This is a genomic window from Streptomyces sp. Qhu_M48, assembly GCF_051305195.1.
Classification (GTDB): domain Bacteria; phylum Actinomycetota; class Actinomycetes; order Streptomycetales; family Streptomycetaceae; genus Streptomyces.
This window is the reverse complement of record NZ_CP195432.1, coordinates 6,749,382-6,807,052: the sequence shown is the minus strand read 5'-3', so window position 1 is coordinate 6,807,052 and position 57,671 is coordinate 6,749,382. Positions and strand designations below refer to the sequence as shown.

Annotated in this window: 46 protein-coding genes, 1 tRNA gene and 1 pseudogene (2 of these 48 cut by a window edge); 38 read left to right on the top strand and 10 right to left on the bottom strand. The window is 71.7% G+C overall.

Annotation, left to right across the window (positions count from 1 at the left end; genetic code table 11):
• The 10 genes from ACRRSS_RS30395 to rfbH form a co-directional block, all read left to right on the top strand.
• Positions 1 to 614: the 3' portion of an SDR family oxidoreductase gene (locus ACRRSS_RS30395; RefSeq protein ID WP_435974244.1), read on the top strand. 217 nt of this gene lie to the left of the window's left edge; only the last 614 of its 831 coding nucleotides appear in the window; its start codon lies off the left edge, out of view; its stop codon occupies positions 612 to 614.
• Complete coding sequence (locus ACRRSS_RS30390; protein ID WP_435974243.1) at positions 611 to 1,435, top strand: SDR family oxidoreductase; 825 nt, start codon at positions 611 to 613, stop codon at positions 1,433 to 1,435. The genes ACRRSS_RS30395 and ACRRSS_RS30390 overlap by 4 nt, the downstream gene beginning before the upstream one ends.
• Positions 1,436 to 1,467: 32 nt before the next feature.
• A complete protein-coding gene (locus ACRRSS_RS30385; protein ID WP_435974242.1) occupies positions 1,468 to 1,953 on the top strand; it encodes a flavin reductase family protein in 486 nt (161 codons plus the stop codon).
• Positions 1,954 to 2,079: 126 nt separating this feature from the next.
• Positions 2,080 to 2,910: an NAD(P)H-binding protein gene (locus ACRRSS_RS30380; RefSeq protein WP_435974241.1), complete on the top strand. Its 831-nt coding sequence runs from the start codon at positions 2,080 to 2,082 to the stop codon at positions 2,908 to 2,910.
• Between the two features lie 153 nt (positions 2,911 to 3,063).
• Positions 3,064 to 4,584: an FAD-dependent monooxygenase gene (locus tag ACRRSS_RS30375; RefSeq protein ID WP_435974240.1), complete on the top strand. Its 1,521-nt coding sequence runs from the start codon at positions 3,064 to 3,066 to the stop codon at positions 4,582 to 4,584.
• 179 nt (positions 4,585 to 4,763) lie between these two features.
• The gene (locus ACRRSS_RS30370; protein ID WP_435974239.1) at positions 4,764 to 6,152 is read left to right on the top strand and encodes an FAD-binding oxidoreductase; all 1,389 of its coding nucleotides are present in this window, start codon (positions 4,764 to 4,766) and stop codon (positions 6,150 to 6,152) included.
• A gap of 144 nt (positions 6,153 to 6,296) precedes the next feature.
• Positions 6,297 to 7,463, top strand: a complete 1,167-nt coding sequence (locus tag ACRRSS_RS30365) for an acyltransferase family protein (protein ID WP_435974238.1) — start codon at positions 6,297 to 6,299, stop codon at positions 7,461 to 7,463.
• Complete coding sequence (rfbB, locus tag ACRRSS_RS30360; RefSeq protein ID WP_435974237.1) at positions 7,460 to 8,443, top strand: dTDP-glucose 4,6-dehydratase; 984 nt, start codon at positions 7,460 to 7,462, stop codon at positions 8,441 to 8,443. The genes ACRRSS_RS30365 and rfbB overlap by 4 nt, the downstream gene beginning before the upstream one ends.
• Complete coding sequence (locus ACRRSS_RS30355) at positions 8,433 to 9,500, top strand: NAD-dependent epimerase/dehydratase family protein (protein WP_435974236.1); 1,068 nt, start codon at positions 8,433 to 8,435, stop codon at positions 9,498 to 9,500. The genes rfbB and ACRRSS_RS30355 overlap by 11 nt, the downstream gene beginning before the upstream one ends.
• Positions 9,497 to 10,801, top strand: a complete 1,305-nt coding sequence (gene rfbH / locus ACRRSS_RS30350; protein WP_435974235.1) for a lipopolysaccharide biosynthesis protein RfbH — start codon at positions 9,497 to 9,499, stop codon at positions 10,799 to 10,801. Before ACRRSS_RS30355 ends, rfbH begins: the two co-directional genes overlap by 4 nt.
• Positions 10,802 to 10,876: 75 nt before the next feature.
• Here the strand turns inward: rfbH and ACRRSS_RS30345 are convergent.
• Positions 10,877 to 11,020: pseudogene (locus ACRRSS_RS30345) on the bottom strand (helix-turn-helix domain-containing protein); the annotation flags it as partial.
• A 2-nt stretch (positions 11,021 to 11,022) separates the two neighbouring features.
• The gene (locus tag ACRRSS_RS30340; RefSeq protein WP_435974234.1) at positions 11,023 to 11,199 is read right to left on the bottom strand and encodes a hypothetical protein; all 177 of its coding nucleotides are present in this window, start codon (positions 11,197 to 11,199) and stop codon (positions 11,023 to 11,025) included.
• A gap of 322 nt (positions 11,200 to 11,521) precedes the next feature.
• Here ACRRSS_RS30340 and ACRRSS_RS30335 point away from each other — a divergent pair, with 322 nt between their 5' ends.
• The 4 genes from ACRRSS_RS30335 (at position 11,522) to ACRRSS_RS30320 (ending at position 18,477) form a co-directional block, all read left to right on the top strand.
• Positions 11,522 to 14,170 (top strand): BTAD domain-containing putative transcriptional regulator, encoded by a 2,649-nt coding sequence (locus ACRRSS_RS30335; protein ID WP_435974233.1) that lies wholly within the window; start codon positions 11,522 to 11,524, stop codon positions 14,168 to 14,170.
• Positions 14,171 to 14,261: 91 nt separating this feature from the next.
• Complete coding sequence (locus ACRRSS_RS30330; RefSeq protein WP_435974232.1) at positions 14,262 to 15,017, top strand: DUF4232 domain-containing protein; 756 nt, start codon at positions 14,262 to 14,264, stop codon at positions 15,015 to 15,017.
• Positions 15,018 to 15,532: 515 nt separating this feature from the next.
• Positions 15,533 to 17,107 (top strand): S8 family peptidase, encoded by a 1,575-nt coding sequence (locus ACRRSS_RS30325; protein ID WP_435974231.1) that lies wholly within the window; start codon positions 15,533 to 15,535, stop codon positions 17,105 to 17,107.
• A 281-nt stretch (positions 17,108 to 17,388) separates the two neighbouring features.
• Positions 17,389 to 18,477, top strand: a complete 1,089-nt coding sequence (locus ACRRSS_RS30320) for a DUF4190 domain-containing protein (protein ID WP_435974230.1) — start codon at positions 17,389 to 17,391, stop codon at positions 18,475 to 18,477.
• Between the two features lie 193 nt (positions 18,478 to 18,670).
• On the opposite strand, the gene ACRRSS_RS30315 is transcribed toward ACRRSS_RS30320, so the two are convergent.
• Positions 18,671 to 20,002 carry a glycoside hydrolase family 18 protein gene (locus ACRRSS_RS30315; RefSeq protein ID WP_435974229.1) on the bottom strand — a complete coding sequence of 444 codons (1,332 nt, stop codon included), beginning with the start codon at positions 20,000 to 20,002 and terminating at the stop codon, positions 18,671 to 18,673.
• A gap of 237 nt (positions 20,003 to 20,239) precedes the next feature.
• Between ACRRSS_RS30315 and ACRRSS_RS30310 the strand changes: the two genes are divergently transcribed.
• The 6 genes from ACRRSS_RS30310 to ACRRSS_RS30285 all read left to right on the top strand — a co-directional run bounded on the left by ACRRSS_RS30310 (position 20,240) and on the right by ACRRSS_RS30285 (position 27,061).
• A complete protein-coding gene (locus ACRRSS_RS30310) occupies positions 20,240 to 20,992 on the top strand; it encodes a GntR family transcriptional regulator (protein ID WP_351899439.1) in 753 nt (250 codons plus the stop codon).
• A gap of 192 nt (positions 20,993 to 21,184) precedes the next feature.
• On the top strand, positions 21,185 to 22,954 hold the full coding sequence (locus ACRRSS_RS30305; RefSeq protein WP_435974228.1) for a purine-cytosine permease family protein: 1,770 nt from the start codon (positions 21,185 to 21,187) through the stop codon (positions 22,952 to 22,954).
• Between the two features lie 156 nt (positions 22,955 to 23,110).
• Positions 23,111 to 23,290 carry an SPOR domain-containing protein gene (locus tag ACRRSS_RS30300; RefSeq protein WP_435974227.1) on the top strand — a complete coding sequence of 60 codons (180 nt, stop codon included), beginning with the start codon at positions 23,111 to 23,113 and terminating at the stop codon, positions 23,288 to 23,290.
• A gap of 40 nt (positions 23,291 to 23,330) precedes the next feature.
• Complete coding sequence (locus ACRRSS_RS30295; protein WP_435974226.1) at positions 23,331 to 23,783, top strand: (deoxy)nucleoside triphosphate pyrophosphohydrolase; 453 nt, start codon at positions 23,331 to 23,333, stop codon at positions 23,781 to 23,783.
• A 143-nt stretch (positions 23,784 to 23,926) separates the two neighbouring features.
• Positions 23,927 to 24,349, top strand: a complete 423-nt coding sequence (locus ACRRSS_RS30290; protein WP_435974225.1) for an ATP-binding protein — start codon at positions 23,927 to 23,929, stop codon at positions 24,347 to 24,349.
• Positions 24,350 to 24,493: 144 nt separating this feature from the next.
• Positions 24,494 to 27,061 carry a SpoIIE family protein phosphatase gene (locus ACRRSS_RS30285; RefSeq protein WP_435974224.1) on the top strand — a complete coding sequence of 856 codons (2,568 nt, stop codon included), beginning with the start codon at positions 24,494 to 24,496 and terminating at the stop codon, positions 27,059 to 27,061.
• A 44-nt stretch (positions 27,062 to 27,105) separates the two neighbouring features.
• Here ACRRSS_RS30285 and ACRRSS_RS30280 read toward each other — a convergent pair whose 3' ends face one another.
• Together ACRRSS_RS30280 and ACRRSS_RS30275 are read right to left on the bottom strand one after the other, a co-directional pair.
• Positions 27,106 to 27,813, bottom strand: coding sequence for a PspA/IM30 family protein (locus tag ACRRSS_RS30280; RefSeq protein WP_435974223.1), 708 nt, complete (start codon positions 27,811 to 27,813; stop codon positions 27,106 to 27,108).
• 53 nt (positions 27,814 to 27,866) lie between these two features.
• Complete coding sequence (locus ACRRSS_RS30275) at positions 27,867 to 29,972, bottom strand: TPM domain-containing protein (protein WP_435974222.1); 2,106 nt, start codon at positions 29,970 to 29,972, stop codon at positions 27,867 to 27,869.
• A 401-nt stretch (positions 29,973 to 30,373) separates the two neighbouring features.
• Between ACRRSS_RS30275 and ACRRSS_RS30270 the strand changes: the two genes are divergently transcribed.
• The 13 genes from ACRRSS_RS30270 (at position 30,374) to ACRRSS_RS30210 (ending at position 48,735) form a co-directional block, all read left to right on the top strand.
• Positions 30,374 to 32,797, top strand: coding sequence for an ABC transporter family substrate-binding protein (locus ACRRSS_RS30270; protein ID WP_435974221.1), 2,424 nt, complete (start codon positions 30,374 to 30,376; stop codon positions 32,795 to 32,797).
• Positions 32,798 to 33,145: 348 nt separating this feature from the next.
• Positions 33,146 to 35,047, top strand: coding sequence for a translational GTPase TypA (typA, locus tag ACRRSS_RS30265; protein WP_435974220.1), 1,902 nt, complete (start codon positions 33,146 to 33,148; stop codon positions 35,045 to 35,047).
• A gap of 594 nt (positions 35,048 to 35,641) precedes the next feature.
• Positions 35,642 to 37,282 (top strand): peptide ABC transporter substrate-binding protein, encoded by a 1,641-nt coding sequence (locus ACRRSS_RS30260; protein ID WP_435974219.1) that lies wholly within the window; start codon positions 35,642 to 35,644, stop codon positions 37,280 to 37,282.
• 90 nt (positions 37,283 to 37,372) lie between these two features.
• Positions 37,373 to 38,299, top strand: a complete 927-nt coding sequence (locus ACRRSS_RS30255) for an ABC transporter permease (protein ID WP_351899413.1) — start codon at positions 37,373 to 37,375, stop codon at positions 38,297 to 38,299.
• Positions 38,292 to 39,242: an ABC transporter permease gene (locus tag ACRRSS_RS30250; protein ID WP_435974218.1), complete on the top strand. Its 951-nt coding sequence runs from the start codon at positions 38,292 to 38,294 to the stop codon at positions 39,240 to 39,242. Before ACRRSS_RS30255 ends, ACRRSS_RS30250 begins: the two co-directional genes overlap by 8 nt.
• A 17-nt stretch (positions 39,243 to 39,259) precedes the next feature.
• Complete coding sequence (locus tag ACRRSS_RS30245; protein ID WP_435974217.1) at positions 39,260 to 40,318, top strand: ABC transporter ATP-binding protein; 1,059 nt, start codon at positions 39,260 to 39,262, stop codon at positions 40,316 to 40,318.
• The gene (locus ACRRSS_RS30240; protein WP_435974216.1) at positions 40,311 to 41,399 is read left to right on the top strand and encodes an ABC transporter ATP-binding protein; all 1,089 of its coding nucleotides are present in this window, start codon (positions 40,311 to 40,313) and stop codon (positions 41,397 to 41,399) included. Before ACRRSS_RS30245 ends, ACRRSS_RS30240 begins: the two co-directional genes overlap by 8 nt.
• A 206-nt stretch (positions 41,400 to 41,605) precedes the next feature.
• Positions 41,606 to 43,234 (top strand): peptide ABC transporter substrate-binding protein, encoded by a 1,629-nt coding sequence (locus ACRRSS_RS30235; protein WP_435974215.1) that lies wholly within the window; start codon positions 41,606 to 41,608, stop codon positions 43,232 to 43,234.
• Between the two features lie 94 nt (positions 43,235 to 43,328).
• Positions 43,329 to 44,252, top strand: a complete 924-nt coding sequence (locus tag ACRRSS_RS30230; RefSeq protein WP_435974214.1) for an ABC transporter permease — start codon at positions 43,329 to 43,331, stop codon at positions 44,250 to 44,252.
• Positions 44,245 to 45,234 (top strand): ABC transporter permease, encoded by a 990-nt coding sequence (locus ACRRSS_RS30225; RefSeq protein ID WP_435974213.1) that lies wholly within the window; start codon positions 44,245 to 44,247, stop codon positions 45,232 to 45,234. Before ACRRSS_RS30230 ends, ACRRSS_RS30225 begins: the two co-directional genes overlap by 8 nt.
• Positions 45,235 to 45,240: 6 nt before the next feature.
• Complete coding sequence (locus ACRRSS_RS30220) at positions 45,241 to 46,224, top strand: ABC transporter ATP-binding protein (protein ID WP_435974212.1); 984 nt, start codon at positions 45,241 to 45,243, stop codon at positions 46,222 to 46,224.
• On the top strand, positions 46,217 to 47,305 hold the full coding sequence (locus ACRRSS_RS30215; RefSeq protein WP_435974211.1) for an ABC transporter ATP-binding protein: 1,089 nt from the start codon (positions 46,217 to 46,219) through the stop codon (positions 47,303 to 47,305). Before ACRRSS_RS30220 ends, ACRRSS_RS30215 begins: the two co-directional genes overlap by 8 nt.
• A gap of 494 nt (positions 47,306 to 47,799) precedes the next feature.
• Positions 47,800 to 48,735: a hypothetical protein gene (locus ACRRSS_RS30210; protein WP_435974210.1), complete on the top strand. Its 936-nt coding sequence runs from the start codon at positions 47,800 to 47,802 to the stop codon at positions 48,733 to 48,735.
• Position 48,736: 1 nt separating this feature from the next.
• On the opposite strand, the gene ACRRSS_RS30205 is transcribed toward ACRRSS_RS30210, so the two are convergent.
• Positions 48,737 to 50,902: a prolyl oligopeptidase family serine peptidase gene (locus tag ACRRSS_RS30205; protein ID WP_435974209.1), complete on the bottom strand. Its 2,166-nt coding sequence runs from the start codon at positions 50,900 to 50,902 to the stop codon at positions 48,737 to 48,739.
• 181 nt (positions 50,903 to 51,083) lie between these two features.
• Here ACRRSS_RS30205 and ACRRSS_RS30200 point away from each other — a divergent pair, with 181 nt between their 5' ends.
• The 4 genes from ACRRSS_RS30200 to ACRRSS_RS30185 all read left to right on the top strand — a co-directional run bounded on the left by ACRRSS_RS30200 (position 51,084) and on the right by ACRRSS_RS30185 (position 54,993).
• Positions 51,084 to 51,278 carry a hypothetical protein gene (locus ACRRSS_RS30200; protein ID WP_030207665.1) on the top strand — a complete coding sequence of 65 codons (195 nt, stop codon included), beginning with the start codon at positions 51,084 to 51,086 and terminating at the stop codon, positions 51,276 to 51,278.
• A 61-nt stretch (positions 51,279 to 51,339) separates the two neighbouring features.
• Entirely contained in the window at positions 51,340 to 52,230 is an 891-nt protein-coding gene (mshB, locus tag ACRRSS_RS30195; RefSeq protein WP_435974208.1) for an N-acetyl-1-D-myo-inositol-2-amino-2-deoxy-alpha-D-glucopyranoside deacetylase, read from the top strand.
• Positions 52,227 to 52,616 carry a DUF6113 family protein gene (locus tag ACRRSS_RS30190; protein WP_435974207.1) on the top strand — a complete coding sequence of 130 codons (390 nt, stop codon included), beginning with the start codon at positions 52,227 to 52,229 and terminating at the stop codon, positions 52,614 to 52,616. The genes mshB and ACRRSS_RS30190 overlap by 4 nt, the downstream gene beginning before the upstream one ends.
• A 175-nt stretch (positions 52,617 to 52,791) precedes the next feature.
• Positions 52,792 to 54,993 (top strand): hypothetical protein, encoded by a 2,202-nt coding sequence (locus ACRRSS_RS30185; protein WP_435974206.1) that lies wholly within the window; start codon positions 52,792 to 52,794, stop codon positions 54,991 to 54,993.
• Between the two features lie 67 nt (positions 54,994 to 55,060).
• Here ACRRSS_RS30185 and ACRRSS_RS30180 read toward each other — a convergent pair whose 3' ends face one another.
• Complete coding sequence (locus ACRRSS_RS30180) at positions 55,061 to 55,285, bottom strand: hypothetical protein (RefSeq protein ID WP_435974205.1); 225 nt, start codon at positions 55,283 to 55,285, stop codon at positions 55,061 to 55,063.
• A 26-nt stretch (positions 55,286 to 55,311) separates the two neighbouring features.
• A complete protein-coding gene (locus tag ACRRSS_RS30175) occupies positions 55,312 to 55,677 on the bottom strand; it encodes a DUF1304 domain-containing protein (protein WP_351899379.1) in 366 nt (121 codons plus the stop codon).
• Positions 55,678 to 55,825: 148 nt separating this feature from the next.
• Between ACRRSS_RS30175 and ACRRSS_RS30170 the strand changes: the two genes are divergently transcribed.
• Positions 55,826 to 55,900, top strand: a tRNA-Leu gene (locus tag ACRRSS_RS30170).
• 24 nt (positions 55,901 to 55,924) lie between these two features.
• Here the strand turns inward: ACRRSS_RS30170 and ACRRSS_RS30165 are convergent.
• Both ACRRSS_RS30165 and ACRRSS_RS30160 read right to left on the bottom strand, forming a co-directional pair.
• The gene (locus tag ACRRSS_RS30165; protein WP_435974204.1) at positions 55,925 to 56,812 is read right to left on the bottom strand and encodes a transglutaminase family protein; all 888 of its coding nucleotides are present in this window, start codon (positions 56,810 to 56,812) and stop codon (positions 55,925 to 55,927) included.
• Positions 56,797 to 57,671, bottom strand: partial view of a GNAT family N-acetyltransferase gene (locus tag ACRRSS_RS30160; RefSeq protein ID WP_435974203.1) — the 3' portion only. It continues 127 nt past the right edge of the window; 875 of the gene's 1,002 nt are visible here — the last part of the coding sequence; its start codon lies beyond the right edge, outside the window; the stop codon is at positions 56,797 to 56,799. Before ACRRSS_RS30160 ends, ACRRSS_RS30165 begins: the two co-directional genes overlap by 16 nt.

Sequence of the window (57,671 nt, the reverse complement as noted above, 5' to 3'; positions counted from 1 at the left end):
TCGCCCGGCTGAAGGAGGCGGGCGTCAGCCGTATCGTCGCCCTGTCGTCGTACTCGGTCCTCGACGACGACCCCAAGAACATGATCGCCGTGAAGCACCGGGAGCTGGAGCGCCAGATCCTGGAGACCGGCGCGGAGTGGACGTTCCTGCGCCCCGCCGGAGGGCTCGCGGCGACCGCCCTGGAGTGGGCCGGGACGATCCGTACCGACGGCGTCGCCCGGTTCCCCTTCGGGGACGCCCGGACCGCCCCGGTGCACGAGCGGGACATCGCCGCGGTGGCCGCGCGAGCCCTGCTGACCGACGAACTCGTCGGTCAGGCACCGCTGTTCAGCGGGCCCGAGTCGCTCAGCTACGCCGACCGCGCACGGATCATCGGCGAGGTGACGGGCGAGCCGGTCCGCTTCGCGGAGCTCGGCCACGACGAGGCCCGGCAGGAGTGGCTCGCGGCCGGCATTCCGCCGCACGCCGTGGAGGCGCGGCTGCGGATGTTCGCGACCATGGTCGGCCGTCCGCACGAGATCTCACCGGTCGACCCCTACCTGGGGAGGCCCGGGCTGAGCTTCGCCCAGTGGGTCGCCGACCACGCCGACACGTTCCGGAAGGGGACGAAATGATTCTGGTAGCCGGTGCCACGGGCAACGTGGGGGGCGAGCTGCTGCGGCAGCTGCGGGACGAGGAGGTCCCCGTCCGGGCGCTCAGCCGCGACCCGGGACGGGCCGCGCTCCCGGCCGGCGTGGAGGTGGTCGGCGGGGACTTCGCCTCACCGGAGTCGCTGGGCAAGGCCTTCTCCGGGGTGGACGCGCTCTTCCTCATGATGTCCGGGAACGAGGTCGCGGTCGTCGAGGAGGCGGTCCGCGCCGGGATACGGCGGATCGTGCTGCTCTCCAGCGTCGCCGTGGAGACCCGCCCGGACTCCCTGATCGGCAGGGTGCACCGGGACGCCGAGCGCGCCGTCGAGGCGTCGGGTCTGGAGTGGACGTTCCTGCGTCCGGGCCAGTTCGCCTCCAACACCCGGGCCTGGGCCTCCCAGATCGCCCAGGGCGACGTCGTCCGCACACCGTTCGCGCGGGTGGGCCTGCCCGCCGTCCACCCCGGTGACATCGCGGCGGTGGCCAGGACCGCGCTCACCCGGGACGGGCACGCCGGCGAGGTCTATCCGCTGAGCGGCCCCCGGCCGGTGACGCCGGTCGAGCAGGTGGCGGCGATCGGCGAGGCGATCGGACGGAGGCTGCGGCACGAGGAGATCACCGCGGAACGGGCCGGCGAGGAGATGGCCGCGTTCATGCCGGCCGAGATCGTGGCCGCGACCCTGGACTTCCTCGGCAACCCCACCGTGGCGGAGACCGAGGCCCTGCCCACGGTCGAGAAGGTGACGGGGCGGCCGGCGCGGACGTTCGCGCGGTGGGCGCGCGACAACGCCGACGGCTTCCGCTGAAGCCCCGGAGAGAGCAGGGGGCGCGAACAGTGTTGACCCAGCGCGGTTTCCGCGACGTCCTGGGGCGTTTCGGCACCGGAGTGGTGCTGGTGACGGCGGAGTCGGACGGCGGTCCGGTCGGCATGGCGGTGAACTCCTTCACCTCCGTGTCGCTGGAGCCGCCCCTGATCGCCTTCTGCGCCGCGCTGACCTCGACCACGTGGCCGACGGTCCGAGCCGCGGGCGGCTTCGCCGTCACGATCCTCAGCGACGCGCAGGAGGAGGTCTGCCGGACCTTCGCGACACGCGGCACGGACCGCTTCGGCGGCGGGGAGTGGGCCAGGACCGCCGCCGGGCACCCGGTGGCGGCGGGCGGACTCGGCTGGCTGGACTGCCGGATCAGGACGGTCCAGGTCGCGGGGGACCACGAACTGGTCGTCGCCGAAGCGGTGGACTGGTCCCTCGGGCCCGACGCACGGCCGTTGATCTTCCACTCCGGCCGCTTCGCCGGCCTGGCGGAGCGATCACGTGCGGAGTGACGCGGCCGGGCGCCACCGCGATGCCGCGGCCGGGCGCCATCGGAGCCACGCGGCCGGGCGCCACCCGAACAACGCGACTGAGAACCACCCGGAATTGCCCGAGCTGTGGAGGGGCCTGTGTTTTTGGTGACCGGAGCGACCGGGAACGTCGGTCGTCATGTCGTCGGTCGACTGCTCGCCGCCGGAGCGGCCGTACGCGCGCTGACCCGTCGTCCCGAGGAGGCCCGCCTGCCGGCGGCGGCCGAGGTGGTGGGGGGCGACCTCACCCGGCCGGAGACGGTGGAGCCCGCGCTGAAGGGCGTGTCCGCGCTGTTCCTCTTCCCCTCGCCGGGTACGGCGGGGCCGGTCCTGCGGGCCGCGCGGGAGCACGGGGTGCGCCGGGTCGTCCTGCTCTCCTCGTCGGCCGTCGAGTACAGCGGCGAGCACGCCGACAACGAGATCGTGGCCTTCCACAAGGAGGTCGAGCGCGAGGTCGAGGCGTCCGGCCTCGACTGGACCTTCGTCCGGCCCGGCGCGTTCGCCGTCAACACCCTGCAGTGGGCGCCGCAGATCAGCGCGGGCGACGTGGTGCGCGGCCCCTTCGCGGGGGCCGAGATGGCGCTCGTCCACGAGCGGGACATCGCGGACGTCGCCGCCCGCGCGCTCCTCACGGACGGGCACGTGGGCGCGAAGTACGTGCTGACCGGGCCGGAGTCGCTCACCCAGGCCGAGCAGGTCCGGCGGATCGGCCTGGCCCTCGGACGGCCGGTGCGGTACGAGGAGTCGGCACCGGAGGTCGCGCGCGAGCAGATGATCAGGAACAACGTCCCGGCCGCCTTCGTGGACATGCTCCTCACCTTCCAGGCCGGGCTCGTCGGCGTCCCGGCGGAGGTCACGCGGACCGTCGAGGAGGTCACCGGCAGCCCCGCCCGCACCTTCGACCAGTGGGCCGCCGAGCACGCGGCCGACTTCCGGTAGCGGCGTCCGGGAGCCACCGGCGGTCGGTGGCTCCCGCCCCCCCCGAACGGTCGCCGTGGAGATCCTCGGCGCCCGGCCCGGCTCCGGCCGGCCCACCACCCGTGAACGAACCGCCCGCGCGCAGGCCCGAGGCGGCAGGAGAGAGGTGTCCTCATGGCAGATGTGATCATCGCCGGCGGTGGCCCGACCGGGCTGATGCTCGCCTGCGAGCTGCGGCTCGCCGGAGTGGACGTGCTGGTGCTCGAACGGCTCGCGCGGCGGACCGGTGAGTCGCGGGCCGGCGGCCTCCACGCCCGGAGCGTGGAGCTCCTCGACCAGCGCGGGATCGTGGACCGGTTCCTCGCGGAGGGCAGCGCGCAACCGCTCGCCCACTTCGCCTTCATGCACCTGGACATCGAGGGCTTCCCGACGCGGCACCCGTACGCGGTCGCCATCCACCAGTCCCGGATCGAGCAGCTCCTGGAGGACCGCGCGATCGAGCTGGGCGTGCGGCTGAGGCGGCCCGCCGAGGTGATCGGTCTGCACCAGGACGGCACCGGGGTCGAGGTGGAGATCGCCGGGGAGGAGGGGACCGAGCGGCTGCGGGCCGACTACCTGGTGGGCTGTGACGGCGGCCGGAGCACCGTACGCAAGCTGACCGGCATCGCCTTCCCCGGCACCGACGCCACGCTGACCGCGCAACTGGGCGACGTCGAGCTCACCGACCCGCCCGCCGAGGTCGTCTTCGGACCCGAGGGCCGACGGGACAACGGGTTCTACATGAACTTCAAGTCCGAGTACCCCGGCATGTTCCGGATCATCACCGTGGAGTTCGACAAGGTCACGGACCGGGACGAGCCGGTGACCCTGGAGACGCTCAGCGAGGCGTGCACCGACATCGCCGGCACCGACTGGGGCATGCACAGCCCCCGCCGGCTCGACCGGTTCAGCGACGCCTGCCGCCTGGTCGACCAGTTCCGCGTGGGACGGGTCCTGCTGGCCGGGGACGCCGCGCACGTCCACTTCCCCTCCAGCGGACAGGGACTGAACCTCGGTCTCCAGGACGCCGTCAACCTCGGCTGGAAGCTCGCCGCGGTCGTCCGCGGACAGGCCCCCGACACGCTGCTCGACAGCTACCACGACGAGCGGCACCTGCACACCACGCACATGCTCAACAACATCCGCGCGCAGACCTCCCTCTGGCGCGCGGGCCAGCACGCCGACGCGCTCCGCGAGGTGTTCCACGACCTCATCGAGTTCGAGGACGGCAACCGGTACCTGGGCGGAGTCATCAGCCAGCTCGACACCCGCTACCCGGTGGGCGACGGTCATCCGGCCCTCGGCCGCCGGATGACCGACCTCGACATCAAGTCGCCGACCGGACAGATACGCGTCTTCGAGCTGCTGCACGGCGCGCGACCCGTGCTGCTCGACTACACCGGCCGGTCCGAGCTGCGTACCGCCGTCGAAGGCTGGGCGGACCGGGTGGACCTCGTCGAGGCGGAGCCCCAGGACGACCACTGGGCGTTCCCGGTGCTCGGCGAGGTCCCGGCTCCCGCGGCGGCCCTGATCCGCCCCGACGGCCATGTCGCCTGGGTCGCGTCCACCGGCCCCGCCGACCCGGACCTGCCGGAGACCGACACCGAGGCCCTCGTCGCGGCGCTCACCCGGTGGTTCGGACCCGCCCGCGGATAACACCGGATGAATTCCGGCGGAGCCCACCGCGAACGTGATTCGGCGAGAAACCGGATGACTGGCCGAATGTGAGCGGTAGTTCCGTCGTGTGTTTGACAGAAAAAATGCCCGGATGGCAGGGTGCGAACTCTTCGATATCGGGCTGAATTCACTGAAGAACCATATGAAGGAGTCACTCTGTGACAGCGCCTCTCGGCCGCACCCCCCTGTCGATCGGGGAACTCACCGACGAGCGGTACGGGCAGGTCATCGCGCCCGGCGATGCCGAGTACGAGGCGGCGCGCACCGTCTACGTGGGCGACGTCGACCGCAGGCCCGCCGTCATCCTGCGGCCCCGCGACGCCGAGCAGGTGGCACGCGTCGTGGCGCTGGCGCGGGAGACCGGGCTCGAACTGGCCGTCCGCAGCGGCGGTCACAGCGGAGCCGGGCACGGGGTCTGCGAGGGCGGCATCGTCCTGGACCTGGCCCATATGCGCGCCCTGGAGATCGACGTGGCGGCCCGTACGGCCTGGGCCGAGACCGGCATCTCCGCCGGTGAGTACACCGAGGCCGCCGCGGCGCACGGGCTCGCGACCGGGTTCGGCGACAGCACCATGGTCGGGGTCGGCGGCATCACCCTGGGCGGCGGCATCGGGTTCCTGTCCCGCAAGCACGGCATGACCATCGACGACCTGCTGGCGGCGGAGATCGTCACCGCTGACGGCGAACTCCTGACGGTGGACGAGCACCACCACCCCGACCTGTTCTGGGCCGTCCGCGGCGGCGGCGGGAACTTCGGGGTCGCGACCCGCTTCAAGTTCAGGCTGCACGAGCTCGACGGCGTGTACGGCGGAATCATGGTCCTCCCGGTGACCCCCGAGATCCTGGAGGCCTTCGTCGCCGAGGCCGAGGCCGCCCCCGAGGAGCTCTCCGTCATCGTGAACGTGTGGACGGCGCCCCCGTTCCCGTTCGTGCCCGCCGAGTACCACGGCAAGCCGATCATCCTCGCGGTGCTGTGCTACGCCGGTCCCGCCGAGACCGGCGAGAAGGTCGTCGACCGGTTCCGGGCGATCGCCCCGCCGCTGGCCGACATGGTGCGGGCCGTCCCCTACCCCGGGATCTTCGGTCCGGCGGACCCCTCGCAGCACCCCGTCTCCGCCGTGCGCAACATGTTCATCGACCGGGTCGACCGCGCCACCGCCGAGACCATCCTGGAGCGCGTCACCGCCTCCGGCGCGCAGGTCGCCGGGGCGCAGCTGCGGGTGCTCGGCGGGGCCATCGCGCGGGTCCCGTCCGACGCCACCGCCTTCGTCCACCGGCAGAGCCGGATCATGGCGCACCTGACCGCCGTCTACGCCGATCCGGCCGAGGCCGAGGTGCACGAGACCTGGGCCGAGGAGTTCATGGCCGCCATCCGGCAGTCCGACTCCGGCGCCTACGTCAACTTCGTGGCGCACGCGGGGCCGGAGGAGATCCGGGACGTCCTCTACCCCGGGGCCACCGGGGAGCGGCTCGCCCAGATCAAGGCGAAGTACGACCCGACCAACCTGTTCCGCTCGAATCACAACATCGCGCCCGCCGTGTCGTGAGAATCCGATCCGATTGACCTCCGGGGCGACACCCCGGGTGGTCGGTGAAAGGGACGCCGTATTCCGGCGTCCCTTTCTTGTTTTCCGTCAGCAGCCCACCCGCGACGCAGCCGGCCGCGGGCCGTACTCCTCCGAAGGAAAGCCATGACACAGGAAGCGGAAATACGCCAGCGGCCGGCGGCGCCCCGGGAGGGGGCGCCGCCGGCCAGGCTCGACTCGCTGACCGGGCTGCGTTTTTTCGCGGCGCTCGCGGTCTTCGTATGCCACTCGTCCTTCCTCCTCATAGGCTCCGCGAGCCTGGTCCTGCCCACCTTCACCGACCAGGAGCGCAACGCCGCCGTCCAGGCCGTCACCGGTCAGCTGGGCGGCCTCGGAGTGGGCTTCTTCTTCATCCTCAGCGGCTTCGTCCTCACCTGGTCCGCGCGCACCACCGACCGCACCGGCGCTTTCTACCGCCGCCGGTTCGTCAAGATCCTGCCGCTGTACTACGTGTCCGGCGCCGCCGCGACGGTGCTGCTGTGGGACCTGGGCGTCCGGTGGCAGGACCTGCTCGCCTACGCGACCTTCCTCCAGGTGTGGGTGCCGAACCCGGAGGTCTCCTTCAGCGTCCTGACGCCGGGCTGGTCCCTCGCCGTGGAGGCCGTGTTCTACCTGGTCTTCCCGCTCGTCATCGGGAGGTTCCGCCGCCTGGGCCGTCGCGCGGCCTGGACGGGCCTGGCCGTCTGCGTGGCCGTCGCCTTCCTCGTCCCGGTCCTCGCCTACGTCCTGCCCGCCGGAGCCGGTGAACTCGTCGGAGCGCCGGACCAGATGGGCTTCCAGACGTGGTTCGCGTACGTGCTCCCGCTCGGCCGGCTGTGTGACTTCTTCGCGGGCGTGTTCGCCGCGCTCCTGGTGACCTCCGGCCGCTTCCCCCGGGTGGGCATGGGATGGGCGCTGGCCTCGTTCGTGCCCTGCTACGTCGTGGCGAGCAACACCCCGTACCTCTTCGGCCAGCGGGCGCCCCTGCTGATCCCCTGCGTGCTGCTCATCGTCGCCGCCGCGCAGGGGGACGCCGCACGGCGCCCGACGTTCCTGTCCTCGCCCACGATGGTGCTGCTCGGGAACGTGTCGTTCGCCTTCTACCTCTGCCACCACCTGGTGCTCTACGCCTTCCACAGCAAGGTGCTCCACGGCCCGTTCGACTCGGTGGCGATGGTGGCCGTCTACGTCGTGTCGACCCTCGCCGTCTCCCTCGCCCTGGCCTGGCTGCTGCACCGGTACGTGGAGATGCCGATCGTCCGGCGCTTCAGCACGGCCAGGGAGCCCCGATGAGGATCCTGGTCACCGGAGCGGCCGGGTTCATCGGCTCCCACTTCGCCCGCACCCTGCTGGCCGACGGGTACGCCGGCTGGGAGGGCGCCCGGGTCACCGCCCTGGACAAGCTGACGTACGCGGGCGACCGGGCCAACCTGCCCGCCGCGCACGAGCGGCTGGAGTTCGTCCACGGCGACGTCTGCGACCGCGACCTGATGCGCGAACTGGTGCCGGGCCACGACGCCGTGGTCCACTTCGCGGCCGAGTCGCACGTCGACCGCTCCCTGGAGGGCGCCGACGCGTTCTTCCGTACCAACGTCCTGGGCACCCAGACCCTGCTGGACGCCGTACGCGAGAGCGGCGTGGAACGGGTCGTGCACGTCTCCACGGACGAGGTGTACGGCTCGATCGACAAGGGCTCCTGGACCGAGGAGTGGCCCCTGGCGCCCAACTCCCCGTACGCCGCCTCGAAGGCAGGATCGGACCTGGTCGCCCGGGCGTACTGGCGCACCCACGGCGTGGACCTGTCGATCACGCGCTGCTCCAACAACTACGGGCCCCACCAGCACCCCGAGAAGCTCATCCCGCTGTTCGTCACGAACCTGCTGGAGGGCCGCCGGGTCCCGCTGTACGGAGACGGGCGCAACGTCCGCGAGTGGCTGCACGTCGACGACCACTGCCGCGGCATCCACCTGGTCCTGGGCGGCGGGAAGCCCGGCGAGATCTACCACATCGGCGGCGGCGACGAGTTCACGAACCTCGCCCTCACCGAGAAGCTGCTCGCGCTGACCGGCGCGGGACCGGAGATGATCCGCCGGGTCCCGGACCGCAAGGGCCACGACCTGCGGTACTCGCTCGACGAGTCCAAGATCCGCGAGCAGCTCGGCTACACCCCGCTGACCGGATTCGACGAGGGTCTGGCCGCCACGGTCGCCTGGTACCGGGACAACCCCGACCGGTGGAAGGGCGTCACGGGGGAGGCGCGCCATGAGGCCTGACGCCCGCCCGGTGACCGGTCTCTCGGTCGTCGTCCTCGGCGGCACCGGCTTCCTGGGCCGCCACCTCGTCCGGGCCCTCGCCGCGGGCGGCGCCCGGGTCCATCCCGTGTCCCGCACCGGCGGGGACACGCGGGACCGCACGGCAGGCCGGCCCGGTCCGCCCGCGGCGACGCCGGAGGAGACCGTCCGCCTCGATCTGCTGGCGGCGACGCCCGGGGAGATCGCCGCTCTCCTCGACGCCACCGCCGCCGACGTGGTGGTCAACGCGGCCGGCCGGGCCTGGCGGGCCGACGAGGAGGAGATGGCCGCGGGCAACGCCGAACTGGTCGAGCGCCTCGTCGCGGTGCTCGCCGGGCGGTCCGGCCCGCCGGTCCGGCTGGTCCAGCTCGGCAGCGTCCACGAGTACGGGGCCGGCGCGCCGGACGCCGCCACCGGCGAGGACCACGCGCCGGACCCGGTCACCCCGTACGGACGTACCAAGCTCGCGGGCACCCGGGCCGTCCTGCGCGGCGCCGAGGAGCGGGGCGTCGACGGCGTGGTGCTCCGGCTCGCCAACGTCATCGGCGCCGGAGTGCCCGAGGGCAGCCTCTTCGGCCGGGTCGCGGCCCACCTCGGGACGGCCGCGCACGCCGTCGCGCGCGGCGGGAAGGCCGCCGAACTGCGGCTCCCGCCGCTGCGCGCGGCCCGCGACCTGGTGGACGCCGGTGACACCGTCGCCGCGGTGCTCGCCGCGGCCACGGCACCGGCGGCCGCCGTCTCGGGCCGTGTGATCAACATCGGCCGGGGCGAGGCGGTCCCGATGCGGGGCCTGATCCACCGCATGGTCTCGCTCAGCGGTGTCGAGGTCCCGGTCACCGAGGACGCCGAAGGCCCGCCCTCGCGCACCGACGTCGCCTCCCAGCGGCTGGACGTCGCCCGCGCCGGGCGACTCCTCGACTGGCGCCCGCGCCGGTCCCTCGACGACTCCCTGCGCGATGTGCTCGCGCCCGTACTGCCGCCGGGGCACCCGCTCGGCGCCACGCCCCACGCATCCGACATGGAAGAGGAATCACCGTGAGCGACCGCAAGGAACAGGTTCTCGAAGAGGTCCGCAAGTACCACCAGGAGGTCTCCCCGCAGCGGGAGTTCGTCCCCGGTACGACGGAGATCTGGCCGTCCGGCGCGGTGCTGGACGAGGCGGACCGGACCGCCCTGGTGGAGGCCGCGCTGGAGATGCGCATCGCCGCCGGGCGGAGCTCCCGGAAGTTCGAGTCGGCCTTCGCCCGCAAGCTCAAGCGCCGCAAGGCCCACCTCACCAACTCCGGCTCCTCGGCGAACCTGCTCGCCGTGTCGGCGCTCACCTCGCACGTCCTGGAGGACCGGCGGCTGAAGCCGGGCGACGAGGTGATCACCGTGGCGGCGGGCTTCCCGACCACGGTCAATCCGATCCTGCAGAACGGTCTCGTCCCGGTCTTCGTGGACGTCGACCTGACCACCTGCAACGCGACGGCCGACCGGGTGGCGGCGGCGATCGGCCCGAAGACGCGGGCGATCATCATCGCGCACGCGCTGGGCAACCCGTTCCCCGTCACGGAGATCGCCCAACTCGCGGAGGAACACGACCTGTTCCTGATCGAGGACAACTGCGACGCCGTCGGCTCGCTGTACGACGGGAAGCTCACCGGCACCTTCGGTGACATGACCACCGTCAGCTTCTATCCGGCCCACCACCTCACCATGGGGGAGGGCGGCTGCGTGCTGACGTCGAACCTGGGCCTCGCCCGGATCGTGGAGTCGCTGCGGGACTGGGGCCGGGACTGCTGGTGCGAGCCCGGCGAGAACGACAAGTGCCTCAAGCGCTTCCAGTACCAGATGGGCACCCTGCCCGCCGGGTACGACCACAAGTACATCTTCTCGCACGTCGGCTACAACCTGAAGGCGACCGACATCCAGGCGGCCCTGGGGCTGACGCAGCTGGCCAAGCTGGACGACTTCATCGACGCCAGGAAGCGCAACTGGCGGCGGCTGCGGGACGGCCTGGACGGTGTCCCGGGTCTTCTCCTCCCGGAGGCCACCCCCCGCTCCGACCCGAGCTGGTTCGGATTCGTGCTCACGGTGGACCCCGAGGCGGCGTACACCCGCGCCGAACTCGTCGCCTTCCTGGAGGACCGGAAGATCGGCACCCGCCGGCTGTTCGCCGGAAACCTGACCCGGCACCCGGCCTACATCGGCCGGCCGCACCGGGTCGTCGGCGAGCTGACGAACAGCGACATCATCACCGAGCACACCTTCTGGATCGGGGTGTACCCGGGGCTCACCGACGAGATGCTGGATTACGTCATCTCCTCGGTCAAGGAGTTCGTGGCCGCGCGCGGCTGAGCTTCCGGACATTCCGAATCGGAAACCGACACCGCGCACCGTGGTGATCCACCGGTTGCGGCCGAGTTTTCCGCGCAGGCTGCTGATGTGCGTGTCGACGGTCCGGCCGGGTTTCGCCCGCGGGTCGCTCCACACCTGGGTCATGATCTCTCGGCGCGAGAGAACACCGCCGGGCCGCGACGCGAGCAGACGGAGCAGATCGAATTCCTTTCTGGTCACCTCTACGCACCGGCCGTCGAGACGTATTTCCGGGTGCGCTGGTCGATGCGCGGCGAGCCCACCGTGATGACATCGGCGGGAAGGGAGGGCTGCGGTCGTACCCGGCGCGTCACGGCCTCGATCCGGGCCGTCAATTCGGCGAGGCCGCAGGGCTTGACCACGTAGTCGTCCGCCCCCACGCTTCCCCGTCCCGGTAGATCAGAAATGAATATTCAGGCCGTTGTTTCGCTGCGCAAACCTTCTGCACACGCCTGAACTTCGGTGCGGATGAATTATGGGCCGGTCGATCCTTTCCGGCCGTTCGGTGAGCCCCCGCCGAAAGCGGTGAAATGAACGGTATTTCTCGCCCGTGTCCCGGCGGACAGTCTTCCGCGCCTGTCGGTTGGCTCAGTTTCGGCCGAAATCACCGAGGCGGAGGCACGGGCCCGGCGCGGGCGGCCCCTCCACCCCACGTATCCTCGACAGCCGGGGAACGGGGGAAGGGAAGGCGGAGGTATACAGGTGGAGTTCCGGCTGCTGGGCTCCGTCGCGCTGGTGACGGAGGACGGGGACGTAGCCTTGGGGCCCGCCAAGCGGTCCAGCCTGCTCGTCATGCTCCTGCTGCGACCCAACGGCGCGGTGAACGTGGGCCAGTTGATCGACGCGCTGTGGGAGGAGGAACCGCCCACCCACGCCAAGACCGTGCTCCAGGGGCACGTCTCGCGGCTCCGGGCGCTCCTCGCCGAACACGGTGCGGAGGCCTACGGCGTCGAACTCGCCACCCAGGGCTCGGCCTATGTCCTGCGCATGCCGGAGTCGCTGGTCGACGCGCACCGCTTTGAAGAGCTCGTGACCCTCGCCGGCGTACAGCGCCACCCCGCCGACGCGGTACGGATGCTCCGCGAGGCACTCTCGTACTGGCAGGGCCCGGCCCTCACAGGAACCGTGCACAGCCGCCCCCTGGAGGCGGCGGCCGGCGGCCTGGAGGAGCTGCGGCTGGCCTCCGTGGAGGCGCTGGCGGAGGCGTACGGGAAACTCGGCGAGCACGGCAGGGCCGCCGCCGTCCTGCGCACCGAGGCCGTCGCGCATCCGCTGCGGGAATCCCTCGCGGCCGCGCTGATGCTGGCGCTCGGCCGCTCCGGACGCCAGTCCGACGCGATCGACTGGTACCACCGCACCCGGCGGCTGCTCGCCGAGGAGCTGGGCGTCGACCCGGGCGAGGCGCTCAGCGAGGCGTACGCGACACTGCTCCGCTCCGGCGGACCCGTCTCCCCGCCCCGCCCCGCCGCACCGGCGGCCGACGTCCCGGCGCCGGAAGGGCTGCCCCGGGCCCCGCGCGGCTTCACCGGGCGCGGCGCCGAACTGGCCGCGCTCGACCGGGCGGTCCGCCTCGGCGACGGACCCGTCTGCCTCGTCACCGGACCGGCCGGCGTCGGCAAGACCGCCTTCGCCGTGCACTGGGCGTACGAGCGCCGCACCGACTTCCCCGACGGGCGGCTCTTCGCCGACCTGCGCGGCTTCAGCGACACCCCGGCGCCCGAGACCGCCGCCGTCCTGCGCGAGTTCCTGCTCGCGCTCGGCGTACCGCCCCAGCGGATCCCGGAGGCCGTCGAGGCGCGGGGCGCGCTCTTCCGCTCCCTGACCGGGACCCGCAGACTGCTCGTCGTCCTCGACAACGCCCGCTCCTCCGAACAGGTCAGGCCCCTGCTGCCCGGCGGCGACCACTGCACCACCCTGGTCACCAGCCGCGACCGGCTCGGCGGCCTCGTCGCCTCCGACGCGGCCCGGCCGGTGCCGCTCGGGCTCCTCCCGCCCGCCGACTCGGCGGCCCTGCTCACCACCGTCCTCGGCGAGACGCGGGTCGCCGCCGAACCCGCCGCCGCCGCACGGCTCGCCGGACTCTGCGACGGACTCCCGCTCGCGCTGCGCGTGACGGCCGCCCGGCTGGCCGAACGCCCCCAGTGGACGCTCGACGCGATGGTCGGCGAACTCGCCGACGAGCAGGGCAGGCTGACGCTGCTCGACGTCGAGGACCGGGGCGTCTCCGCCGCGCTGCACCTCACCGTGCAGCAGCTGCCCGAGTCCGCGGCCCGGCTGTTCCGCGCGATCGGCCTGCACACCGGCTCCGACCTGGACCGGTTCGCGGCGGGCGCGCTCGCCGGGACGACCCCCACGCAGGCCTCCGCCGACCTGGACCGGCTCGCCGCCGCCCATCTGCTCACCGAGTCCGTCCCCGGCCGCTGGACGCCGCACGACCTGGTGCGCCTCTACGCCCGCCATCTCGCCCCGCAGGCCGATCCCGAGGGCCTGCACCGGCTCTTCGACCACTACCTCTACACGGGGCTCGCGGCCGACGCCGCGGCCGAGCCCGGCTCCCAGCCCTGCTACGCGCTGCCCGCCGACGCCCGGCGGCCCGCCTCGACGCGTGAGTTCGAGGACCGTACGGCGGCCCTCGACTGGTACGTGGCCGAACGCGCTGCCCTGGAGGGCGCCGTCACCACCGCGGCCGCCCTCGGCCTGCACGACCGGGCCTGGAGGCTCGCTCTGGTGCAGTGGCCCCTGATGCTCATGCGGATCGGGGACGGCTGGACGCCGCTCCTGGAGGCCGGGCTCGCCTCGGCCGAGCACGTCGGCGACCTCGACGCGCAGTCGCGCGCGAGGGCCCTGCTCGGCTGGATCCTGCACGAGGAGGGCCGGAACGCCGAGGCCCTCGTCCACCTGGAGAAGGCCCCCCGCCTCGCCGCCCGGGCGGGCGACACGATCAGCGAGGCGATCGCCTACGTCAACTACGCCGCCGTCCTGGACGCGACCGGGGAGCACGAGCGGGCCGGCCTGCTCATGGTCCACGCGGTCTCGCTCGCCGACCGGACGGGCCACCCCTCCACCCAGGCCCTGACCCTCCAGCACCTCGCGGGGCACTGCCTGAAGGCGGGGGACCACGAGGCGGCGCTCACGCACACCCTTCGCGCCGGGGAACTCGTCGCCCCCGACGCGGTGGTCGTGCACGCCCAGCTGCAGATCGTCCGGGGTGAGGCGCTGGCCGGCATCGGTCGCCTCGACGAGGCCGCCGACCAGCTGGAACGCGCGATCGTCGCCTCCGAGGCCGCCGGCTTCACCGAGGGTTCGGCGCGGGCGGCGGCAGGCCTTTCGCGCCTGTCAGCGGATCGTTAGCGGTACGCAAGCGGGACGGCAGCGCGGCACCGGAAGCTGGTCACAGCACGGATTGCGTGCATCGACCATCCGCGTTTACGGGGGAACCACCATGCGTCACCACCACCGCAAGACCACCGTCCTGGCCGCCGCCGCGGTCGCCGCCCTCTCGCTCGGCCTGACCGCCTGCGGCGGCGGTGACGGCGCCACCGGCGCGAAGGACGCGGGCAGCGCGAGCAGCGCGCCGCAGACCACCGGGGCCACCGCCGACGGCGCGCCCGCCACCGACGGCACCGCCGACCGGACCGCCGCCCAGAGCGGCTCGGGTTCCGGCTCCACCGGGGGCTCCACCGCCACCGGCGGCACCGCCACGAAGGGGTCCACGACCGGCACCACGGCCGGCGGCGGCACCGGCGGCGGTACGTCCTCCGCCAAGGCGCCCGCCTGCGCCCACGGCGACGTCAAGGTCACGGCGGCCAAGGCGGACGAGGTCCCGACCGAGCACATCGTCCTCACCGCCACCAACACCTCCGGCCGCGCCTGCACCCTGCTCGAGTACCCGTTGATCGCCTTCGGTCCGATCCAGACCGCCAAGGACGTCCCGGCCGTCGCGAAGAGCAAGCCGGCCGCCCCGATCGTCCTGAAGGCCGGCGCGCCCGCGTACGCCAACGTGCGGATCGCGCTCGGCGGCGTCGACGAGGACACCGAGGTCGTGAAGAGCTTCAACGTGAACCTCTTCGCAGCCGACGGCCCGGCCGAGGGCAGCGTCGTCGTCCAGGCGCCCGCGGGCGGCCTGGCCGTCGGCGAGGCCGCCGCGAAGACCGGCTACTGGACGTACGAACTCCGCAACGGCGCCGACGAGTTCTGATCCGGCCGACGCGGGGGCGGGGCGTGCCGTGACGGGCGCCCCCCCGGGTCCGTGGGGCCCCGGGTCCGTGACGGGCGCCCCCCCCGGGTCCGTAAGGGGGGCGAGGGGCGTGCGGCCGCTCCCCGAGGCGCACCTCCGGCGCGTACGGCACCGGCGGGAGCGCCTCCTCGTCACGGCGCCATGAATTTCGGCGTGACGCGAGTGACGGGAGGGAATCCGGCCCACCCGCGAACTCCGGGTCCCAGGGGCCACGACACGTCGGACAACACCAGGTGAGCGCGTCCGCGGGGGACTGAAACCGGCACCGGGGACACCTGCGGGCGGTCCCGTGGGGCAGCATGTCAGCCGTGTGGCACGGGTGTTGCGGGATGTCGGTAGCCCTTGTGAGATTCCTATGGATCAGTCAACCTTTCGCTCGGTAGCCGGATGTTCGAGACGGCGCGACCCTCGCGTCGTCTTGTCATGTCCCTGCCTTCCCCCACAGCAGCGCACCACCAATGAGGAGGACCCCTCACATGTCAGTGATGCGTGATTCGCGCCGCAGAATCGCCACCGCGTCGGCCATAGCCGTCGCCGCCCTCGCCCTCGGATCCCTCTCCGCCTTCCCGGCCGTCGCCTCACCGGTGGCCCCGGAGGGCGTCATCGAGAACGCCGGAGCCGAAGGCGCCATCGCGGGCAGCTACATCGTCACCCTGGAGGAGTCGGCGCAGGCCGAGACCGCCGAGGGCCGCGCGGTCGCCGCCGAGTACGGCGCGAAGATCAAGAAGACGTACACCTCCGCGCTCAACGGCTACAACGTCGAGCTCTCCGAGGCCCAGGCGAAGAAGCTCGCGGCCGACCCCGCGGTGAAGTCCGTGGCGCAGAACCGGGTCTTCACGATCAGCGCCACGCAGCCCTCCCCGCCGTCCTGGGGTCTGGACCGGATCGACCAGCGGGCCCTTCCGCTGAACCAGAGCTACACCTACCCGGACACCGCCGGCTCGGGCGTCACGGCGTACATCATCGACACCGGCGTGCGGATCTCCCACAGCGACTTCGGCGGTCGCGCCTTCAACGGCTTCGACGCCGTCGACAACGACAACGTCGCCCAGGACGGCAACGGCCACGGCACCCACGTCGCCGGCACCGTCGCGGGCACCGCCCACGGCGTCGCCAAGAAGGCCAAGATCGTCGGCGTCCGCGTGCTCGACAACAACGGCTCCGGCACCACGGCCGGCGTCGTCGCGGGCATCGACTGGGTGACCCGGAACGCCGTCAAGCCGGCCGTCGCCAACATGAGCCTCGGCGGAGGCGCCGACGCCACCCTCGACACGGCCGTCCGCAACTCGATCGCGTCCGGTGTCACGTACGCCGTCGCCGCCGGCAACAGCAACGCCAACGCCTCGGGCTACTCCCCGGCGCGCGTGACCGAGGCGCTCACGGTCGGCTCCACGACCAACACCGACGCCCGCTCCAGCTTCTCGAACTACGGCACCGTCCTGGACATCTTCGCCCCGGGCTCGAACATCACCTCGGCGTGGAACACCGGCGACTCCGCCACCAACACGATCTCCGGCACGTCGATGGCGGCCCCGCACGTCGCCGGCGCGGCCGCGCTGTACCTCGGGGACAACCCGACGGCCACCCCGGCCCAGGTGGGCACCGCGCTGGTGAACGCCGCCACGCCGAACGTGGTGACCAACCCGGGCACCGGCTCCCCGAACCGCCTGCTGTACGTCGGTGGCGGCGGCACCACCCCGCCGCCCGGCCCGAAGTTCGAGAACACGGCGGACTACGCCATCGCCGACAACGCGACCGTCGAGTCCCCGGTCACCGTCAGCGGTGTCACCGGCAACGCCCCGGCCACCCTCCAGGTGCCGGTGAACATCGTCCACACCTACATCGGTGACCTCCAGGTCCAGCTGATCGCCCCCGACGGCTCGGCGTACACGCTGAAGGCCTTCGGCACCGGCGGCAGCGCGGACAACATCAACACCACGTACACGGTGAACGCCTCCTCGGAGGTCGCCAACGGCGCGTGGAAGCTGCGGGTCACGGACAACGCGAACGCCGACACCGGGAAGATCGACTCCTGGGGTCTGCAGTTCTGATCCCGGCCGTGCGTGAGTGACGCCCGGATCACGGGGGGCGGTCGCCTTGAAGGCGACCGCCCCTTCCGGCGTGCCCGTCCCCGCCGGCACCGTCCCCCGCCCGTCCGGCGTCTCCACCGGCCACGTACGATGCGCGACCGATCGTTTGTTCGTGTATCCGCCCCGAAAGCAGGAGCACCGCACCCGTGGAGCCGACCCGGCCGACCCCGCCTCCTCCGCCCCCGCAAGGCGGTCCGCAGCAGGGGGGATGGCCCGCTCCGGGGCCGTACACCTCCCCGGGGATGCCGTACACGGCCGGCCCCTATGTCGGCCCCGCCGGCGGACCCGGCGGACCCGGTGCCGGCCCGTACGGGCAGCCCCGGCGTACCACCAACGGGCTCGCCATCGGCTCCCTCGTCTCCGGCATCGTCTGCTGTCTGCCACCCCTCGGCCTGGTCCTGGGAGTCGTCGCCCTCCCGCAGATCAGGAAGAGGGACCAGGCGGGCAAGGGCCTCGCCGTCGCGGGCATCGTCCTCTCCGCCCTCAGCTGTCTGCTGCTCGTGATCGGCCTCGCCACCGGGGGCATCGGATCGGTCTGGAGCGACTTCAAGGGCGGGATGGACGAGGCGGCCCGCTCGAAGTCGCCGTTCTCGCTGCGGACCGGGCAGTGCTTCATCGACGACGGCAAGCTGGAGGAGTACACGACGGACGTCACCGTCGTCGACTGCGAGCGCCCGCACGACGGCGAGGTGACCGGCGGCTTCAAGGTCACCGGCTTCGACACGTGGCCCGGCGAGGAGGCGATCGACAAGATCGCGGTGAAGCGCTGCGAGACGGTCAACGCCGCGTACGCGATGGACACCTGGGCCGTGCCGCAGGACGTCTGGGTGTACTACTACCTGCCCAGCAGCCAGAGCTGGCGCTACGGGGACCGGACCGTGACCTGCTCGTACGCCGGCGAGAAGAAGCCCTTCTCGGGCTCGGTGCGGGCCGACGCGACCACCCTGGACGCGGACCAGACCCGGCTCCTGAAGAACCTCAACCCGATCGAGGCCCTCGGCTACCAGGAGCCGGAGGAGGACCCGGACGAGGACTTCCCGGTCAACAGGGCCTGGGCGGGGAAGGTCGTGGCGGCGATCGACGCGGCCCGCGCAGGTCTCGGCCGGGCCTCCTGGTCCGGCGCGGCCGCGGCCCCGGTCGCGGAGCTCGGCAAGGAGCTCGACGCGGCCTCGAAGCAGTGGGCCAGGCTGGCGGCGGCGGCCGACGCGGACGCGTACTGGGAGGAGTACGACGCGTCCTGGGAGACCCTGCCGGAGGACCTCGGCGCGAAGGCGCGGACCGCGCTCGGCCTGACCGGCACACCGCCGGTGGACGTGGGCAGCCCGGTCTGAGCCCCGGACGGGCGGACGATCGAACGGGGCCGGGCCTCCCGAGGGAGACCCGGCCCCGTCGTGTGCGGACCGGAGCGGTGGACCGGGTGGCGGCGGCCCGTGACCGACCGCCGCCCCCGGCCCGCCGCGGGGCGGGAAGCCGGTCCGCGGTTCGGGGGCCCCGGCCGCCGCGCGGGCGGCCGGGGCGGGGGTGTCAGCGCCGGGACAGACCCCGGTCGATGGCGGTGATCAGCTCACCGTCCGGGGTGTCCCCGTCGAGGGACCAGACCATCGCGCCGCCGAGTCCGTTCCGCCGGACGTAGGAGGCCTTGGTGCGCAGCACGGTCGGGTCGTCGTAGGTCCACAGGGTGGTGCCGTCGAAGAGCCAGGCGTGGCCGTTCTTCTCGCCCCGGTGGAGCTTGTACGTCCCCGAGTCCGCCAGCGCCTTCAGGAACTTGTAGTCCTCCGAGCCTGCCGTCCAGGTCGCGGGAGCCGGTCCGGTGGCCGGCTGCCCGAGGCCGTCGCCGCCGCCGGTGACACCGGTCCAGCCTTGGCCGTAGAACGGCATGCCGACCACGAGCTTGTGGGCGGGGGCCCCGCGCCGCAGCCAGGCCTTGACGGTCTGGTCGACGCTGAAGTCGTTCCCGGCGAAGAGCGCGGACTGCTGGGCGGTCGTCTTCTCGCCGGAGACGTGGAAGTCGTAGCCCTGGAGGTTCACGAAGTCGAAGTCCCGCATGATCCTGGGGACCTCGAAGCCCGCGTCGATCTTGGCGGGCGCCGTGGGCACGTAGGCGCTGAGGTCGAAGTGCTTGCGCTTCTTCAGCGAGCGCCCGTAGCTGTCGAGCTGGGTGCGGAACTCCCTTACCAGCTTGGTGAAGTTGGGCTTGTCCTCGGGGCGGATGACGTTCCCGGGCGCGCCGTCCGAGCCGGGCCACTCCCAGTCCAGGTCGATCCCGTCGAAGATCCCGGCGGCCGCGCCGACGCCACCGCGGGCGCCGTCGACGGGCAGGTCGCCCTTGATGTACGTGTCGATGCAGGAGGCGACGAGGGTCTTGCGGCCGGCGTCGGTGCGCACCGCGTCGGAGAAGTGCGCGGAGCCGCTCCAGCCGCCCAGCGAGATCATGACCTTGAGGCCGGGGTTCGCGGCCTTCAGCTCGCGCAGCTCGTTGAAGTTCCCGGCCAGCCGCTGGTCGGCGGTGTCACCCACGCCGTCCACCGAGGTGGCGGCGTCGACGGGGCGCACGTAGTCGGCCCAGGGGTCGGAGCCGGGAGCGTTGCCCATGAGGCACTTGCCGTCCGAACCGACCACGCCGAAGGCGTAGTTGACGTGGCTGAGCTTGGCGGCGGTGCCGCTCGTCTCCAGGTCCTTGACCTGGAAGTTCCTTCCGTAGATGCCCCATTGGGTGAAGTAGCCGATCCGCTTCAGCTCGGGCTCGTGCCCGGAGGGCTGGTGCGCGTCGGCGGTGGGGGCCAGGGTGGCGAGGAGGCCGAGGGTGGCCGCGGCGGCCGCACCGAAGGTCAGCTTGGTCATGGCTCTGGGACGCATGGGCTCGTTCCTGTGCGAGGCGGGATGGAGCGTGCGGTGTGGAGCGTGCAGGCAGGAAGGTATTGGTCTGGACCAATGCGGGTCAAGGGGTTCGACGGCATCTACCCGGGGTGACCGCGGGTAGCAAGACCCCTGATCGTGGCGTCATCACTTCGGGTGAAACTTTGGCCCATGCTTGCGGATCGCGACCGAGGGTTGTCAGGCTGTAGCTGTAAGTCAACCTGAGGGGAGTGTCCAGTGACGTTCGGTGAGCAGCCCGCCTATCTGCGCGTGGCGAGCGATCTGCGGGAGAAGATCGCCAACGGCTCGCTTCCGCCGCATACCCGCCTCCCCTCGCAGGCACGCATCCGCGAGGAGTACGGGGTGTCGGACACCGTCGCGCTGGAGGCCCGCAAGGTACTCATGGCCGAGGGGCTCGTGGAAGGGCGCTCGGGCTCGGGCACCTACGTGCGTGAGCGCCCGGTGCCGCGCAGGATCGCCCGCTCCGGCTACCGCCCCGCGGCCGGCGCGAGCCCCTTCCGGCAGGAGCAGGCGGCCGAAGGGGCCCGCGGCACCTGGGAGTCGAGCAGCGAGCAGGAGCCGGTGAGCGGCGAGGTGGCCGAGCGGCTCGGCATCGAGCCGGGGGAGCGGGTCATGCGCACGCGGTACGTGTACCGGGACGGGGGCGAGCCCATGATGGTCGCCACCTCCTGGGAGCCGCTGGCCGTCACCGGCCGGACCCCGGTGATGCTGCCCGAGGAGGGGCCGCTGGGCGGCTGTGGTGTCGTCGAGCGCATGGCCGCCATCGACGTCGTCGTGGACAACGTGGTGGAGGAGGTCGGCGCCCGTCCCGGACTCGCCGAGGAACTCCTGGCGCTCGGCGGGGTGCCGGGGCACGTGGTGATGGTCGTGGAGCGCACGTACTACGCGTCGGGGCGGGCCGTCGAGACGGCGGACGTCGTGGTCCCCGCCGACCGCTACCGCCTCTCGTACCACCTGCCGGTGAGATGAGCCTCCGGCGGCGGGGCCGCGGCCGCCCCTGTGACCGGTCAGCGGGGACGGCCGTCCGGGCGGTGTGACCGCGAGTTAACGGGGCGTCAGCCCGCTTAACCGCGCGGCAACCGCGTGCCGCGGCCGTCCGTCACGCCCGGCTCCTACCTTCCTCGTCCGTACCCGCGAACCGGTCGGACGACAGGAACCCTCATGACGGACACGATGACCACCCCTGCCCCGGAGCCGGGCGGGGGCACCTCCCGGGCCCCCGAGGCACCGGGGGAGGCCGCGCCGCCTCCCGGCCCCCGCCGCAGCTACGCCAGACTGGCGGCGGACGAGAGCCGCGAGGACTACTCGCTGCGCTACGCCCCGCACTCCTTCCGCCGCTGGTCTCCCGCGACCGTGGCCGGCACCGCCCTCGGCGGCATCGCCTATCTCGCCGACTTCGCGATCGGCGCCTCGATCGTCTTCACCTACGGCTTCGGCAGCGGACTCGCCTCGATCCTCACCGCCGCCACCCTCATCTTCCTCACCGGCATCCCCATCGCCCGCGCCTGCGCCACGTACGGCCTGGACATGGACCTCATCACCCGCGGCGCCGGCTTCGGCTACTTCGGCTCCACGCTCACCTCGCTCATCTACGCCTCCTTCACCTTCATCTTCTTCGCCCTCGAAGGCTCGATCATGGCCCAGGCCATGCACCAGGCCGTCGGACTGCCGGTCGAGATCGGGTATCTGATCACGACGCTGATCGTCATCCCGATCGTCTTCCGCGGCATGGGCGCCCTGGCCAAGGTGCAGGCCTGGACGCAGCCGATCTGGCTCGTCGGCATGGTGCTGCCCTTCGTCGTCCTGGCCTTCGAGGCCCCCGACGCCTGGGGCGCCTTCGCCTCCTTCGGCGGCACGGAGGGCGCCGGCGCGGGCTTCTCGTGGATCGGCTTCGGCCTCGGCACGGGCGTCGCGCTCTCCCTGATCGCCCAGATCGGCGAACAGGCCGACTACCTGCGCTTCATGCCCGCCAGGACGGAGGCCACCAAGCGCCGCTGGAACCTCGCCGTCCTCGCCGCCGGACCCGGCTGGGTCGTCATCGGCGCGGCCAAGCAGCTCGGCGGAGCCTTCCTCGCCTTCGTCGCCCTGGAGGCCGTCGGCAAGACCCACGCCCTGGAGCCGATCGCCCCCCAGATCGAGGCGCTCAAGCCCTGGCTCGGGACGTTCGCCCTGCCCGCCGCCGCCCTCTTCGTCATCGTCTCCCAGGTCAAGATCAACGTCACCAACGCCTACAGCGGCTCGTTGTCCTGGTCGAACTTCTTCTCTCGCATCACCCACCGGCACCCCGGCCGCGTCTGGTACATCTTCCTCAACCTCGCCATCGCGCTGACGCTGATGGAGATGAACATGTTCGCGGCCCTGAACAAGCTGCTCGGGTTCTACTCCAACGTCGGCATCGCCTGGATCACGGCCGTCGCCGCCGACCTCGTCATCAACAAGCGGGCCGGCTGGAGCCCCCCGTACATCGAGTTCAAGCGCGCCTATCTGTACGCCGTGAACCCGGCGGGCTTCGGCGCCATGGTCATCGCCTCCGTCGTCTCGATCCTCGCCTTCTTCGGCCTCTTCGGTACGTACGCGCAGGCCTTCTCCACCTTCATCGCCGCCGGACTCGCCCTCGTCCTCTGTCCGCTGATCGCCTGGGCGACGAAGGGCCGCTACTACCTGGCCCGCCCGAACCTGGTGAACGGCCCGGCGGCGGGGGCCGTCGACGAGCGCGCGACCCACACCTGCGCGGAGTGCGAGACGGCCTACGAGCTGCCCGACATCGCCGACTGCCCGGTGCGGTCCGGCCCCGTCTGCTCCCTCTGCTGCTCGCTCGACGCCGAGTGCGGGGACGTCTGCCGCAAGGACCCCGCGGGTGCGGGCGGCCCGGTCCTGATGCCCGTGCCGACCGTTCCCCCCAAGGGTTCCGGGGAGGCACCGGGGGCGTGAGGGTTCGGCCTCCCTCCGTCGGTTCCCGGCCGATCCGTATCTCTTTGTGCAATTCCGTATCCGCTGTGTGAAGGTCAGGCGTAAGCTCCGGCATATGCGGATTGCGGTTTCCCGGAGATCCTTGACGGCGTCCGGACCGGTGGAGGGAGAAGCCTGATGACCGAGAGCGGCCCCGTCCTCGCCTGGCTCGTCATTCGGCAGGACGACAACGGCAACCGCTACCGGGTGGGGCGGTACGCGACCAAGGACGAAGCGCAGAAGATCGCCGACAGTCTCGACGACCGCGGCCACAAGCAGCTCTACTGGGTCGAACCGATCGGCAGCCCCGCCCTCTGAGGCCGGCGGACGCCCGCCGGGCCGGGCTACGCTCGCGCCCATGACCGAACGCGCCACCGATCCCGCCGCACCCCTCGAACCCACCGTGGTCGTCGTCGCGGGAGCCCTGTACGACCGGGGACGGCTCCTCGCCGCGCGCCGCAGCGCCCCCGTCGAGCTCGCCGGCCGCTGGGAACTGCCCGGCGGCAAGCTCGAACCGGGCGAGAGTCCCGAGGCGGCCCTCGTGCGAGAGCTGCGGGAGGAGCTCGGCGTCGAGGTCGAACCGGGCGAGCGCATCCCCGGCGAGTGGCCGCTGAAGCCCGGATACGTCCTCAGGGTGTGGACCGCGCGCCTGCTCTCCGGCGAACCGCGTCCCCTGGAGGACCACGACGCCCTGCGCTGGCTCTCGCGCTCCGAGCTGGACTCGGTCGACTGGCTCGACCAGGACCGCCCCGCCGTCGCCGAGGCCGCCCTGAGACTCCCGGGGGCGCCCGGCACCGGAGCACACGGCTGACTTTCTACGCCGTTCGTGCCACCGTGCGCCCGCTGCTGCGCCCAGCGCGATATCCCGCCCCGAATATCGGGTATGTCCTGATTGACCCGTTGAAAGAGGACGTGGGCCTTCCTGCTGACGCACGGCTGGGGAAGTGATCGGGTGTGATCGACACCGACGGCGACCGCGCCGAGTGGTACTTCCCCGCGGAAGCGAACGCCGTGCGCACGGCCCGGCACGCCGTGCGCGAGACCCTGAGGGCCTGGGAGCTCGACTCGACCCTCGGCGATGTGACCGTCCTGCTGGTCAGCGAACTGGTGACCAACTCCCTGCGGTACGCCTCCGGACCGATCGGAGTCCGGCTGGTCCGCCCCCGACTCGACGGCGGTGACCCGAACCACCCGCCCGCGCTGCTCGTGGAAGTTTCCGATCCGCTTCCGGATCCGCCCACCGAACGCGCCCCCGGACCCGAGGACGAGGGGGGCCGCGGGCTCGGTCTGGTGGCCTGCTCCGCCCGCCGCTGGGGAACCCGTAAGGGAAGGTCCGGCAAAACCGTATGGTTCGAGCTGGCTCTCCCTGGTGAGTAAACAGGGAGGGACAACGATCACCGGTACCCGGGGCGAGACGACCGAGACCACCCTGTGATCGTGAACGTCGTGCCGTCGGGGCCTGCCGCATTGAATACTGCGGGCATGGCCGGTCCGGTGCGGTGAGCTGGAGGGGACGGTCGCGTGAGCGAGATACCTGAGACGGCGAGTGGCGGCGTCGTGTGGCAGAGCAGCCCGCCCGGCTCGATCTATGACTACATCCGGGTGGCCTCCTTCTCGATCGGGCCCGACGGCCTCGTCGAGCAGTGGAGCCGACGGGCCGTGGACCTCTTCGGGGTCACCGCCGAGGAGGCCAGGGGCAAGGACCCCGTCGAGGCCTTCATGCCTGCCGACCTGCGGGAGCGCGGCCATCGACGGGTCAGGGAGATCCTCGACGGCAAGGAGTGGACAGGTCTCGTCCCCTTCCGGATCCCGGGCGAGGAGCGGCCCCACGGCATCGCCGAGATGTACGTCATGCCGAGCGAGACCCAGTCCGGGGAACGGGCCGCGCTGTGCATCGTCGTCGACGTCCGCGCCCTGCGCCGCATCGAGACCGACCTCGCCGCCTCCCAGGCCATATTCGGCCAATCCCCCTTCGGCTTCCTCCTCTTCGGCACCGACCTGACCGTGAAGCGGGCCAACCGGCGCTTCGCCACCGTCTTCGGCGGCTCCGCCGACGACCACCGCGGCCGGACCGTCCACGACTACCTCAACCGGTCCGAGGCCGACCGGATGACCGCCGCCCTCCGGAGCGTCCTGGAGACCGGGGAGTCCGTCACCGACTTCGAGATCGTCGGCGCCGCCCCCGGCGCCCGGGACCGCCGCCACTGGTCCATCAACCTCTACCGGGTGCACAGCGGCTCCGGCCGACCGATCGGCGTCGCGGGCCTCGGCATCGACGTCACCCGCCGCCACAACGCGGCCAGGGAGGCGGCCAGCGCCCGCCGCAACCTCGCCCTCCTCAACGAGGCAGGCGCCCGCATCGGCAACTCCCTCGACCTGGAGGCCACCGCGCGCGAGCTGCTCGCCGTCGCCGTCCCCGGCTTCTGCGACCTCGCCTCCGTCGACCTCTACCAGGCCCTGCTCACCGGCGACGAGGCCCCGCCCGGCCGGTGGGGCGGCTCCCACGACGTCGGCTACGGCGGCAGCGCCGAACTCCGCCGGGTCGCCGTCGCCAGCGCCGTCTCCGACACCCCCCTCAGAGCCGGCGAGGGCCGTGAACCGGGCGGCGACTGTTGCGGACCCGAACCGATCGAGGTCGGAGCCGTCCACCGCTACCCCTTCAACTCGCCGTCCGCCGGAGCCCTGCGCACCGGCCGTCTGCGGACCGTGCCGGGCGTCGACGGCGACCTCGTCCAGTCCACCCTGGTCGTCCCGATGGTCGCCCACGACATCGTCGTCGGCCTCGCCCAGTTCTCCCGCACCAAGGGCAGCGAGCCCTTCGGCGAGCGCGACCGGGCCCTCGCCGTCGAACTCGCCGCCCGCGCCGCCGTCTGCATCGACAACGCGCGCCTCTACCGCCGCGAGCACGAGCGGGCGCTGATCCTCCAGCGCAGCCTGCTCCCGCCCGGCGACCCGGAGGCGGCCGGCCTCGACATCGCCTGCCGCTACCTCCCCGGCACCGCCGCCACCGAGGTGGGCGGCGACTGGTTCGACGTCATCGAACTCCCCGGCCACCGCACCGCCCTCGTCATCGGGGACGTCATGGGCCGCGGCCTGCGCGCCGCCGTCGCCATGGGAGAACTGCGCACCGCCGTCCGCACCCTCGCCCAGCTCGACCTGGAGCCGGCCGAGGTCCTCTCCCACCTCGACGAGATCGCCCGCGGCCTCGGCGCCCCCATCGGCGCCCAGCAGTCCCGCGGCCACAAGTCCCGCGGCCCCGAACTCTCCGAGGTCTACCTCGCCACCTGCGTCTACGCCGTCTACGACCCGGTCACCCGCCGCTGCACCTTCGCCAACGCCGGGCACCTCCCGCCGGTGCTCGTCGAACCCGGCGAGGAGGCCCTGCTGCTCGACGTACCGCCCGGGATGCCGCTCGGAGTCGGTGGCGAGCCCTTCGAGGAGGTCGAGGTCGAACTCCCGGAAGGCGCCCTCCTCGCCCTCTACACCGACGGACTCGTCGAGTCCCGCGACCATCCCCTCGACGAGGGCCTGACCGCCTTCCGGCGGGCCCTCACCGACCCGGCCCGTCCCCTGGAGGACGTCTGCGACCGGGTCCTGAACAGCCTGGACACCGGGCACGGCGAGGACGACATCGCCCTCCTCATGGCCAGGATCCAGGGCCTGCCCAGCGAGGCGGTCGGCGACTGGCGGCTGCCCAGGGAGCCCCGCTCGGTCGGCCGGGCCCGGGAGCTGGCCCGCGCCCAGCTCAAGGCCTGGGACCTCGAACCGCTCGTCGACACCGTCGAACTCCTCGTCAGCGAACTCGTCACCAACGCGCTGCGCTACGGCGAGGGGGAGATCCGGCTGCGGCTGCTCCGCGACCGCACCCTCGTCTGCGAGGTCTGGGACGCGGGTCTGGTCCAGCCGAGGCGCCGCCGGGCCAAGGACACCGACGAGGGCGGTCGGGGCCTCCAGCTCGTCGGGCTGCTCAGCGCGTCCTGGGGATCGCGCCGCACCCCGCGCGGCAAGACCGTCTGGTTCGAACTGGCCCTGCCGGACGGCGAGGGGACGGCGGAACCCACGGTGGAACAGCTCCTGAGCATGTTCTGACCGGCGCCGACCCCACCCGGCCACGCGCCGGAACCAGGACGGGATCAGCCCTTGAGCGCCGCCAGCCGGGCCTCGATCTCCGCACGGTCGCCCACCCCGTCCAACTGCTCGAACTGGGCGTCCAGGGAGGAGGCGGCCAGCTCCTGCTTGCCCATCGCCCGTGCCTCCTCCCGGCGCACCTTCTCCTCGAACCGGCTCAGCTCGCTGGTCGGGTCGAGCACGTCGATGCTCTTCACGGCGTCCATCATCGTGTTCTGCGCCTGCGCCGACCTGGCGCGGGCCACCAGCTCGTCCCGCTTCGCCCGCAGCTCGCCCAGCTTGCCCTTCATCTGGTCGAGGCCGGTCCTGAGCTTCGACACCACCTCGGTCTGCGCGGCGATCGTCGGCTCCGCCGTCCTCGCCTCCTTCTCCGACTGGAGCTGACGGCCGAGGGCCACCTTCGCCAGGTTGTCGAAGCGGTCCGCCTCCGCCGTCTGGCCGCCGCTCCGCAGCTCGTCGGCCTTCCGGCTGGCGGCGAGCGCCTTGCCGCCCCACTCCTTCGCCGCCTCGACGTCCTCCTGGTGGTCCTGCTCCATCAGCCGGAGGTTGCCGATGGTCGCGGCCACCGCCTCCTCCGCCTCCTCGATGTTGTTCGAGTAGTCCCGGATCAGCTGGTCCAGCATCTTCTGCGGATCCTCCGCCTGGTCCAGCAGCGCGTTGATGTTCGCCTTCGCCAGCTGGGTGGCCCGGCCGAGGACGGTCTGCTTGGTCATGGCTCTTCTCCTTGAGAGGGACAGAAAGGGTGAGGACCCGGCTCGCGCCGTCCTCAGAAACGGCCTCCACCGCCCAGCCGGCCGCGCGTGCCGCCGCCGCCGAAGCTGCCGGGCCCGCCGCCGAAGCCTCCGCCCCCGAACCCCCCGCCACCGCCACCCGTCCCCCCATGTCCGCCTCCCCTTCCCCCGCCGAACAGTCCGCCGAGGATGATGCCGCCGAGCACCGCACCGCCGAGCCCGCCGCCGCCTCTTCCTTCCACTCCTGATACACCGCCCAGGCCGTCCGGGTTCCCATAGGTCCGCACGTCCTGCTCGGCGAGGTCCTGGGCGCGCCGGGCCAGGGCGTCCGCCTGCTGGGCCTCCGTGAGGGCGGCCTGCGGGTCGTCGGCGTCGGCGAGCGCCCGCGCCTTCTCCCAGCGGCGCCGGGCCTCGGCCAGTCGGGTACGGGCCTCGCTGCCCACCGCGCCCCGGTGGGTGGTGATGTAGTCCGAGGCCGCGCCGATCGCCGAGCGGGCCGTCAGCATCACCTGGTCGAGGAGCGCGCGGGCGCGTCGGCTGCCCGATTCGCGCTCCCGCGCGCCCTCCAGGGCCTCGTCGAGCGCCGCGTCGGCCTCCTCGATCCGGCGCAGGGCGTCGAGCGGGTCGTACCGTCCGGAGTCCACGGCGCGCCGCACCTCGGCGACCACCGATGCGGCGCGGGCGATCCGGCCCTGGAGATCGGCCGTGGACACCCCTTCGGCGGTCCCCCTCAACAGGCCCTGTGCGTCCGCCAGGTCCGCGTCCGTCTCCGCGAGCGCGCCGGGCAGCCTGCCGACCGCCTCGGCCAGTTCCTTCGCCCGCCGGTCCACGGCCTCGATCAGCCGGGCCGCCTGGTCCACGGCGCCCTCGGCGGCCCGGATGTGGACGGCGGCCCCGCCGTTGTCACCGGCGTCGATCTGCCGGCGGGCCCGGTCGACGTGGGCCGTCGCGAACACGAGCCGGTCCCTGGCCTGTTCGACGTCGCCGGCGACGGGGGCGGCGGCGGTCTCGGCGTACCGCTCGCGCATCGCGGTCAGGGCGGCCTCGGCCGTGCCCATCCGGGCGCTCTGCTCGCGGAAGGCGGCCTCGACGGAGTCCAGTGCCTCGGGCGCGGTCCGCTCCAGGGCCCGCAGCCGGTCGAAGTCCTCGCTCTCGGCGTCGAGGCGGGCGTTCGCCTCCGCGCAGCGGCGCAGGATCTCGTCCAGCATGCCCCGGCGGGTCGAGTCGTCCTCGGGGAAGGCGTCGTCGAGTTTCTGCCGCAGTCGGAACGAGGCCGTCAGCTGCTCCTCGGCGAAGGCGACCGCCTCGGTGAAGGGGTGTACGGCCTCCTCGCCGAACTGGGCGGACGCGAAGCCGAGCTCCTCCTGGCTGGTCCGGACGGCGTCGTCGGTGGCGACCAGCGTCCGCCGGGCCTGTCCGTCGAGGTCGTCGAGGGTCGGCGGCGCGGGTTCCCCGGGGGTGCCCCAGCCCTGCCCGCCCTGCGGCGTGGTGCGGGTCTCGTTCCGCCGGCGCCGTTTGGTGTACGCGTACGCCGCCACGGCTCCGGCGCCACCGATCAGGACCACGGGGAGGACCAGATCGGTCGCGGAGGTACCGTCGTCGGCCGCTCCGCCCGGGTCGGCGGGCCCGGGGGTGAGGGCCGGAGTGGGAACGGGCCGTCCGGCGAGGACGGCGGCGTACCCGTCGGCGGCGCCGATCGCGGCGCCCGCCCAGTCGTTCTGCCGCAGCGCCGGTTCGATCGCGGTCCGGGCCACGTCGTCGAGCTGGGCCCGGGTGAAGCGCGAGTCCGGGTCGGCGGAGTAGCCGTACAAGCGGTCGTGGGTGGCGACGGCGAGCAGGAGGTCGTCGGGTCCGAGGCCGTTGCGCTCGGCCGTGGCGTCGGCCCAGGACTGCCCCGAGCGGCCGGAGAAGTCCCTCACGTAGACGACGAAGAGCTGGATCCGCCGGTCGTCGTAGAGCCTGTCGAGGGCCTGGGCCACGGAGGCGCGGCGGTCGCCGAGGGCGTTCACCCGGTCGGTGATCTGTCCGTCGCGGGACAGCTCGACGGGGTCGTCGGCGTGGGCACCGTGAACGGCGGGCACCAGGAGCCACCACGCCGCCACCAGTACCGCGAGAAGGGCTCGGGTGGCTATTCGCGTCACAGAAGGGAGGCTATGTCCGGGTATGTCGCCGCGCGAGCGGGCCGGGGCCGGATGGAAACCGCCCCGCGCAGCCCTGCGGCACTGTCAGGAGCCGCCGTTGCGGCGCGAAGCGCTCGTGGAGGTGCCGGCCGGGGTGGAACCGCCGGTGGCCCTCGACCGGAACCCGCCGGGCCCGCGCCAGCCCGGCGGCGATCCGCTCCCGTGCCCGCCCGGAGGTGATCCGCTCCCGCGTCTCGGCCTCGCCAGGAGCGCCCGGTCCCGGGCGGGTTGGGCCGCACGAGTGGCGTTTCCGGACGTGTCGCCGTGTCGCCATGGCCGGATCTGTTCCGTCCTTTTCAGTGGATGAGCAATAGGTGTGATCATCTCCAAATGGAATGAATCTGGACGAAGGGGTACATGTCATGTCCCAGATCGGCGCCCCTCGCGGGAGGACATGCTCCAGGAGCCCCCGCTCCCGCACGCTCCGCTCCGTCGCCACCCTCACCAGTGCCGTCCTGGCCGTCGCCGTCCTCGCCGGATGCAGCTCCGGCGACGAGGCCGACGAGGTCGCCGCCGCGGCCCAGGACAACGCGCCCGCCGCACGCGAGAAGGTCGCCGACGGCGGCACCCTGCGCTGGGCGGTCGACACGCTGCCCACCACCCTCAACACCTTCCAGGCCGACGCCGACGGCACCACCTCCCGGATCGCCGGGGCGGTGCTCCCCTCCCTCTACACGATCGACGGCCGGGGCAGGCCCCAGCGGAACGCCGACTACCTGGAGTCCGCGCAGGTCGTCGAGACGGAGCCCAAGCAGGTCGTCCTGTACAAGCTCAACCAGCAGGCGGTGTGGAGCGACGGACGCGAGATCGGGGCGCCCGACTTCGTCGCCCAGTGGCGGGCCCTGAGCGGCCGGGACACCGCGTACTGGACCGCCCGGAACTCCGGGTACGAGCGGATCGAGAAGATCGAGCGGGGCAAGAACGACCTGGAGGTACGGGTCACCTTCGCCAAGCCCTACGCCGACTGGCAGTCCCTCTTCACCCCGCTCTACCCCAAGCAGGTGATGGGCTCCCCGAACTCCTTCAACGACGGGGCCCGCACCACCCTCAAGGCCACCGCGGGACCGTTCCTGCTGAAGGCGATCGACCGCGAGGGCGGCGCCGTCACCCTCGCCCGCAACCCCCGCTGGTGGGGACAGCAGGCCAAGCTCGACAGCCTCGTCCTCAAGGCCGTCCCCCGGGCCGACCGGGCGGACGCGCTCGCCGCGGGCACCCTCGACCTGGCCGAGATCGACCGGTCCACCGCCGAACGGATCGCCCTCGCGCTCCGGGACGCCCGCGCGGGACGCAGCGGCGCCCAGGCCGCCCTCGCCCACGGCCCCGGCTCCTCGACCCCCCCGTCCAAGGCCCTGGAGTCCTGGGCTCTCGCGAACGGCTCCGACGAGGAGAAGGCGGAGGAGGTCCAGGCCGCCCGTGCGAAGAACCAGGAGGCGATCGCCCGGTACGCGACCGCGCAGGACACCCTCGCGAAGTACGTGGTCCGCAAGTCCCTGGAGCCCGCCTACACCCAGCTCTCGCTGAACGGCGAGTCCGGTCCGCTCGCCGACGAGCGGGTACGGCGCGCGGTGGCCCGTGCCCTCGACCGCCGGGAACTGGCCGAATCCGTACTCAAGCCGCTCGGCCTCCCGGCCGACCCTCCCGGCAGCCACCTGGCCCTCGCCGGCCAGGCCGCGTACGCGGACAGCAGCGAAACCCTCGGCAGCCAGGACACCAAGGAGGCGCGGGCGCTCCTCGCCGACGCGGGCTGGGTCCCGGGCGGCGCGGCCAGGAAGCCCGCGGAGGCGGGCACCAAGGCCGGCAGCGAGGCGGAGAAGGACGCCGCCGAGAAGAAGGCCGGCGAGAAGACAGGGGAGAAAGCGGGGGAGAAGACAGGGGAGAAGGCCGGCGAGAAGAACGCGGGCTCCTCCGACGCCAGGAAGGCGGCCGACACCGCCTCCGACGAGGGCCTCTACATCGTCGGCGACGACAAGCCCGGGGAGCGCCCGGCCGCCCCCGCCCCCGTCGTCGGCGGCCCCGAGAACGGCACCGCCGTCCTCGCCCCGGCCCCCGCGGCCGCCCGCCAGAGCGCCGCCCTCCTGGCCTGGGCCGAGGCACTCGACACCGGTACGGGCTCCGCCGCCCGCGCCGCCCAGACGGTGCCCAGGACCGACAAGGGCGTCGCCGGGGCCTACGCCCCGCGCGGCACCGCGGCCCCCGTGACCGCCCCCGAGGCCGCCAAGGCCCTCGGCAAGGACGGCAAGGCCCTCAGCCTCCGCTTCGTCCTGCCGTCCGGCCCCGGCTCCGAGTCGCTGCGGACGGTCGGCGACCGCATCGTCCTGATGCTCGACGCCGTCGGCATCCGCACCGAGGTCACCAAGGTCTCCGACGACAGCTTCTTCAAGGACCACGTGGCCTCGGGCGACTACGACCTCGCCCTCTACTCCTGGCCCGCCTCCGCCTTCCCGGCGACCGACGCCCGGCCGATCTTCGCCAAGCCCGAGCCTGCCTCGGACGGCTCCCTCCTGGTCGAGCAGAACTACTCGCGGGTCGGCACCGACCGCATCGACCAGCTCTTCGACCAGGCGGCCGGGACGCTCGACGAGGAGGAGGCCCGCGAGCTCGTCCGTCAGGCCGACGCCCGGATCTGGGCCGCCGCGGGCTCCATCCCCCTCTATCAGCGCCCCCAGCTCGTCGCGGCCCGGGCCGACCTCGTGAACGCCGGGGCCTGGGGCCTCGGCGGCCCCCGCTACCAGGACATCGGTTTCAAGAAGCCGGAGACGGCCAAGGGCGCCGAACGAAACCGCTGAAAGCCCTGAAAGCCCTGAAACCGCAGGTCACAACCTCAGAAGGTGCTCAACTTCCTTGCCCGCCGGCAACCCCGGCGGGCAGGATCGCGTCGGCCCCTTGACCCGGCCCGTCCCGTTGTCACCCAGCCGCCACTCCGCAGACGCACCGCCGCAGCCGTACCGCCGTCACAGCGCGCCCCCACCGCGCCCCGGCGGAACCGAAACCCCCTAGTAGACCCTCTCGGATCCGGGCGGGGAAGCCCCTTGCGCGGCAGCCCCGTACCATGGACATAGCCGTGGCGCGTCCGCCCGGCGGGCGTACGAGGAACTGACGCCGCATCCCACGAGCCGAGAGAAGCGCAAGCACCCATGCCCACGCGCCACGACATCCGTAACGTCGCCATCGTCGCCCACGTCGACCACGGCAAGACGACCATCGTCGACGCCATGCTCAAGCAGGCCGGTGCCTTCGCCGCCCACCAGCAGCTCGACGACCGCATGATGGACTCGAACGACCTGGAGCGTGAGAAGGGCATCACGATCCTCGCCAAGAACACGGCGGTGAAATATCACCCCAAGGACGGCGGGGCCCCGATCACGATCAACATCATCGACACCCCCGGCCACGCCGACTTCGGTGGCGAGGTCGAGCGCGGTCTGTCGATGGTGGACGCGGTCGTCCTCCTCGTGGACGCCTCCGAGGGTCCGCTCCCGCAGACCCGCTTCGTGCTGCGCAAGGCCCTCCAGCAGCGTCTGCCCGTCATCCTCTGCATCAACAAGACGGACCGCCCGGACTCCCGGATCGACGAGGTCGTCAACGAGACCTACGACCTGTTCCTGGACCTGGACGCGGACGAGGACCAGATCGAGTTCCCGATCGTCTACGCCTGTGGCCGTGACGGCGTCGCCTCGCTGACCAAGCCGGCGGACGGCACCGTCCCCGCCGACAGCGACAGCCTTGAGCCGTTCTTCTCCACCATCCTGGAGCACGTCCCGGCCCCGTCGTTCGACGAGGAGGCCCCGCTCCAGGCCCACGTCACCAACCTCGACGCCGACAACTTCCTCGGCCGCATCGCGCTGCTCCGCGTCGAGCAGGGCGAGCTGCGCAAGGGCCAGACGGTCGCGTGGATCAAGCGGGACGGCTCGATCTCCAACGTCCGCATCACCGAGCTGATGATGACCGAGGCGCTCACCCGCAAGCCCGCCGAGGTGGCCGGCCCCGGTGACATCTGCGCCGTCGCCGGTATCCCCGACATCATGATCGGCGAGACCCTGGCCGACCCGGAGAACCCGATCGCGCTTCCGCTGATCACGGTCGACCAGCCGGCCATCTCCATGACCATCGGCACCAACACCTCGCCGCTCGTCGGCCGCGGTGGCACGGGCAAGGGCGCGGACGCCAAGTCCGCGGTCAAGCAGCGCAAGGTCACCGCCCGCCAGGTCAAGGACCGTCTGGACCGCGAGCTGATCGGTAACGTCTCGCTCCGCGTCCTCGACACCGAGCGTCCCGACGCCTGGGAGGTCCAGGGCCGTGGTGAGCTCGCGCTCGCCATCCTGGTCGAGCAGATGCGCCGCGAGGGCTTCGAGCTCACCATCGGCAAGCCGCAGGTCGTCACCAAGGAGGTCGACGGCAAGACGCACGAGCCCGTCGAGCGCCTCACGGTCGACGTCCCCGAGGAGCACATGGGCGCCGTCACGCAGCTCATGGGCGTCCGCAAGGGCCGCATGGACAACATGTCGAACCACGGCTCCGGCTGGGTCCGCATGGAGTTCGTCGTTCCGTCCCGTGGCCTCATCGGCTTCCGTACGGAGTTCCTCACCAACACCCGCGGTACGGGCATCGCCCACTCGATCCACGAGGGCCACGAGCCGTGGTTCGGCACCCTGACGACCCGTAACAACGGTTCGCTCGTCGCCGACCGCGCCGGTGCCGTCACCGCCTTCGCGATGACGAACCTCCAGGAGCGCGGTGTCCTGTTCACCGACCCCGGCACCGAGGTGTACGAGGGCATGATCGTCGGCGAGAACTCCCGCTCCGACGACATGGACGTGAACATCACCAAGGAGAAGAAGCTCACCAACATGCGCTCCGCCTCCGCCGACTCCTTCGAGGCGATCGTCCCGCCGCGGAAGCTCTCCCTGGAGCAGTCCCTGGAGTTCTGCCGCGACGACGAGTGCGTCGAGGTCACCCCGGAGGCCGTGCGCATCCGCAAGGTCATCCTGGACCAGAACGCGCGTGGGCGTGCGTCCTCCCGCGCCAAGAACAGCTGAAGTCGATCCGTTCGCGACGGAGTTGGGGACACCTGACCTCGGATCTCCGTCAAGTCGCGCCACGGCGCGGGTGAGCGCTCGCTAATGTGACTGGGCCCCGGCGACACCGCCGGGGCCCAGTCGCGTCTCCGGACGCCAGGAGCCGCTCCCGGGTCCGCACTTCGGGGGCCCGGTCGAGGGTGTGAACAAGGTCACCGCCCCCTCCCCGGCGGGGCCGGTCGGAGGGGGATCGCGCCAGCGGTTTCGGCTCCGCCGTCAAGCCGAATTCGATGACGGTGCGTCCGGATTCCGGTCATCGCTCTCCGGTACGTGTGTTAACAGTCCGTTTCGGGCGTGTCTGTCTGTGCTCGCTTTGTCCGGATTTCGGTCATCCATGCCGAGGTGATGTTGTCAAACCGAGACCACTTAAGTGTGGTTTACAGCCCGGACGTACTTAATAGTTGGCTCCATTGAGCTCGGGTCAATGGGTCACGCACTGTGGGGAGTGCCGACTCACGAGCACACTCGGGGCGCTGGAGTCCTGGGCCGTCAGGGGTGTCGGCCGTCTCCAGGAGCCCCTCTCGCAGTGACAAGTGGACTCATGAGGAGGAACCCATGCGCGGTGCCAAGAGCGCCAAGTGGGTAGCGGGCGCGATCGTCGTCGCCCTGGCAGCAACCGCCTGTGGCGGTAAGGACAACGCGGAGAAGGGGGACGGCAAGGCGAAGGCCGGCGGCGCGGTGAGCGTCGGCATCTCCGAGCCGAAGCGCCTTGTCCCGCAGACGACGACCGAGTCCGAGGGCTCGCAGGTGCTGGACGCGCTGTTCCGACCGCTCGTCAGCTACGACGCCAAGAACCAGCCGGTCGAGGACGCTGCCGAGTCGATCACCACGACCGACAACTCGCTCTGGACCGTCAAGATCAAGCCGGGACAGAAGTTCCACGACGGCACCCCGGTGACCGCCAAGAGCTACGTCCAGGGCTGGAACTGGGGCGCCTACGGCCCGAACGCGGCCGACGGCAACTACTTCTTCGCCACGATCGACGGCTACGACGCCCTCAACCCGGCGGACCCGGACGGCGAGGAGGGCCCGAAGAAGGCCCCCGAGCCGACCGCCAAGGAGCTCTCGGGTCTGAAGGTCGTCGACGAGACCACCTTCACGGTCAAGCTGGCGAAGCCCTTCGCCGACTACAAGACCGTCCTCGGCTACACGGTGTTCTACCCGCTGCCGGACGCCGCGATCAAGGACATCAAGGCCTACGAGCAGGCCCCGATCGGCCAGGGCGCCTTCAAGATCGAGGGCAAGTGGGACCACAACAAGTCGATCAAGGTCGTCAAGAACCCTGACTACACGGGCAACAACAAGCCCAACGTGGACACGGTGACGTACAAGATCTACCAGAAGCAGGAGACGATGTATAAGGACGTCGTCGCCGGCGCCCTGGACGTCATCCCGCAGGTCCCGAGCTCCGAGCTCGCGAACGCCCCGAAGCAGTTCGGTGAGCGCTTCAAGTCCTCCCCGGCCTCGACCTTCCAGTTCGTGTCGTTCCCGACGTACGACAAGAAGTACTCGAAGCCCGAGGTCCGCAAGGCGATCTCCATGGCGATCGACCGCGAGGAGATCACCAAGGTCATCCTCAACGACTCGCAGACCCCGGCGCGTTCCTTCGTGTCCCCGGTCGTCGGCGGCTACCGCGACAACACCTGCGGTGACTCCTGCAAGTTCGACCCGACCGCGGCCAAGGCCCTTCTCGCGAAGGCCGGCGGCGTCGAGGGCAACAAGATCAACATCGGCTACAACGGCGATGGTGCTCACAAGGAGTGGGTGGACGCCACCTGCAACCAGATCAAGAAGAACCTCGGCGTCGACTGCGTCGGCACGGCCGTCCCGCAGTTCGCCGAGCTGCTGACCCAGGTCGAGCAGAAGAAGTTCTCCGGCATGTTCCGCATGGGCTGGATCATGGACTACCCGTCCATGGAGAACTACCTGGGCCCGCTGTTCACCACCGGTGGTTCCTCGAACTACTACGGCTACAGCAACAAGAAGTTCGACAAGCTGGTCGAGGACGGCCGCGCCGCGAAGACCTCCGCCGAGGCCATCAAGCTGTGGCAGCAGGCCGAGGACATCCTCGTCCAGGACATGCCGGTGATCCCGCTCCGCTTCGGCAAGAACGTGTTCGCGCACAGCAAGAACGTGTCGAACGTCGAGATGGACCTCTTCAACCGGGTCGACGTCACCAAGATCTCCAAGGCCTAACGGCCTCAGGCATCTGACCCACATTTAAGAGTCGAGAACGGCGGCGGGGGCCGGCACACCAGCCCCCGCCGCTTCTCGCGAGGAGGATCCATGGGCCGGTTCGTCATTCGACGAATCCTTCAGATGGTGCCCGTCTTCATCGGCACCACGTTGATCGTCTACTTTCTCGTCACGCAGATGGGTGGCGACCCCATCCAGAACCTGTACGGCGAGAAGCCCGTACCCGACAACATCAGAGCGACGCTCACCGCTCAGTACCACCTGGACGACCCGTTCTTCGTCCGTTACTGGTACTACTTCACCGGGCTGCTCCAGGGCGACTTCGGCGAGTCCATCGCCCAGGGCCGGCCCATCGCCGAGCTCCTCGCCGAGGCCTGGCCCGAGACGCTGAAGGTCGCCGGTGTGGCCTTCGCCTTCGAGCTCGTCATCGGCGTCGTCGCCGGTGTGCTCGCCGGTATGCGCCGCGGCAGCTTCATCGACAACCTGGTGCTCGTCTCCACCCTGTTCGTCATCGCCGTCCCGATCTTCGTGCTCGGTAACGTCAGCCAGACCTTCCTGGGTCAGGAGTGGGGACTGTTCCCCGTCGCCGGAACCGACGACGGATTCATCAGCTATCTGCTGCCAGGTATGGTGCTCGGCTCGGTGTCGCTCGCCTACATCGCACGCCTCGCGCGGGCGTCGGTCGCGGAGAACCTCCGCGCCGACTACATCCGCACCGCGAAGGCGAAGGGCCTGCCGAAGAGCCGTGTCATCGGCATCCACGTGCTGCGCAACTCGCTGATCCCCGTCGTCACCTACCTGGGCGCCGACCTCGGCTCCCTCATGGGCGGTGCGATCGTCACCGAGGGCATCTTCAACATCCCCGGCGTGGGCTTCCAGCTGTTCAGCTCGCTGAACGTGGAGGACGGTCCGGCGGTCGTCGGATTCGTCAGCCTGCTGGTGCTCGTCTATCTGATCACCGCGCTGGTCGTGGACATGCTGTACGCCGTGCTTGACCCGAGGATTCGCTATGAGTGACACGACCCAGAAGACCGACACGGTCGTCGAGGACCTTGCCGGGCCCACCGCGCCCGCCCCGGCCTCGCAGAAGCAGGAGAAGACGCGCAGTCTCGCGCAGGACGCCTTCCGGGACCTTGTCCGCCGCCCGATGTTCCTCGTCTCGGCGGTCCTCATCTTCGCGATCCTGGTCATCGCGGCCTTCCCGGGCCTCTTCACCAGTGTCGACCCGGGTTCCTGCGACCTGAAGCACTCGATGGAGGGCCCCAGCGGGAGCGCCTGGTTCGGCTACAACTTCCAGGGCTGCGACGTCTACTCGCAGACCATCTACGGCACCCGCAACTCGATCATCGTGGGTGTGCTGACGACCGTCTTCTCCCTGATCATCGGCGGCCTCGTCGGTGTTCTCGGCGGCTTCTTCGGCAAGTGGACGGACGCCCTCCTCTCGTTCGTCACCAACGTCTTCTTCGGACTGCCGCTGCTGCTCGCCGCGATCGTCATCCTGAACAACTTCCGTGACGAGAAGGGCATGCGCAACGCCGGCGTCATGGCCGTGGTCCTGACGCTGACCGTGGTCGGCTGGATGTCCATGGCCCGCGTCATGCGAGGCGCCGTCATGCAGGTCAAGCAGGCCGACTACGTGGCCGCCGCGCGCTCGCTCGGTGCCTCCACCTCGCGGATGATGTTCCGTCACGTACTGCCGAACTCGATCACCCCGCTCATCGTGGTCGCCACGATCTCGCTGGGTGCCGTCATCGGCGCAGAAGCGACACTGAGCTTCCTGGGTATCGGCATCAGGCCCCCGGCCATCTCGTGGGGCGTGATGATCTCCGAGGCGCAGGGGCGTATCTCGCAGGGACTGCACCCGCTGCTGTTCCCGTCCGGAATGCTCACCATCACGGTCCTCGCCTTCATCATGCTCGGCGACGCGGTCCGTGACGCCTTCGACCCGAAGCTGCGCTGAGAGTAAGGACGAACGCAGTGACCACCATCGACAAGACCGCGAGCGTTCCCGCGCCGCGCGACGGCGCGACCTTCGACGGTCCGCTCCTCGACGTGCGGGACCTCCATGTGGAGTTCCGCACCCGCGAGGGCGTCGCGAAGGCCGTGAACGGTGTCTCGTACTCCGTGAAGGCCGGCGAGACCCTCGCCGTCCTCGGCGAGTCCGGTTCCGGCAAGTCCGTGACCGCGCAGGCCATCATGGGCATCCTCGACACCCCGCCCGGGTTCGTGACCAAGGGAGAGATCCTCTTCCGCGGTCAGGACATGCTCAAGATGTCCGAGGAAGAGCACCGCAAGGTGCGCGGCAGCAAGATCGCGATGATCTTCCAGGACGCGCTCTCCTCGCTCAACCCCGTGCTCAGCGTCGGCTACCAGCTCGGCGAGATGTTCCGGGTGCACCAGGGCCTCTCCAAGAAGGAGGCCAAGGGCAAGGCGATCGAGCTGATGGACCGGGTCAAGATTCCGGCCGCCGCGGCTCGCGTCAACGACTACCCGCACCAGTTCTCCGGCGGTATGCGCCAGCGCATCATGATCGCGATGGCGCTCGCCCTGGAGCCGGACCTGATCATCGCGGACGAGCCCACCACGGCGCTCGACGTGACCGTCCAGGCCCAGGTGATGGACCTCCTCGCGGAGCTCCAGCGCGAGTACAACATGGGTCTGATCCTGATCACCCACGACCTCGGCGTCGTCGCCGACGTGGCGGACAAGATCGCCGTGATGTACGCGGGCCGGATCGTGGAGCAGGCGCCGGTGCACGAGCTGTACAAGCGCCCGGCCCACCCCTACACCAAGGGGCTCCTCGACTCGATCCCGCGCCTGGACCAGAAGGGCCAGGAGCTCTACGCGATCAAGGGCCTGCCGCCCAACCTGCTGAAGATCCCGTCCGGCTGCGCCTTCAACCCGCGCTGCCCGAAGGCGGACGACGTCTGCCGTACGGACGTGCCGGCGCTCGTGCCGGTCACCGAGCAGGACGGCGCGGAACTTCCGGGTCGCGGCAGCGCCTGCCACTTCTGGAAGGAGACGATCCATGGCTGACCTCAGCAAGAACGACGAGGCCGTGGCCGCCGCTGTCGAGGCCCCCGTCGGCCGTGGCGAGCCGATCCTCCAGGTGCGCGACCTGAAGAAGCACTTCCCGCTGACGCAGGGCATCCTGTTCAAGCGTCAGGTCGGCGCGGTCAAGGCCGTGGACGGGGTCTCCTTCGACCTCCACCAGGGCGAGACCCTCGGCATCGTGGGCGAGTCCGGCTGTGGCAAGTCCACGGTCGCCAAGCTCCTGATGAACCTGGAGCGGGCCACCGCCGGCGAGGTCTTCTACAAGGGCCAGGACATCACCAAGCTGTCCGGGCGCGCGCTGAAGGCCGTCCGCCGCAACATCCAGATGGTGTTCCAGGACCCGTACACCTCGCTCAACCCGCGCATGACGGTCGGCGACATCATCGGCGAGCCCTTCGACATCCACCCCGAGGTGGCCCCGAAGGGCGACCGGCGCCGCAAGGTGCAGGAGCTCCTCGACGTCGTCGGTCTCAACCCCGAGTACATCAACCGCTACCCGCACCAGTTCTCCGGCGGTCAGCGCCAGCGCATCGGCATCGCCCGCGGCCTCGCGCTCAACCCGGAGATCATCATCTGCGACGAGCCGGTCTCGGCCCTGGACGTCTCCGTCCAGGCGCAGGTCATCAACCTGATGGAGAAGCTCCAGGACGAGTACAACCTGTCCTACCTCTTCATCGCGCACGACCTGTCGATCGTCCGGCACATCTCCGACCGTGTCGGCGTCATGTACCTCGGCAAGATGGCCGAGATCGGTACGGACGAGCAGATCTACGAGCACCCGACGCACCCCTACACCCAGGCGCTGCTCTCCGCCGTGCCGGTGCCGGACCCGGAGGCCCGCGCGCACCGCGAGCGGATCATCCTCACCGGTGACGTCCCCTCGCCGGCGAACCCGCCGTCGGGCTGCAGCTTCCGCACCCGTTGCTGGAAGGCGCAGGACAAGTGCGCGCAGGAGGCCCCCCTCCTCGCGATCCCGGAGCGTTTCCAGGGTCTGGACACCCCGGCCGCGCACCTCTCGGCGTGCCACTTCGCCGAGGAGAAGCAGGTCGTTCCGGTGCACTGACACCGCTCGATCCTCACGGCCGGCCCCCGGCGCCCACAGGCGCCGGGGGCCGGCCGTTTCGCCGTGTCCGGAACCCCGCGCCTCCCGCCCGTGCTGACTGCCCGTCGGGCGCCCTCGCCCCGATGGGTGCCGACAACATGCAGGCCTTCCGATTTCGGGTGATATTGAGCTCTAAGTCATGCTTAGGGACATATGGGAGGCACTCCATGCGCGGAGCCACACACGCCAAGTGGGCCGCTCTGGCCACCGCCGTCGCCCTCACGGCGACCGCCTGCGGTGGCGGCGACGACAGTGGCGGTGGCGGAGGGGCCGACGGAGTCGTGACCTCCTCGTGGGGCGACCCGCAGAACCCGCTGGAGCCCGCCAACACCAACGAGGTCCAGGGCGGCAAGGTCCTCTCCATGATCTTCCGGGGGCTCAAGCAGTACGACCCGAAGACCGGCGAGGCCAAGGACATGCTCGCCGAGAAGATCGAGACCACCGACTCGACCAACTTCACCATCACCGTCAAGGACGGCTGGACCTTCTCCAACGGCGAGAAGGTCACCGCCAAGTCCTTCGTCGACGCCTGGAACTACGGCGCCCACCTGAAGAACAACCAGAAGAACGCCTACTTCTTCGGCCAGATCGAGGGGTACGACAAGGTCCACCCCGAGAAGGGCGAGCCGACGGCCGAGACCCTGTCCGGCCTCAAGGTCACCGGCCCCCAGACCTTCACGGTCAAGCTCACCCAGAAGTTCTCCACCTGGCCCATCACCCTGGGCTACGCGGCCTTCTCACCGCTCCCGCAGGCCTTCTACGACGACCACGCGGCCTGGCTCTCGAAGCCCGTCGGCAACGGCCCGTACACCGTCGACTCGTACTCCAAGGGCTCCCAGATGGCCCTCAAGCGCTGGGACGCCTACCCCGGCACCGACAAGGCCCAGAACGGCGGCGTGACCCTCAAGGTCTACACCGACAACAACACCGCCTACACCGACCTGACGGCCGGCAACCTCGACCTCGTCGACGACATCCCCGCCACCCAGCTCAAGAACGTCGAGGCCGACCTCGGCGACCGGTACATCAACGTCCCCGCCGGCATCATCCAGACCCTGTCCTTCCCGTTCTACGACCCGGCCTGGAACAAGCCCGGACAGGAGAAGCTCCGCCAGGGCATCTCCCGGGCCATCGACCGCAACCAGATCACCGAGACGATCTTCCAGAAGACCCGCACCCCCGCCGTCGACTGGACCTCCCCGGTCCTCGGCGAGGACGGCGGCTTCAAGGACATCTGCGGCGACTTCTGCACGTACGACGCGGCCGAGGCGAAGAAGCTCGTCGCCGAGGGCGGCGGCATCCCCGGCGGCACGATGCGGATCTCGTACAACGCCGACACCGGCTCCCACAAGCAGTGGGTCGACGCGGTCTGCAACTCCATCAACCGCGCCCTCGGCAACAACACCGCCTGCGTCGGCAACCCCGTCGGCACCTTCGCCGACTACCGCAACCAGGTCACCACGCAGAAGCTCAACGGACCCTTCCGGGCCGGCTGGCAGATGGACTACCCGCTCATCCAGAACTTCCTCCAGCCGCTGTACTACACCAACGCCTCGTCCAACGACGGCAAGTGGACCAGCCCGGAGTTCGACAAGCTCGTGAACGAGGCCAACGCCGAGGCCGACACCGCGAAGGCCGTCGGCCTCTTCCAGCAGGCCGAGGAAGTCCTCCGCGACGACATGGGCGCCATCCCGCTCTGGTACCAGAACGGCAGCGCCGGCTACTCGGAGCGCCTCGGCAACGTGTCCCTGAACCCGTTCAGCGTCCCGGTCTACGACCAGATCAAGGTCAACTGACGTCGGATCCGCCCGTCGGCCGGCGCGACGCCGCCGGCCGACAGGCGGATCCCGCGCTCCAACGAGACACCAGACGTCCAAGGACGGAGGAGATGTGGGCCGGTATGTGATTCGACGCCTGCTACAGATGATCCCCGTGTTCTTCGGGGCGACGCTGCTGCTGTTCCTGATGGTCAACGTGATGGGCGACCCGATCGCCGGCCTCTGCGGCGACCGGGCGTGCGACCCCGCGACCGCCGCCCAGCTGCGACAGGAGTACGGCCTCGACAAGCCGGTCTGGCAGCAGTACCTCACCTACATGGGGAACGTGTTCACCGGCGACTTCGGCACCGCGTTCAACGGCCAGCCGGTCACCGAACTCCTCATCGAGGCCTACCCGGTCACCCTCCGCCTGACGATCGTGGCGATCCTCTTCGAGATCGTCGTGGGCATCACCCTCGGCGTGCTCAGCGGCCTCCGCCGCGGCCGCTCGGTGGACACCGGCGTGCTCATCGGCACGCTCGTCGTGATCTCCATCCCGACCTTCGTCACGGGATACGTGCTCCAGTACCTGTTCGGCGTCAAATGGGGCTGGGTCTCCCCGACCGTCTCCTCCGACGCCCCGTTCAACGAACTGATCCTGCCCGGCATCGTGCTCGCGTCCGTCTCACTGGCCTACGTCACCCGGCTGACCCGCACCTCGGTCGGCGAGAACGCCCGCGCCGACTACGTGCGCACGGCCGTCGCCAAGGGACTCCCGCGCCACCGCGTCATCTCCCGGCACCTGCTGCGCAACTCGCTGATCCCCGTCGTCACCTTCATCGGCACCGACATCGGCGCGCTCATGGGCGGCGCCATCGTCACCGAGCGGATCTTCAACATCCACGGCGTGGGATACCAGCTCTACCAGGGCATCCTCCGGCAGAACACCCAGACGGTGGTCGGCTTCGCCACCGTCCTCGTGCTGGTCTTCCTGCTGGCGAACCTGATCGTCGACCTTCTCTACTCCGTCCTCGACCCCAGGATCCGCTATGCCTGACCGCGACCCCTATGAGAACGAGGGCGCCATCGCGTCGACCGGCGCCGGCGGCACGATGGACCTCGCCACGGACGAGGCGATCGAGGTCGGCCACGAACCCGACGACGAGGGCCGCGGCGGCCAGGGCCCCGGGGAGAAGCCCCGCAGCCTCTGGTCGGACGCCTGGCGGGACCTCCGGCGCAATCCGATCTTCATCATCTCCGCACTGATCATCGCCTTCCTCGTGGTCATCTCCCTCTGGCCCTCCCTGATCGCCTCGGGGGACCCGCTCGACTGCGACCTCTCCAAGGCCCAGGAGGGATCCCAGCCGGGCCACCCGTTCGGCTACGACTCACAGGGCTGCGACGTCTACACCCGTACCGTCTACGGCGCGCGGACCTCCATCACCGTCGGCGTCCTCTCCACCCTCGGCGTGGCCCTCCTCGGCGGCCTCCTCGGCGGCCTCGCCGGCTTCTTCGGTGGCGCCTGGGACGCGACCCTGTCCCGCCTCACCGACATCTTCTTCGCCATCCCCGTCATCCTCGGCGGCCTGGTGCTGCTGTCCGTCATCACCAGCAACACCGTCTGGCCCGTCATCGGCTTCATGGTCCTGCTCGGCTGGCCACAGATCTCCCGCATCGCGCGCGGCTCCGTCATCACGGCCAAACAGCACGACTACGTCCAGGCGGCCCGCGCCCTCGGCGCCTCCAACACCCGGATGATGCTGCGGCACGTCACCCCCAACGCCGTCGCGCCCGTCATCGTCGTGGCCACGATCGCCCTCGGCACCTACATCTCCCTGGAGGCGACGCTCTCGTACCTCGGTGTCGGGCTCAAACCCCCGACCGTCAGCTGGGGCATCGACATCTCGGCGGCCTCGCAGAACATCCGCAACGCCCCCCACATGCTGCTCTGGCCGGCGGGCGCGCTCGCCGTCACGGTGCTCGCCTTCATCATGCTCGGCGACGCCGTCCGCGACGCCCTCGACCCCAAGCTGAGGTAGGGACCCATGCTGCTCGAAGTGCGCGACCTGCACGTGGAGTTCCACACCCGGGACGGGGTCGCCAAGGCGGTCAACGGCGTCGACTACTCCGTCGACGCGGGGGAGACCCTCGCCGTGCTCGGCGAGTCGGGTTCCGGCAAGTCCGTCACCGCCCAGGCCGTCATGGGCATCCTCGACATCCCCCCGGGGAAGATCACCCAGGGCGAGATCCTCTTCCAGGGCCAGGACCTCCTGAAGCTCAAGGAGGACGAGCGGCGCAAGATCCGCGGCGCCAAGATGGCGATGATCTTCCAGGACGCGCTGTCCTCCCTCAACCCCGTCGTCAGCGTCGGCGACCAGCTCGGCGAGATGTTCCAGGTCCACCGGGGCATGTCGCGGAAGGACTCCCGGGCCAAGGCCGTCGAGCTGATGGACCGGGTCCGCATCCCCGCCGCCAAGGAACGCGTCGGCCAGTACCCCCACCAGTTCTCCGGCGGCATGCGCCAGCGCATCATGATCGCGATGGCGCTCGCCCTGGAGCCGGACCTGATCATCGCGGACGAGCCCACCACCGCCCTCGACGTCACCGTCCAGGCCCAGGTCATGGACCTGCTCGCCGAGCTCCAGCGCGAACTCCACATGGGCCTCATCCTCATCACCCACGACCTCGGCGTCGTCGCCGACGTCGCGGACAAGATCGCCGTCATGTACGCGGGCCGGATCGTCGAACGCGCCCCCGTCCACGAGATCTACAAGGCCCCCGCCCACCCGTACACCAAGGGCCTCCTCGAATCGATCCCGCGCCTGGACCAGAAGGGCCAGGAGCTCTACGCGATCAAGGGCCTGCCGCCCAACCTCCTGCACATCCCGCCCGGCTGCGCGTTCAACCCGCGCTGCCCCATGGCCCAGGACGTCTGCCGGACCGACGTGCCCCCGCTGTACGACGTGACCGAGTCCCCGGTGCCGCGCTCCAGCGCCTGCCACTTCTGGAAGGAGTGCCTCCATGGCTGAGGCGATTCTCGAAGTACGGGACCTGCACAAGCACTACCCGCTCACCCGGGGCATCGTCTTCAAGAAGCACGTGGGCGCCGTCAAGGCCGTCGACGGCGTCGACTTCGACCTCGCCGCCGGCGAGACCCTCGGCATCGTCGGCGAATCGGGCTGCGGCAAGTCGACCGTCGCGAAGATGCTGGTCAACCTGGAGCGCCCCACCTCGGGGACCATCCGCTACAAGGGCGAGGACATCACCAAGCTCTCGCCACGCGCCCTGAAGGCCGTACGCCGCAACATCCAGATGGTGTTCCAGGACCCGTACACCTCGCTCAACCCGCGCATGACCGTCGGCGACATCATCGGCGAGCCGTACGAGATCCACCCCGAGGTCGCCCCCAAGGGCTCGCGTCGGCAGAAGGTCCAGGACCTCCTCGACGTCGTCGGCCTCAACCCCGAGTACATCAACCGCTACCCGCACCAGTTCTCCGGCGGCCAGCGCCAGCGCATCGGCATCGCCCGCGGCCTCGCCCTCCAGCCCGAGATCATCGTCGCCGACGAACCGGTCTCGGCCCTCGACGTCTCCGTCCAGGCCCAGGTCGTCAACCTCCTGGACAAGCTCCAGTCCGAGTTCTCCCTGTCGTACGTCTTCATCGCCCACGACCTCTCGATCGTGCGGCACATCTCCGACCGGGTCGGCGTCATGTACCTCGGCCGGATCGTCGAGATCGGCACCGACACCCAGATCTACGACCACCCCACCCACCCCTACACCCAGGCGCTGCTCTCCGCCGTCCCCGTCCCCGACCCGGACGCCCGCGCCCACCGCGAACGCATCATCCTCACCGGCGACGTCCCCTCCCCGGCCAACATCCCCTCCGGCTGCCGCTTCCGCACCCGCTGCTGGAAGGCCCAGGAACGCTGCGCCCTGGAGATCCCCGAACTGGCCGTCCCGGCGGTCTTCCGCCTCACGGACAGCCCCGCCGGACACGACTCGGCCTGCCACTTCGCGGAGGAGAAGCAGGTCGTCCCCCCGGAGACCGGGACCGACGAACCCGGCCCGCCTCCGGACGACCGCCTCCGCAAGCCCGATACGCCTTAACGCGCGGGCAACTTCACGGAATCGGTTCCGATATACGAACACGACAGGCTGCACCACGTACGGCCGTGCGGGTGCCGTGGACCGGGCCGGGCGCGTCATGGCGCCCCGGCCCGGTCGCACCCGCCCCCCTTTTTTTAGGGCTCGGTTCGCCTCCGGGGCGCTGGAGTCGGGCTCACGGTCCCGGTCGTGCTCGACCCGCTCGTTCCTCACGGGCCTCCGCGCGCCCGGGCCCGTTCCCCCGACGCGCCCCTTCGGCTCACGCACCCCTCTTTTTGGGCTCGGTTCGCCTCCGGGGCGCTGGAGTCGGGCTCACGGTCCCGGTCGTGCTCGACCCGCTCGTTCCTCACGGGCCTCCGCGCGCCCGGGCGGCCCGTTCCCCCGACGCGCCCCTTCGGCTCACTCGCCGGCCCTGCCGAGGAGGGGCCCGGAAGCGGTGGCCGGAGGATCCGCGGAATCGCTTGTTTCGGTCGGTGGCGACCGTGAGTATCGGGACCGTGACTGTGACACGACCGGCACGACTCACGGGCGCCGCGCTCTGCGCCGCGCTCGCCCTCATCGCCGCCGTGTGGATCCTCAAGGATCTCGCCGCGCTCGGCTCGCCCTCCGACCTCGCCTGGTACTGGGCCGGGGACCACCACTTCCTCATCCGGGGCCGGTCCACCACCTCGCTGACCGACCCGGTGCTCCTCGCCGTCTCCGTGGTCACCGCCGTCGCCGCGCTCCGCTCCCGGCACGCCGCCTCCGCGCTCGCCGCCACCGGCACCGTCACCCTCGCCGTGCGCCTGCCCGGCCTCTGGGCCTCCGACAGCGGGCCCCTCGTCACCGCGCTCCTCGAACTGGGCCTCGCCGCCGCTCTGATCGTCACCGTCGCCGTCGGCCGCCGCCCCGCCGCCGCGTACGGGCCGACGCCCACCCGGCCCCGTACCGGCCCCGCCGTCGCCGCCGGAGTCCTCCTCGCGGTCGGCGCTCTCGTCCTCGCCCTGTGGGAGCTGTACTGGGCCACCGAACTGCCCCTGGAGATCACCGTCGACCGGTTCACCGGCGGCCGGTCCGTCATCAAGGCGGCCCTCGCGCCCCCGCCCGGCTGGCTGTCGCTGGTCCTCCTCTCCCTGTACGGCACGGCCGCCGTCTCCGCCTTCGTACGGGCCCGCCACAGCCGGGCCTTCGGGCTGCTCGCCGGGACCTTCCTGGCGCTCGGCGGCCTCGCCGAGGTCGCGCGGACCATCCGGTACGAACTCGTCGGCCACTTCGGCGACATCCCGACCCCCGACCGGCTGGGCGTCCTCACCGCCTTCCTCGGACTGCTCTCCGGCGCCGCCGTCCTCGTCCTCCTCGCCGGGCGCGGCGCCCCCGCCGCCGCGCCCAGCCCCCACCCGGCGGCCGGGACGCCGCCCCCGGCCCCGCCGTACCCGCCGCCGCCCGGCTGGTGACTCAGCCCCGGTCCAGGCCCAGGGAGCGCCTGAGGAAGTCCACCTGGAGCAGGAGCAGGTTCTCCGCGACCTGCTCCTGCGGCGTCATGTGCGTGACCCCGGACAGCGGCAGCACCTCGTGCGGCCGGCCCGCCGCGAGCAGCGCGGAGGAGAGCCGAAGGGCGTGCGCGACCACCACGTTGTCGTCCGCGAGACCGTGGACGATCATCATCGGCCGCACGGGCACCTCCGGCGCGGACAGCCCGTCGTCGGTGAGCAGCGACTGCGCCGCGTACACCTCGGGGTGGTCCTGCGGGGTGCCGAGGTAGCGCTCCGTGTAGTGGGTGTCGTACAGCCGCCAGTCCGTCACCGGCGCCCCCACGACGGCCGCGTGGAAGACGTCGGGCCGCCGCAGCACCGCCCGCGCCGCCAGGTACCCGCCGTACGACCAGCCCCGGATCGCCACCCGCTCCAGATCCAGCGGGAAGCGGTCGGCGAGGCCCTGGAGCGCGTCCACCTGGTCGTCGAGGGTCGGCGACAGGTCCCGCGCGATCGCCTTCTCCCAGGCCGGGGAGCGGCCCGGCGTGCCCCGCCCGTCCGCCACGACCACCGCGAAGCCCTGGTCGGCGAACCACTGGGACGTCAGATGCGGATTGTGGGCGGCGACCACCCGCGGCCCGTGCGGCCCGCCGTACGGGTCCATCAGGACCGGCAGCGGCCCGTCCCCCTCCTCGTACCCCGAGGGCAGCAGCACCGCGCAGGGGATGCGCCGGACCCCCGCCTCCGTGAACCGCACCCGGGCGCCGATCACCGGCCGCTGGGCGTACGAGGCCACCACCGCGACCTGCTCGCCGTCCCGCAGCACCCGCGCCACGCTCCCCGGCTCCTCCGGCCGCGCCGACACGAGGACGGTCACCTCCCCGGAGCGCACCGCGCCGTGCGTCCCGACGCCCTCGGAGAGCCGCTCGGCGCCCTGACCGGTCACCCGGTACACATGGACCTCACCGGTCTCCGGCCGGGCGGCGCCCGCGCCCGCCGACGCCGACACCAGGACGTCCTCGTCCCCGACGGAGAGGACGGCGCGGACGTGCAGCGCGTCGTCGGTGAGCACCTCGTCCCCGACGGCCAGGGCGCGGGCCCCGCTCTCGTCGGTGAGCCGCACGAGCCGCCCGTCCGGCGCCCACGCCGGCACCCCCGGCAGCAGGTCCAGCCACACCGGGTCCCGCTCCGCCCGCACGGTCGTGGTCTCCCCGGACTCCGGGTCCACCGTCAGGAACAGCTGCTCGCGCTGGTCCCGTGCCTGCACGAGGAGCAGCGGCGCCCCGGCCGCCGACCAGTGGACCCGCGCCAGGTACGGGTACCGCTCCCGGTCCCACCCGACCTCCGTACGCGCCCCGTCGAGGCCCAGGACGAAGAGCCGGACCTCCGCGTTGGCCGTACCCGCCGCCGGGTACGCCACCCGCTGCGGCTCCCGGTCCGGGTGCGCCGGGTCGGCGATCCACCAGCGCCGCACCGCACGGTCGTCCGCGCGCGCGACGAGCAGCCGGTCCGAGGCGGGGGACCACCAGAACCCCCGGTCCCGGGCCATCTCCTCGGAGGCGATGAATTCGGCCAATCCGTAGGAGACGTGTCCGTCCTCCGGAGCGGCCAGCTCCCGGTCGCCCGAACCGTCCGCGCCGACCACCCGCAGCGCGCCCCCCGTCACGTACGCCACGAAGCGTCCGTCCGGCGACGGCCGGGGGTCGATCACCGGGCCGGGCACCGGCAGCTCACGCGCCGTCCCCGCCCGCAGCTCCGCCGTGAACAGCCGCCCCGACAGGGCGAAGGCGGCCAACTCCACGGCCCCGTCCACCGCGTACGCCACCACACCGGCCGAGCCCTCCCGGCTCCGCTCCCGGCGCGCCCGCTCCTGCGGCGAGAGCTCCTCGTCCGCCCCCGCGAGCAGGACCTCCGGGTCGGCCGCCACCCGCTCCACCGGCGGGCCGCCGTCGCGGGGCAGGTCGAGGACCCAGAGCCGGTGCGAACGGTCCGTGCCCGAGGCGGATCTGACGAACACCACGCGTTCCCCGTCCGGGGAGACCGAGAAGCCACGCGGAACCCCCAGGGTGAACCGCTGGGTCCGGGCGTGCTGGCGAGGGAAGGAGAGCCCGGCCGAGGGTGTGGCCGGCTGCTGTCGAGACAAGGTCATGCGGCTGAAACTAGCGCCGTGCGCCCCCCTCGTGCCTCCGTCCGCCGATCGATGCGGCCGCACGGATAGTTATGATCCGTAGCGCTAGGTGGGTATGCATCCGACGGGCCTGCCCTCTGGCACATGCTGATCGACCGAACCACTCGAATATCCGACCGAAGAAGTGTGGAGGTGAACCGCCGTGGCACTCTCGATCTCCGTGGTGGTGCTGCTGGCGATCGTCGTCTTCCTTCTGATCCGGAAATCCGGGTTGAAGGCTGGACATGCGGCGGTCTGCGCGCTCCTGGGCTTCTACCTGGCGAGTTCGTCCATCGCCCCGTCCATCAGCACCCTCACCACGAACGTGGCGAACATGGTCGGCGGCCTCAAGTTCTGAGCCCGCTGTCCTGAGCCCATGTGCCGGGCTCGCCGTCGGCCGGACCTCGTAGGGTGGGGACATGTCCGATCTCCCCGCCCGCCGTCTGCTGCTCGTGCACGCGCACCCGGACGACGAGTCGATCAACAACGGCGTCACCATGGCCAGGTACGCGGCCGAGGGCGCCCTCGTCACCCTGGTCACCTGCACGCTCGGCGAGGAGGGCGAGGTCATCCCGCCCGGCCTCGCCCACCTGGCCCCCGACCGGGAGGACCGGCTCGGCCCCCATCGCGTCGGCGAACTCGCCGCCGCGATGACCGAGCTGGGCGTCACCGACCACCGTTTCCTCGGCGGCCCCGGGCGCTTCCGCGACTCCGGGATGATGGGCGTCGAACAGAACAAGCGTGAGAACGCCTTCTGGAACACGGACGTCGACACCGCCGCCCCGTACCTCGTCGAGGTGATCAGGGAGACCCGCCCGCAGGTCCTGGTCACCTACGACCCCGACGGCGGCTACGGACACCCGGACCACATCCAGGCCCACCGGGTCGCCATGCGCGCCGCCGAACTCGCCGCCGACCCGGCCCACCGCCCCGACCTGGGGCCGGCCCACGCGATCGCGAAGATCTACTGGAACCGGGTCCCGCGCCCGGTCGTCGAGGCCGGTTTCGCCCGGCTCCGCGCCGAGGGCTCCGTCTTCCCGGCCGTCGCGGCCGTCGACGACGTCCCCGGCGTCGTGGACGAGGACCGGATCACCGCGGAGATCGAGGCGGGCCCGGAACAGGCGGCCCGCAAGAGCGCGGCGATGGCCGCGCACGCCACCCAAGTCGCGGTCGACGGTCCGTTCTTCGCCCTCTCCAACGACCTGGGCCAGCCGATCCTGACCACCGAGTACTACGAGTTGGTGCGGGGCGTCCACGGCGCTCCCGCCGGCGTCCGCGAGACGGACCTCTTCGCGGGAGTGAAGGCATGAACCCTGTGAGCCCCTCCTCGTCGGGCCCCTTCCCCGCCTCCCGCAACGTCCGTATCGCCTGGTACGCGGGCCTGGCCGTCCTCGGCGTCCTCGTCGGCACCGCGGGCGCCCTCGTCCAAGCCGCCTGGCTCCCCGGCGGCTTGGTCCTCGCCCTCCTCGCCACCGCCGCCCTCTTCTACGGAGGGCTGCGCGCGACCGGCACCCAGATCGGCGTCGCCGCGGGCGGAGGCGGCTGGCTCGTCGCCGTCATCCTGCTCAGCTTCGGACGTCCCGAGGGGGACGGGGTGTTCGGCGGAGGCGTCGGTGAGCTGCTCTTCCTCTTCGGGGGCATGGGCATCGCTGTGATGTGCACCACGCTGGCCCGGCTGCCGCGACCGACCCCGTGAACAGGACGACTTGAGTCCGGGGACGCCCTGACTTCGGCCGGATTGCCCGTCGTCCGTCACCCGAGGGTCAGGTATGAGACGGCGGCGGCCAGTATGGTGGTGCGCGCCGCCGAACCGCCCGGGTTACACGAGGCTCAGCAAGAGCGGGCGGTGGAGCCAACCGGGAGATCCTGCTTTGAGTCGTGAAACTGGTCGAGAGACTGACAGTTCGTCCTCCGGCGCCCAGAGGCGCGGTGGAGCCGCGTACCCCTCGGGTACACCGCCGTACGGATCCCGCCAGTATCCGTCGCTCCACCCCTCGCAGGACGCGCCGGAGGAGACCGCCGCCGCGTCCGCACCGCCGGAGGAGCCCAAGACCGAGACGACGCTGACGACCCGGATCCGGATCAACATCCCGGGTTCGCGTCCGATCCCGCCGGTCGTGGTCCGCCAGACGGTCAACGAGACGCCCGCGCCGGAGCCCGCCCCCGTCGTGGAGCCCGAGCCCGCGCCCCAGCCGGTGCCGGCCCCCGAGCCGCCGCGGGCGGAGGAGGAGCCGAGGGCGAAGGAGACGAGCGACTGGTTCGCGCCCCGCAAGGCGGCGCCCCAGGGCCCGGCTCCCACACCCGCGCTGCCCCCGGCGCCCGCTCCGGCGCCGAAGCCCGCCCAGGGCCTCGCCGGACCGGACGCCCAGGGCACGGGCTTCGCGGGCTCCGCGACGTCCGGTGTGCCGACGGTCGGCAACAGCCCGTCGAGCCGCCCGGTGAGCGCCGGCCGGCCCGCCCCCGGCAACCCGCTGTACGAGAGCGGCATCCCGGCGGGCGGCACGCCCCGCTACGACGGGACCCCGGCGGGGGGTACGCCGATGTACCCGGGCACGCCGGCGGGCGGAACCCCGATGTTCGACGGCGCTCCCGGCGCCGGGACCCCGGAATACGACGGCACGCCGGGCGCCGGGACCCCGACGTACGACGGCACCCCCGCCGGCGGAACCCCGATGTACACCGGGACGCCGGACGGCGGTACGCCCGCGTACCGTGGCCCGGCCGCACCGGCCGGCCCCACGACGGGCCCGGTCACCGGCACCGCCTCACTGGGCGGCCCGGCCGCGGGAAACCCCTTCCAGGGCCAGGGGCCGGGCCAGGGCCAGGGGCCGGGCGGCCAGGGCGCGGGCTCCCCGTTCCCCGGCGGCGCTCCCCGCCTGTCCGACGACACCGCCGTGCTGACCCCGCAGGCGCCCGCGCCGACTTCCGGCCCCGGCGGCGGCCCGGCCGGTCACGGACAGCAGGCCGACGGCCACATCTCCGGGGACACGCTCACCAGCGGCATCCCGGTCGTCCCGCCGAAGGCGGCCCGCCCGAACCTCACCCCGCGCATCGAGGAGCAGGCGAGCCCGGCCCCCGCGCCCGCCCCGCGCCAGGCCGCGGCCCCCGGTCGCGCCCCGGCGAAGAAGGGCCGCTCCAAGCTGGTCCTCCTCGCCGTCGGAGTCATCGGCGCCGCCGGCATCGCCTACGGCGCCGGACTGCTCCTCAACCACTCCGACGTCCCCAAGGGCACCACGGTGCTCGGCGTGGACATCGGCGGCGGTACGAAGGAGGAGGCCGTCAACAAGCTGGACGCGGCCCTCGGCAAGCGCGCCGCCGCCCCGATCCAGCTCGGCATCGGCGGCAAGAAGGTCGAGCTGGCGCCCGAGAAGGCGGGCCTCGCGCTCGACAGCCAGGAGACCGTCCGCGCCGCCGCGGGCAGCGACTACAACCCGGTCTCGGTGATCGGCTCCCTCTTCGGCGGCGAGCGGGTCGCCAAGCCGCTCTTCCCGGTCGACGAGGAGAAGCTCGCCGTCGCCCTGACCGACATCGCGGGCGCCTCCGCGTCGGCGACCGAGGGCACCATCCTGTTCACCCCGAACAAGGTGACGCCCGTCGAGGGCAAGCCCGGCAAGGCCATCGACATCCAGCGTTCGATGATCTCCGTCCGGGACGCCTTCCGTGCCCAGGTCGAGACGGGCCAGAGCAGGCTGGTCGACCTGCCGGTCGCCACCCGCCAGCCGACCGTCACCAAGGCCGAGCTGGACCGGGCGATGAAGGAGTTCGCCACCCCCGCCATGTCCGGCCTGATCAGGATCTACGCGGGCGGCAGGCACATCGACTTCGGCCCGGCGCGGTCGCTGCCGCAGATCCTCTCCATGAAGGCCGTCGACGGCCGGCTGGTCGAGGTCTACGACAAGAAGGCGATCGAGCGGCTCCTCGACGGCGCCTTCGACGGCATCATGATCACCAAGGGTGACGGCACCAAGCACGAGGTCTCCGCCGACGACGTGGCCTTCGTGATGCGCGACGCGCTGATGGGCAAGAACCTGGCCGAACGCACCAAGACGATCGACCTGTCGGGCGAGGGCTGACCGTCCCGTCCACCACGCCCCGAGCCCCCGCCCGACCCACGTCGGCCGGGGGCTCGGCGCGTGGCGCTCACCACGAGCCCCCGTACCGCTCCCGCCGGTCCCGCAGCCAGGCCCGGACCTCCCGGGCCTCGGCGGGCGAGGCGGCCCGGAGGTCGTCCGCGCGGATCGTCGCCACGAAGCGCGTGAACCGCACCCGCCGATGGACGCCGTCCACGCCGATGACCTTGCCGGGTCCGTAGACGTCGGTACCCGTGTGCGCGACGAACGCGCCGGGGCCGTGAGGGGTCCGCATCGAAGGCCTTTCGCTCGGTGTGCTGCTCAGTAGTGGGCGACGAGGACGGCCGAGAGGGCGAGCGCGCCGGGCAGGGCCTGGGCGAAGAGGATGCGGCGGTTGGCGGTGGCGGCGCCGTAGAGGCCGGCGATCACGACGCACGACAGGAAGAACACCTGCGCCCGGAACCCGGTCGGGTCGTCGGCGATCAGCCCCCAGACGAGCCCGGCGGCGAGGAAGCCGTTGTAGAGCCCCTGGTTGGCGGCCATCGCGGCGGTGTCACGCGCCGTCCTGGCGTCGAAGCCGGAGAAGCGACGACCGGTCTCCTTCTCCCACAGGAACATCTCCATCACCAGGATGTAGGCGTGCAGCAGGGCGACGAGGGCGACGAGGATGTCAGCGGTCAGCGGCATGGCCCGCATTCTGCCGCCGCGCGCACGGGGTCCGGCCGCGACGCGACCGTGCCGCCGGCAACTCCGTCCTCCGGCCGGTCGGCCCGCGGCCCCCGCGCGAAATCCGCTCGCGCGCCCGCCGCCCGAACGCCTAGCATCCGGGGCAAGGGCGGGGTCGTAGCACAGAGGTAGTGCGCCGCGACAGCATCTCGGAGGACGCCGGTTCGAATCCGGCCGCCCCGCCCCCTCTCCGTTCCCCCGGGCGTCGCTAGTTCAGCCGCGCCCGTGCCGCCCGCGCCCGTCGCCGGATCGTCGTCGCCGAGTCCGGGTCCACCGCGTCCATCACCTGCGCGTACGCCTCCATCTCGGCCGCACCCGTGAGGAAGTCGCCGCGCTGGACGAGCAGCTCGGCGCGTTCGTAACGGAGCCGGGCCGGATGGGACGGGAGGAGGAGCGAGAGTTCCACCGCCCACAGGGCCACGTCGGAGCGCTCCGGGCGGGGGGCCGCCCAGGCGCGGATGTTGTTGAGGACGCGCAGCACGATCGCGCCGGGCTCGGCGGGCCGCAGCATCGAGCGGTCGAGGGCCTCGCCCGTCGCGCTCGTCACCAGGAGTTCGGCGTCCGCGCCGGTCATGGCGCGGCCGCCCGCGAAGGGGTCGGCGAGGTTCAGGTCGGCGGGGTCGCCGAAGCCGACGACGAAGTGGCCGGGCAGCCCGAGTCCGTACACGGGGGCGCCGGCCCTGCGCGCGACCTCCATCCAGACGACGGAGAGCAGGATGGGCAGGCCCCGGCGACGGCGGAGCACCTCGTGCAGGAGCGAGGACTCCAGACGCTGGTAGTCGGCGGGCACGCCCTCGAAGCCCTCGTGCCGGCCCAGGAGCTCGGCGAGCGCGCCGGTCCAGTCGCCGGTGACCCGGGTGGCGTACGGGACGAGCCCGGCGAGGCGGTCGAGTTCGATCTCGGCCTCGTCCAGGGCGTGCCGGGTCACGGTGGGGTCGGCCACCGCGCCGATCAGCAGGCAGAGCCTGGCCAGGTCGGGCCGCTCGGACCGTGCCTCCTCCGCGAACTCCCGCCGCCAGTCGGCCGGGTCCGCCCCCTCGCACGCGTCCCCGGCTCCGTCCGGTGGTGGTACGTCCTCCGTCACGCCTCCGCCCATCGGTAGTGGTGGTAGTGGTGGTGGGGCGCGAAGCCCATCCCGTCGTACAGGGCCCGCGCGCCGTCGTTGTCCGCCTCCACCTGCAGCCAGGCCGCCGACGCGCCCTCGTCCAGCGCCTGTCGGGCGAGCGCCGTCATGACGGACGTCGCCAGACCGCGGCGTCGCCGGTCGGGGGCGACCTCGACGGCCATGAAGCCGGCCCAGCGTCCGTCGACGACGCACCGCCCGATCGCCGCGGGTACCTCTCCCGTGCCCGCCACGGACGCGAACCACACCCGGGGGCCGGAGGTGAGCACCGGCACCACCGCCGGGTTCGGCTCGCCGAAGCGCTGGTAGCGGCGCAGCCAGGCCTCGTCGACCGTCGGGGAGAGGCGTACGGCGGAGATGTCGGCGTCCAGGTCGCCGATCGGGGCGAGCGCTCCGACGCGTACCTCGGCGGAGACCTCGCGCCGCCAGCCGTGCCGGTCGAGCGCGGCACAGAGCAGCTCCTGGGTGCCCTCGGCGCCGGTGGCGGTCTGCACGTACGCGGGGAGCCCCCGGGCCGCGTACCACGCGCGCACGTGTGTCAGGGCCTCGCCGACCGGCATGCCGGGATCACCGAGCGGGAGCGCGGAGTTGGCGCGCCGCGTGAAGCCGTCGGCGGCCCGCAGGGTCCACTCGCCGAGCTGCTCGCTCTCGACGGGCTGCCACGCGCGCGCGGTGGCCCGCGCCAGCTCGGGGAAGGTGGCCGAGGGGCCGCGACGGCGGGCCGGGGCGGCGGGCACGGTCTTCCCCGCGACCAGCGCGGATTCCGCGATGCGGACGCTCTCGCCGCTCTTTCGTGTGATCAGCAGCACAGAGTCGTCCCATGATGTGAGAA

What these genes read in the sequence shown, in the direction of transcription:
- ACRRSS_RS30390 (WP_435974243.1), top strand. Translation starts at nt 611, where the DNA reads ATGATTCTGGTAGCCGGTGCCACGGGCAACGTGGGGGGCGAGCTGCTG.
- ACRRSS_RS30300 (WP_435974227.1), top strand. Translation starts at nt 23,111, where the DNA reads ATGACCGAGAGCGGCCCCGTCCTCGCCTGGCTCGTCATTCGGCAGGAC.
- ACRRSS_RS30330 (WP_435974232.1), top strand. Translation starts at nt 14,262, where the DNA reads ATGCGTCACCACCACCGCAAGACCACCGTCCTGGCCGCCGCCGCGGTC.
- ACRRSS_RS30225 (WP_435974213.1), top strand. Translation starts at nt 44,245, where the DNA reads ATGCCTGACCGCGACCCCTATGAGAACGAGGGCGCCATCGCGTCGACC.
- ACRRSS_RS30165 (WP_435974204.1), bottom strand. Translation starts at nt 56,812, where the DNA reads ATGGGCGGAGGCGTGACGGAGGACGTACCACCACCGGACGGAGCCGGG.
- ACRRSS_RS30175 (WP_351899379.1), bottom strand. Translation starts at nt 55,677, where the DNA reads ATGCCGCTGACCGCTGACATCCTCGTCGCCCTCGTCGCCCTGCTGCAC.
- ACRRSS_RS30255 (WP_351899413.1), top strand. Translation starts at nt 37,373, where the DNA reads ATGGGCCGGTTCGTCATTCGACGAATCCTTCAGATGGTGCCCGTCTTC.
- ACRRSS_RS30315 (WP_435974229.1), bottom strand. Translation starts at nt 20,002, where the DNA reads ATGCGTCCCAGAGCCATGACCAAGCTGACCTTCGGTGCGGCCGCCGCG.
- ACRRSS_RS30375 (WP_435974240.1), top strand. Translation starts at nt 3,064, where the DNA reads ATGGCAGATGTGATCATCGCCGGCGGTGGCCCGACCGGGCTGATGCTC.
- ACRRSS_RS30180 (WP_435974205.1), bottom strand. Translation starts at nt 55,285, where the DNA reads ATGCGGACCCCTCACGGCCCCGGCGCGTTCGTCGCGCACACGGGTACC.
- ACRRSS_RS30205 (WP_435974209.1), bottom strand. Translation starts at nt 50,902, where the DNA reads ATGACCTTGTCTCGACAGCAGCCGGCCACACCCTCGGCCGGGCTCTCC.
- ACRRSS_RS30305 (WP_435974228.1), top strand. Translation starts at nt 21,185, where the DNA reads ATGACGGACACGATGACCACCCCTGCCCCGGAGCCGGGCGGGGGCACC.
- ACRRSS_RS30280 (WP_435974223.1), bottom strand. Translation starts at nt 27,813, where the DNA reads ATGACCAAGCAGACCGTCCTCGGCCGGGCCACCCAGCTGGCGAAGGCG.
- ACRRSS_RS30365 (WP_435974238.1), top strand. Translation starts at nt 6,297, where the DNA reads ATGACACAGGAAGCGGAAATACGCCAGCGGCCGGCGGCGCCCCGGGAG.
- ACRRSS_RS30295 (WP_435974226.1), top strand. Translation starts at nt 23,331, where the DNA reads ATGACCGAACGCGCCACCGATCCCGCCGCACCCCTCGAACCCACCGTG.
- ACRRSS_RS30325 (WP_435974231.1), top strand. Translation starts at nt 15,533, where the DNA reads ATGTCAGTGATGCGTGATTCGCGCCGCAGAATCGCCACCGCGTCGGCC.
- ACRRSS_RS30270 (WP_435974221.1), top strand. Translation starts at nt 30,374, where the DNA reads ATGTCCCAGATCGGCGCCCCTCGCGGGAGGACATGCTCCAGGAGCCCC.
- ACRRSS_RS30320 (WP_435974230.1), top strand. Translation starts at nt 17,389, where the DNA reads ATGCCGTACACGGCCGGCCCCTATGTCGGCCCCGCCGGCGGACCCGGC.
- ACRRSS_RS30260 (WP_435974219.1), top strand. Translation starts at nt 35,642, where the DNA reads ATGCGCGGTGCCAAGAGCGCCAAGTGGGTAGCGGGCGCGATCGTCGTC.
- ACRRSS_RS30215 (WP_435974211.1), top strand. Translation starts at nt 46,217, where the DNA reads ATGGCTGAGGCGATTCTCGAAGTACGGGACCTGCACAAGCACTACCCG.
- rfbB (WP_435974237.1), top strand. Translation starts at nt 7,460, where the DNA reads ATGAGGATCCTGGTCACCGGAGCGGCCGGGTTCATCGGCTCCCACTTC.
- ACRRSS_RS30355 (WP_435974236.1), top strand. Translation starts at nt 8,433, where the DNA reads ATGAGGCCTGACGCCCGCCCGGTGACCGGTCTCTCGGTCGTCGTCCTC.
- ACRRSS_RS30240 (WP_435974216.1), top strand. Translation starts at nt 40,311, where the DNA reads ATGGCTGACCTCAGCAAGAACGACGAGGCCGTGGCCGCCGCTGTCGAG.
- ACRRSS_RS30220 (WP_435974212.1), top strand. Translation starts at nt 45,241, where the DNA reads ATGCTGCTCGAAGTGCGCGACCTGCACGTGGAGTTCCACACCCGGGAC.
- ACRRSS_RS30250 (WP_435974218.1), top strand. Translation starts at nt 38,292, where the DNA reads ATGAGTGACACGACCCAGAAGACCGACACGGTCGTCGAGGACCTTGCC.
- typA (WP_435974220.1), top strand. Translation starts at nt 33,146, where the DNA reads ATGCCCACGCGCCACGACATCCGTAACGTCGCCATCGTCGCCCACGTC.
- ACRRSS_RS30235 (WP_435974215.1), top strand. Translation starts at nt 41,606, where the DNA reads ATGCGCGGAGCCACACACGCCAAGTGGGCCGCTCTGGCCACCGCCGTC.
- ACRRSS_RS30190 (WP_435974207.1), top strand. Translation starts at nt 52,227, where the DNA reads ATGAACCCTGTGAGCCCCTCCTCGTCGGGCCCCTTCCCCGCCTCCCGC.
- mshB (WP_435974208.1), top strand. Translation starts at nt 51,340, where the DNA reads ATGTCCGATCTCCCCGCCCGCCGTCTGCTGCTCGTGCACGCGCACCCG.